Genomic DNA, 57,671 nt, shown 5'->3' on the forward strand with positions numbered 1-57,671 from the left:
ACGCTGTTCTTCTCCATCTTTCCAGTCGTTTATATGAGCGGTACCGCTTATAGTACAGGTCTCACCATTGCAGTTTACTTGTATGCCTTCTGGAACTAGAGAGTCTGCCTTAAGGCGTGGATGGTTTTGTACATCTCCTATAAGTTTAGTTGTAAATGGTTGCTCGGCTTCGGTTGTGCTTTCAAGAGTAAAGTGTGCAATAGGAAGCTTATGGAAGTGAGCAAGGTATACCACATCTCCCTTATCGTTAGCTGAAACCTTTTGCCAATCAAAGAAGGTATAACCTGTATCAGCTTGGGTTGAAGGTACACCTATTTCTTCGTTTCCTTGTGTATGAGCACTACGAAGCTCTTTATCAAAGTACAGAAGTGCATTAGGATCAATGGTATAGCCACGACGTACATAAAACGTTGTAAAGGGAGACGTAAGGCGTCCATGATCGTGCAGGGCAACGCGATACATAACCTTGGTGTAGTTAAGCTTAATAAATTCTGCTTCTGGGGTGCCTTGCGCTGGTAGGTGTTGCTCTGGTATGACACGAGGCAGAACACGAATGTTTACAGCAATGTGCTTTACTTCAATATCACCCTTATCGTTTTTGTACTTAAGACCAAAACGCTCAACATATACACCTGGTTTTCCAGCATGCGGATTCAGCGGTACCTCAGTTGAAGGAGCCTCAAAGCCAACAAAACGATCAGAGTTCATAAACGCAGCTAAACCAGGTACTACCGTAGTTCCTTGTTTAATATCATTGATGAGTCTGTCATAATTGGGCACTTCATCATACACACCAATAACAACGTCATCCTTTGCCGAAATGTCGGGAACTTCGGTTTGGTGAGCAATTAAGGTATACGCATGCTTTGGATTATTGGCAGCGTTAATTTGGTCTGCGTCTTGAATAAGCGCACCGTTTTTGTCGTACACCTGCCAATCAACAAAGCCCGAAAGTAACGCCTCAAGCTCATGCTTATGTTTAGTAATGTCGGTACCACTTTGAATGTAGAAGATGTACGGACGCGTAGAGCCATCTTTCCATGTATGTTTTGGACCAGGTAAGAACGCGAGCGGTACATAACCTTCTGGCACGGTATCTTGTTGACTTGAGTCCAAAATATAAGGTTGCTTTTTATACTGTGCAACAAACTCATACGTGGCATCACTAAAGGCTTTACCATAGATAGCCTCAAGTTTACGAAGTGTATTCGTTAAGTTTTCTGGCTTTAAGTCTTCGGCAGAAAGCACGATATTCGTCACGGTTGTGCCTGTTGGCGTGTCAGTTTGTACCAACGTGGTGAACGGCAATACACCGTCAAGGCTTCGACGCTGGCGTGACGAGCTGCCTGTTTGAGGTGTGTGCTGAGCATTTGGCTTTATCTGCAATTTCCAACCAGTAAATACCCACTTGAATTTGTCACCTGAAGTATCGGTTTGATCTACCTTTGCAATAACACTTGGAACAGAAAGCGTAATGTTGGTGTTTTTCTTTACATAGTGTGTAGCTGTGGTATCGCTCTCACCACCAACAAGCGTACCTTCAGTACCCGAAGAGAATACAACTTTGGCATAGTTGTCCTTAAATTGCTGCTCTTCTCCGTTAAGCGGCTCAGATGTTTGCTGCTTACGTGTAATCTCGCCAACTATTTTACCACCTTGCGTATTAGAGAGAACCTTATCCATAACACGCAAAACGCTGGTAAGTTTATACACGCTTGGTTTATCCATATCTTTATGTTGAATGGTCACCGTTAGCGGTACGGTATACACCGCAGCATCAGACGAACTTGGTTTTTTAGAATTGTTCTCATCGCCATACGTGACACTAATTTGATAGCTACCATCACTGTTTGTGGCAATGTTATCTTTTTCGATATCAGCCATGTTATCGATAAATGCTTTTGCATCGGGTACCTGACCATATTGCGTGATAACGATTTCGTTCTTAACAGAAGGCTCAACCACCGTTTTTTGATGTGCAACAAACTCTTGGAATGCATCTTTTGAGAGCCATGCTTGCGGATTGGTTGCATGCGCAGCATTCATACTGCTTTCTGCGGTAATTCCTTCCATATTACTCTTTGACCAGTCGCCCTCATAGCCAACAAGCTGATCGCCCAGCCATGCGAGTACGCTGTCTTTAGGATCGGTAATAGGTTTACCATCCTTATCAAGCTTGGAAATATCGGTGTCTTTCTTAATGTAGAGCACCTTTGGACCAGTTGAACCATCACGCCACATACGGCCAGGAGCAGGCTTAAACGATACAACAACCGAGTCGGCAGGAACCGTACCGTCTACAGGCTTAGTTACTACATACGGAACTTTTTCATAGACTGCCTTATAAATGAGGTCGCCTGTGTGCTCGTTTAAGGTGAGCTGCTCTGCAGCTGGTGTTCCTGCTACTAAGTCACCATCTGACGCTTTATGAGCGTCTGCTACTTGCTGGTTAGTTGCTGAAACCAGTCGCCAACCTAAGAAACGATAGTGATATCCATCGTCTTTATAATCTTGATTCAAAATCTTAGGAACGCGTACCTTAAGTTTTTGATCTTTGGCTACATAGTAGTCAACTGAATTCTTGGTTTCACCAATCATCATACCCTTATGCTGCGACTTCTCGTTATCGTCGGTAATAAAGGTAACTTTACGGTAGTGTCCATCAAATACCTTGTAATCAATGGGTAACTTGTTTTGATCGGGTTTATTCTTGCTGTACAGCACGCCATATATAACTTTAAGCTGAGAATTCATCTTAAATACTTTAGGCTCTGCCATGTCGTGATATTTAATAGTCACTTTAAGCGGAATCAGATATACGCCCGAAACCTTAGACTGTGGCGGATTTCCAACAAACTCTACCGTATACGAATCTATATTTTCTGACCCTGGAATCGTTTGCCCAGACGCACGTACCAATGCCTTTAATGCAGCATCGTTCTTAATAAAGTCATTTGCAGCAGGAACCTTGGTATTTTGAATGATTGCCAGATAATCTGGGATAGGTTCGGGCTCGGTATGTTTCTTTTGATGTGCAACAAACTCTTGGAAGGCGTTGTTAGACTTCCACGCATTTGGATCAGTAGAGTTTTTCATACTGTCAATAAGCGTAATGCCATCCATAGACGACTTGGTCCAGTCGTTATCGTATGCCGAGAGTTGTGAGCCTAATACCTGCAAAATTGAAGGAGTTGTAGTATCACCATCGGGAATAGGCTTTCCGTGCTCGTCCAAACGAGAAATATCCATACCCTTCTTGATGTAGAGTACCTTTGGACCAGTTGAGCCATCATGCCACTTACGACCAGGAGCTGGTTTGAACGATACAACAACACTATCGGGTGGAACATTACCATTTTCGGGTTTAGTTACAATATAGGGTATCTTCTTATATTGTGCCTCGTAGATTACATTTTCTTGCGCGTCAAACTTTATAATACGTGTATCCGAGCTAAGCTCATCTGCTGCTGCGCCACCTGTAGAGGTTTTCTTCCAACCCGTAAAGACGTAGTGATATCCGTTTGCCTCATAGTCATGACCCGATACCTTAGGAACAGCAATGTCATATAACGCACCTGTTTTCTTAAAGGTAAGGTATCCAAGTTCGCCATTGTCATTTGCACCCGACAGCTGTCCGGGTTCTTCTTGTGCGCCTGTGGGCTTGCCGTGCTCGTCTAACACATTAGTTTTCTTTGTTACAAAAGTAACCGTTGTATATTGTTGTTTGAGCGTTTGATCCGAAGGTGCGTTTTCAGATTTTAGAACAGCACCTAATACCTGCAAGCTACCCGTAATGTTGTACACACGCGTATGCGTTGTTTCTGCACTATCTTTATAGGTAACAGTAACCTTAATGGGAACTGTAAGGTTTGCAGCTGCATTGGTTTGAGGAGCCTCTACAAATTCTGCCTTAATACTTTCAAAGGGCGAATTTGCATCAGTCTTAAATTCGTTGATATTCTTGATGAATTCACGAGCCGAAGGCGCAGCGGTTCCTTGAATAATAGTTTTTGCCACGCCACCTTGTGGGTCTGTGTAGGGTGTTTGATGTGCTACAAACTCTTGGAATGCATTATTAGACTTCCATGCTTCATCGGCACCGCTTATCCCCTCGCCATGCTTTTTCATGCTTTCGATAAGCTGGATACCTTCCATAGATGACTTAGTCCAGTCGCCTGTGTAACCATAGAGCTGCTTACCCAAAAACGCAAGAATGCTCTTACTTGGATCGCTCACTGGTTTGCCGTGCTCATCGAGCTTGGAAATATCCATACCCTTTTTAATGTAGAGTACTTTAGGACCTGTTTGTCCGTCAGTCCATGCACGACCAGCTGCTGGCTTAAACGAAACAACAACACTGTCGGGTGGAACGTTTCCGTCCTCACTCTTTTCCATGATATAAGGAATCTTTTTATACTGTGCTTCGTACACAACATCGCTGTGTGCATCAAAGGTTAGCGTGCGAGAAGCAGCATCGAGCAACACCTCTTGAGCATGGGCGCCATTTTGTACTTTCTTCCAACCCGTAAAGACGTAGTGATATCCGTTAGCGGTAAAGTCTAAGCCCGTTGCCTGAGGTACGGTAATCGTATAACTGTTGCCATCTTTATGGAATGCCAAATATTGCAACTCAAGTTGGTTGTTGTTTTCAACAGCACCCGATACTTGACCAGGCTGCTCTTTATCGGCAACTGTTTGACCTTGCTTTAACGGTGCGTCTACTTTTTGGCTGATAAAGGTAATAGTCTTATATTGCTTTTTAAGTTCGGGGTCATTTGGTGCATGTTTAGCCTCAAGCACACTGCCTAATACCTGCAGGCTACCCGTAATGTTATACACACGCGTATGCGTAGAATCTGAGCTGTCTTTGTATTTGACGGTCACTTTGATAGGCACCGTGAGGTTTGCAGCGGCATCAGTGCTTGGCGCTTTCACGTATTCAGCGGTAATGCTCTCTACGGTAGAGGAATCACCTGGCACAAATGCATCTTTGTTTTTTACAAAGTCCAAAGCGTTAGGCGCAGCTGTTCCTTGAATAACTGTTTTTTCTACACCACCTTGTGGGTCTGTGTAAGGCGTTTGATGTGCAACAAACTCTTGGAAGGCGTTATTCGACTTCCAACCGTCCGCACCCGCTCCGTCTTTCATGCTTCCAATAAGGTCTATTCCCTCCATTGAGGACTTGGTCCAGTCGCCTGTGTAACCATAGAGTTTTTCACCCAAAACCTGAAGGATCGACTTAGTGGTATGGTCGTCTGCTTTAATGGGTTTACCGTGCTCATCGAGCTTGGAAATATCCATACCCTTTTTAATGTAGAGTACTTTAGGACCTGTTTGTCCGTCTTTCCACGCGCGACCAGCCGCTGGCTTAAACGAAACAACAACACTGTCGGGCGGAACAGTACCATCTTCGGATTTAGTCACAATGTAGGGGATTTTCTCGTACATTGCTACATATGACGCATTATCCGTAGGTTTAATGTCTTTATAGTGGTCTTTTGGACCAATATCAGGTGTAAAGTTTTTCCATGTAAAGTCGGCAGGTAACACGTCAGGTGCGGTACTACCAGACGCACCACCAGTTTGAGCAGACGCCGTATCAACTTTTTTCCAACCACGGAACACATAATGATAGCCGTCGGCTTCAAAGTCTCGACCAGCAGCAGAAGGAATATCGAGCGTATAGGTGTCTGCAGGTTTTTCGGTAGTGCCTACATATACATATGCGCCTAGTGTTTCGTATTCGCCTTCTTGGTGCGCAGTTTCGCGACCAGTCATAATACCTTGGTTAGTCTTAGACTTAAAGGTATATTTCTTATAGTGTGCAGCTACCTGAGCAGGGTCATATTTATTAAGATCGCCTTGGAGGAACGCGCGCGGCATGACCGTATAGAAAAACGGAACTTTTTTGCTTACGCGATGGCCTTCTCTACCTGCGGTAACCTCAATAAATACCTTGTGCTCACCTGCTGTGGTTGAGTCAAGCGAACTTACAGGCTGTCCATTTTCATCGAAAAGCTTATACGTTGCAGCCGCACCAGGGGTACTAGCATCTGCCTCATTTTTATACTCTTTAGCATTTTTAATAAGGCTCATGATCGTTTCATTGGTGCCCAATACAGGAGCACCTGGCAAAACATAGCGATGATCAATTGCTATAGGGTCAATCATCACAAAATGCTTGGTGTAGGTACGGTCTTTGGCGTCTTGCCCCTCAAACGTAAAGCCATCTATAGCCTTAAAACCTTTATCGGGTACAGGAGTTGGAGCTTTGATAACGTTTATCTTATATTTGTCCAAAACAACAATATTGGTAAGCGTATCAAGCGTTTCATCTTTAGTACCACCATGACCGTCAGAAATTTGGCGCGAGAGGCGGCCGTTTTGGTCGGCGGTGTAGTTAACTTTGTAGTAGCCCGTGGGCGTTTCTGCCTTGGGGTCGGAGCCTACAAAGGCATTTTCGGTCTTTTTGAAGTGGGCAATGTAAACAATCTTATGGTCAAACGTTTGCGAGTTGGCAGGCAAACGATTGGCACCATCGTATTTTTGTCCGTCATAGTAGTCTTCTGAAGTCCAGCCTACAAAGGTAAAGCCTTCTTTTGCAACAGGAGTTGGCAAAGGCAGCTGATATGCTTTTGTGCCCTGTACCGCGTCAAGCACAATCTCCGAAACATTTGTTGCAGGCGCGCTTGGATCAAACGCAAAGGGCTTAAGCTCACCGCCAGCCGTTTTAGAAATTTGTGAAATAACTTTTTTATTTTTTACAACCAGCTCGGTAGTTTCTGTCTTAAATACCAAGCGCGAATAATTGGTAGGTGTTACTTGCGTATCGTCTTTACGATTAAGTATACGCACGTCATCATAAACAAACGTGTAGTCGTAGCTGTCTTTATAGCTACCGTTTGACTCTGGCTTAATCACAAACTGGTACTGCGGAGCAACACCTTTTTTCAGTACATAGCCAGGAATTGTTTTTGCTTCAACAACGTTATAGTTAAGCTTATTTGTAGTGTAAACAGAAACATTTCCCTCTTGAGGCTCGGACGCGGCAATCTCATTACCTGCAGCATCTTTATAATGTACCGTATAGTGTCGTTTTGAATACGGCTGATATACAAACTCGGCGCTGTTTTTGCTTGCGTCATCATTTACCACAAATGTTGAATACGTATGATCGGGGAAATACTCATCATCGCGGTACCCCGCTTGTACCGAGGTAGAAGAACCGGGGCGCAAATCGTGGAGTTGCTCAACTTTTATATTGTGAATAAGTTTGTTAAGCTCTTCTTGATTGCCTGTTTTCTTAGCTGCTTCATATTGTTCAATGGTGCAACCAGGATTGAGGAACACTTGACGCACCGTACCAGTAACACGCTTGTCTTCAATCCACTCGGCACGAACTTCTAAGTCTTCTACTACAGGCGTGCTAAACGCAAACGGCAACCAGTGTTCGTGACCGTCTGCATCGTGCGTTTTTACTTCCCAACCATAAAATACATAGCCAGAACGCTCGGCAGGAAGAGGAAATTCATCTTTAGGAATTTTATTCTTGTCACGCGTAATACCATCATTTTTAGCTTTGTGAGCATGTGCTCCATGCTTTACAAACACTTCTGAGTGCGAACCATCCCCACGGTTCATATCGACCTTAATGGTATGTGTAACCTGAGCAGGCACCCAATGTGCATAGAGCGTAAGTCCACCATCTGGTAGTACGCGCTGTGTTGTTTGTTTTTGTACATAATCAAGAATGTCTTGTGCACTTAGCGGCGTACCGTCAGACTTCATGTGCGGAATAAGCACCTGCGAGCCATTGGCGTCAAGTGCCCAGCCGTCAAAGACGTAGTCTTTAGGCAGATTATCAGGTCGTTTTATGAAGTACTCTTTACCGTTAAGCTCAAAACTGTACATACCGGGGAACTGCTCAGGCGCTTGCCCAGCTGGCGTATAAGGCTTAATAGTAGGCGTAAACTTTCCATCTTGAATGCGGCCGCCCATAATATAATCTTTTTTGAAAAGATTACTCCCAAAAGGAGATTGGATAGTAGCGGCGTTACCGTTATTATCTGTTACCTTGGTAGCTGCGTCGCTATAGAAGTGAAGTGTGGGTGTAGTACGATCGTAGGTCCACACAAGAATGGCGCTAAAGGGGTGCTCAACTGGTAGTTCTTGGGTTTTACCGTCCTTATCAGTTACTTCTTTTACCCATTCGCCTTTGCTGTTTTTCTTATAGCTAAAGTCAAATGCGTCTTTCCATTTTTCGTTAACGTATTTCTTAAAGCGCTCTTTTTCTGAAGCGGCTACCATGCCATCTACAAGATCAGCAGGCTTCGCTTTGCCTTTCGCTTTAAGATATGCACAATAGTCTTGATACAGCAGCTCATACACACACTGCATGTGCGTTTTTGGTATCGAGGCATTTGGATCGAGTATGGGTTTTTGTGCGTTATTGCCAAAAAAATACTCGTCTTCATTATTCCAAATAGAAGGATCTCCACCTGATGCACTCGAGGGCGTTTTATACCCAATAAGATTTGGTCCGACAAATCCATTCCAACCAAGTAAACTCGATTTGCTAATGTCTCCATTTCTGTATATATAATTATACTGGGTGTACGACATCACGCTTAGTTTGTACTGCGGTTTTGCGTGAGGGTCTTTAAGTCGTGCCGCAGCAGATTCAGGTGTTTCTACACGTATCACCACATGAAAAGGTCCATTTGATGGCTTACCCGTGCTAAATTGCCTCGTGTCCATAGGAAAAGGCGTAAAAAGCCGCTGGTAGGGGTTGTAGTCGTAGTTACCTACCTCGGTTGTAGAGGTGCCTTGATGGTAATGCTTACTAAAGCAGAAGAAATCTTGTTTGTTGTAAAAGTCTGCGCCTGGTACTTCGCGCGTGTAATACACATCTTCAAAACCAAAGCGATAGGGCGGCGTATCAAACACATTGTCGCCATCATCTGATTTGCCCTTATGCATGTTGGTCGCGTCACCAAGTATGTATAAGCCCATATTTGCCTGAGGCTCTTCTTTTGAACCATCGATTTCTCTTCCGTCTATATCATGTGTTCTATCAACAGGGCTATAGGTAATTTGGGATGTCTTTGGAAATTCTATACCAGGGCGCAGCTCTTCGTTAAAGCGCACTTTAATAGCGTATGCAGAATTAGGGTTATCTTTATTGTATGTATATGATTTCCCGCCTATCGTAACCGTGGTGCTGCTGCCTCTTGCATTACCCTTATAGTCGGGATCGCCAGGTTTGGGAGGAGTAGCGTAGGGATCTGCATCTGTACTCTTCTTCGACCCATCAGGCTTAGCAAAGTAGTAGGTATACACCTGGCGGTCATACACGGCATTCAGCACGGTTGTGCCATCGGGGCGCAGCTTATACAGCGGACGCATTTCTTTTGCACCAAACCACTCAGGCGCTTCGCCGGCGTTCAGCTTATTTTCTAGCTGGTAGTTTGGCTTATAAAATCTATCGAACTCTTTATCGCTCGCAAGTACTTTTTCAACGTCTGCTTTTATACGGTCATTGGTGGTATCCAGCCCGTCAAAGTGCACCTGCTTGCGCTCGTCTGCGGTAAGTGTGCCTTTGATCACACGATATTTCCCGTTTAGCATATCGGTTGGTGCGTCAAACGATGGGTTGTATTTCGTGAATTCATTTTCGATGTTCGCGTCGCTTTTGCCTTTACGAAGGACGCGACCAACGTAGTCGTAGTTGTCAAGACTATTAGGATCGTTAGGCTTTACTAGGCGCGCTTTTTGCACCCACACGTTTACCCAGTAGGTTGTTTCTTCTTTTTCGGGTGCCCAGTGTGCAATAAACTCAACGTCGTTATCGGGCAATACTTGCTTAGTAAAATCGGGGTCAGACGAAGGTGTGTCGCTTTCTTTTCCTTTAATGCCTTTTACGGTCCAGCCCAAAAACTTGTAACCCTTGCGTGTAGGATTATTTTGTTTGAGCGTTGTTTCGCCAAATTTATACACATGACCCTGAATGGCAGTGCCACCTTGAACATCGTAGGAAACTTCGTGCTTTTTAAGCAAATAACGCAGCTCAAACACCAAATGTTTATTGGGAGTTTGAGTAGAGCCGGGAGTTTGTGCCTCGTCGTCATCGGCTTCGGTATAATACGCGTCATCAGGAATTGCAGATCCCACTAAATTTGGCTCGGGGCTATAGCCCTCGATATTAACAGGCTGGGCAAATACTTGTGAACCCACCAAACCTACTGCCTTACTTACACAAACAGTATGCCAATTACCTTGTTCGTCTTGCAATTTTACTTTGTGATTTAAGTCTTTATACTCTATAAAACGCTTTGAATTTGGATCGCTAGGGTTATAGTTTGGATTTTGAAGCATATGGCGAACATAAAACGTTACCTGCTTGGGATTGTATTCAAGCGTAAACTCACTAACAATGGTATCGCCTTTGCTCAAACGGTCATTTTTATATTGTTCAATAAGTGCTTTATCAATTTTAATATAGGTTTGAACCGATGCATTTTGCTCGGTGTCAAGAACGTATTTACCCTGCTCGTTTTTAATATATTTACCGCGTGGAGCACGATAACCCTTAGTCGTAGGGACAGGAATATATACACCATCTGCTCCTTGAGCACTAATTTCGTTGAGTTTTGCCTCGGTGAACGAAAACTCCGTTGGCTGAAGAAGTTGTTTGGTTTGGTTGCCCGAAACAGCATAGTGCACGGTAAAGTTATACACCGTCTTACGCTCGTTTTCGGGGCGTGCTACCTGTCCATTTGCCGTAGGTTGATCTGTTGCTTCTGGGTGCTCAGTATTGGGCTTTACAACTTGTTGGTTAGTGGTGTCTTTAGGTTTTGAAGGCGTATTAGCTGGTTGATGAAGGGGGTTAGCCGAATTTGGCTCATTATGCGTATCTACGGCTGAAGGTTGTATGTCTTGTGTACCTTGTGCACTTGTAGCAACTGGCGCTACAACAGGCGTTTGGGATGACTTTGCTACAGTGGTTGTATGTGCTGCTGCTTGAGCGTGCTCAGAAATTGACGCATGGGCAGCCTTAGATCCAGCGTTTGCTGAATCGTGAGGGGTTGTTGGTGCAGACACCGAAGCTTGTTCGATAGCAGCGTCCGTTGCATTGTCTGCCTTCTTTGTTGTTTGAGCAGCAAATGCTGGCGTGGTAATTGCAAGTGTAGAAACAAGGGCAACACTTGCCGCAACGCCTAAAGACGTTTTTTCACGCTTATGTTTTGCGGTTATTTTTTTATGCGATGTTATTTGTTCCATCCTGTTATTTTTAACCATACCAACACCTGTATACAATAATCGATATTTATACCTATAAGCTTAATCATTGTAGCAACGGTGTTAAGGTTTGTATAGAGCAATCACTGTTTTTCCTGTTTTAGCAGTTTAAAGCATATGGATATAAGCGTCTGTAGATATTTATATTCGCCTGGTATATTTTTTGCATAAGTCGACCAAAAAAATTCGGTCTGCTTATTTTATTGTATATGATTCTTAAAACGCATGAATGTTTTCCCGCACGCGCAACCGATTTGAAAGCTCACGGTATGACTTGTACACGTGCTGATATACAACTTTCCTACATGAGCTTAAAGATTTTTTATGTTGGAATTCTTTTATTGCTCAATCAGTTATAAAAAAAGGTACTTTTCCGCTTATGCGAAAAAGTACCTAAATACCCTCATCTTATGCAAGAGTTACTAAGCTACAAATAGCGTATAGATACGCAATTTACCCTTACAGCCTATCTAAAAGCGTAAAAAACTTAGTTCCAACCCTTGTTATCAGAACCAAAGTCGCGGATAAGCTCACATGCGCGTTCCACAATAGCTTCACGACCAGGTTTTAAGATCTTACGGGGATCAAAGCCCTTAGGCTCTAAGTCTTTACCCTCTTCTACATATTTACGAACTGCAGCGGTAAATACTTGTTGAAGCTCGGTATTAACGTTAACTTTGGAGATACCCATAGAAATTGCTTTTTGAACTTGCTCGGTAGGAATACCGCTTCCCCCGTGAAGAACCAAAGGAAGATCGCCAACTTTTTCTTTAATCATAGAAATACGCTCAAAGGAAAGGCTCTTCCAGCTCTTAGGATATACGCCGTGAATGTTACCAATACCACAAGCAAGTGCATCTACGCCAAGATTAGCAAAGATTTCGCATTGCTTGGGATCTGCCAATTCACCAGTGTTGGTTACGCCGTCTTCGGTACCACCAATACCGCCAACTTCTGCCTCAACAGAGATACCTTTTTTGTGGCAAAGTTTAACAATTTCTTCGGTGCGCTTACGATTGAGTTCAAAATCGTTCTCACGAGAACCGTCGTACATAACAGAGGTAAATCCTGCCTCGATGGCCTGAAATACTTCTTCGTAGTTACCGTGATCGAGGTGCATAGCAACAGGAACCGTAATGTTTTTAACTTTAACTAATTCTTCGACCATGTCTTTAACAAGCTTGAATGAAGTTTGCCATTTTGCAGCTCCGCCTGTGCACTGAACAATGACAGGAGCTTGCTCTTTTTCAGCGGCATCCAAAATTGAAGAAGCCCACTCAAGATTGTTGGTGTTAAACGCACCAATAGCATAATGTCCTTGCTCTGCGCTGCGAAGCATAGAAGATGCAGAAACGAGCATGAAAGTACCTCCTTGACGTACCAACCGTTAGCATTCATATATATAATACCTTTTTCTCCATAAGAGTAACGTAGGTATTGTAACTTATACGAAATATATACGAAACTTCACGAATACCGATGTGATATAACGTTTTATCACGGATTTTCTGCTTATTTTTGCTCGTGGTGGCACATTACATTTGAAGGCAATTTTGATGAAATGAGCTAAATGTATACAATTTCATGCTCATCATGTGACACTTCTATTGTCTTTGTTTGCATGCGAACATTTAACGACATATTTTATACCAACAAGCCTGCGATGTGAGCTTACCACGCAAATGCATCAGTGGGCGCTTGATAATAGGCAAGCCATGACGGATCGTGAAGCTTAAAGAGGGTAACCGAAAGCCCTGCCATATTTAAGCTTGTCATAAATGTTCCAATTTTTACATCGATAATATTGAGCCCTTCCAGATCAAGGAGCTGCAATATGTCATGCGTGAAAATAAGCTCCTCTTCGCGCGTGCAGCCACCCAGATTGTTTACAAGCACAATATAGGGATCGTGAGTATGCCAGTGGAACTTTAAATTGAGCTTATTTACCAGCTCAACGGCTAATTTTTCAGACGATTCAAAACCAATAGTACGATAACCCTGTTCGCCATGAATACCAATGCCATAAGAAATATCATGGTCATCAAGCTCAAACATTGGCTCTGTTTTTCCTGGTAGCGTTGCTGCTCGGCTTGCCACACCAAGCGTGGCAATACATTCAGAAATCTGATTTCCCATGTACACTAAGCCGTCAAGATCAACTTTTGCCTGCGCTGCTGCACCTAGAATTTTGTGCATAAGCACGGTGCCTGCCACACCACGCTGCCGACGCGTAAACGAACTAGACTCAATAGAAATATCGTCGTGAGAAATTACATACTCAACATTCATGCCCATCTCACGAGCCTGTCGTATGGCACTCCCAAAGTTTGTAACGTCTTCTTCAAAGTTTTTAATGATAACAAGTAAACCCGTTTTAGCGTTATACACCGTTTTAATGCCCTCAAGGATGTGCTCGGCTGAAGGAGGAACAAAGATCGGACCTTCAACAGCACAACTAAGCATTCCCTGGCCAACATATCCAAAGTGCGCGGGCTCATGACCCGATCCACCGCCTGACAGCAGTGGCACACAGTCTTTTGTTAGGTTTGTACGATATACAATACCCGTTTCTTTTTTATACTTAAGTTTGGGGTAAATATCAGGCAAAACGCTCAGCATATCTTCAACAACGTTCTCCGGCTGATTGATAATCTGTATCATAATGCTTCCTGTTCTGTATCTTACGTATGTGGCTGCGCTAGAGCGTATCGTCCGAAATAATTTGCAACGTAATGTTTATGGTATTCTTGCACATCTTAAACAATATCTCACGGTTAAAATTTTCATGCATAACATGGTAGCGAATAACATTAGAAAGCGCGATGCTGTGATAACTTATATACGGAGCAATGTCTATATCTGCACCGTGTAGCTCCTCATCAAAGATTTTGCGTATGAGTTGTTCGCAATAGTCCAAAAAATAGGTTGAAAAGTCGTTTTGATCAACAATCTTAAATAATTGTGCATAATAATGCACGTGTTTTTCAAAAAAGTAAAACACTTCTTGCAACAAGTCCAGACCACTCAAAAAGTCGAGCCGATCGGAAATTTGCTCGTGAAGATCGTTTTGGAATATCCAATCTACCAGATCGTATTTGTCGATAAAGCAATCGTAGAAGGTTTGCCTGCGGATATGTGCACGTTTCATTATCTGGCTTACCGAGATTGAATCGAACGTGCGACATTCAATTTCTGTTTTGAACGCATTTGCAATTTTCTTTTTGGTGATGATCGAACCAGACATGCACTCTATCACCTCCCACGTGTACCAACAGTATATAAATTATTACGGAAAATGTGACCAAGGACAATGGACAAGGAGTATAAGTTGTCCACTACAATCAAAAAAATTCCTTGCATACAATAGCACTAACAAGAATGCAAAGCGCACATACACAAGCGTTTACTGCAAGAGATGACCCATGGTACACAAGGCTTGCATAACTACATGGGTATCACGTTTGGCCTGACAAGACTCAACGCCTGCAACACCAACGTTTAATTGTGCGCTTGCATTAAACATTTATAGAAGGGTTGGTAGCCATGAAAAAGATTATCAACGATCCCACTACCGTTGTAGATGAGATGTTGCAAGGCCTCACCTTTATTCACAGCGATGTATTACGCCGTGCAGAAGGCTTTGACGTTATTATGCGCCGCGCTGAAAAGCAAGGTCACGTTGGTATTATTTCGGGTGGTGGCTCGGGTCATGAGCCTGCTCACGCAGGGTTTGTAGGTGAAGGCATGCTTTCTGGTGCCGTATGTGGTGCCGTGTTTACGTCTCCTACACCCGACCAAATTTTGGAGGCAATTCGCCAGGCAGACGAGGGTGCTGGCGTATTTATGGTTATCAAAAACTACTCAGGCGATATCATGAACTTTGAGATGGCGCAAGAGCTTGCCGAATCCGAAGATATCAAGGTAGCAAGTGTTGTTGTAGACGACGATATTGCTGTTGAAGACAGTTTGTACACACAAGGGCGCCGCGGCGTCGCAGGAACCATTTTTGTGCATAAAATTTTAGGCGACGCGGCACGTCGTGGTTGCACGCTTGAGGAGATTAAAGCGCTTGCCGATGACATTGTTCCACGTATTCACACAATTGGTTTGGCGCTTTCGGGTGCAACCGTGCCTGAGGCTGGAAAACCTGGCTTTGTTTTGGACGAAGACGAAATTGAGTTTGGTATTGGTATTCACGGTGAGCCTGGTTACAAGCGCGATGCGATGGCTCCGTCCAAAACCTTTGCACAAGAGCTCTTTGGAAAACTGTATGAAAGCTTTAATTGGGATACCAATAAAAAAGTTGCTCTTCTTGTTAATGGTATGGGTGCAACTCCACTTATGGAACAATACATTTTTGCTCACGATGTTGAAGAACTTTTAGCCGAAAAAGGCATTGAAGTTGCATTTAAGAAACTTGGCAACTATATGACATCTATTGATATGGCGGGCTTGTCGCTGACCCTTATGCAGGTAACCGATAACGACGTTAACGCGCTTAACGCACCTGTTAATACACCAGCTTGGTAGTGATAACATGGAAACTCAAGTAACTGTAAAGTGGCTCTTAGCCTTTGATAAAAAAATTCAAGAAAACAAAACCTACCTTACCGACCTTGACACCCCCATTGGTGACGGCGATCATGGCGCAAACATGGCGCGTGGCATGGAGTTTGTGCGCAAAGCACTTGAAGAAAAACCACCTAAAACAACAGCCGAAGCCCTTAAACTGTGTGCAATGCAACTTCTGAGCCACGTTGGTGGTGCATCAGGTCCTCTGTACGGTTCGGCATTTTTGGGCATGAGTATGCATGCAAACGATAGTCTTCCCGACATGTTGCAGTGCGGGCTTGATCAAATCCAAAAGCGTGGTCATGCCGAGCTGGGAGAAAAAACCATGGTTGATTTTTGGAGCCCAGCTATTGAGCAACTGCGCCGTGGTGAACTTAGCTGCGACAGTATTAAAGCTCTGGTAGACGCTACTGCACCTTTGCGCGCAACGAAGGGTCGTGCTTCATACACCGGCGAGCGCTCGTGCGGCCATATCGATCCTGGCGCGGCTTCATCTGGCATGCTCTTTTGCGCCCTTCTTGAGCAAGGAGTGTAGTATGAGCACAACAGATGCACAAGGCACTGGCAGCGTTGGTATCGTTATTGTTTCGCACGTACCCGAAATTGCACTCGGCGTAAAAAAGCTGGTGGATCAGGTTGCCCATGATGTAAGTATTACCTATTGTGGCGGTACGGCAGACGGTGACATTGGAAGTACGTTTGATGTGGTTTTAGGAGCAATCGAAGAAAACACCGCTGATACGCTGATTGCATTTTATGACTTGGGAAGCGCAAAGCTCAACTTGGAGCTTGCGTGCGAAACGTGTACAAAAAAAGTACTTATGCAGCCAGTTCCTATTGTTGAGGGTACGTTTGCCGCAGCTGTGTTGCTCCAGGCAGGCGCACCGCTTAGCGAAGTCTTAGACGAGTTAGAACCCCTCAAAATTACCAAATAATCTCGTTGAAATGAGATAAATAGTTAGGTGTAATTGCTAAAAGGAGGCACGTATGAATGCTCTTATTGGTGAATTTTTTGGCACTATGATTATGGTGTTACTTGGTAACGGCGTTGTAGCAGGTAACATCTTACACAAAACAAAAGAGGAAGGCACTGGTTGGACGGCAATAGTCCTTGGCTGGGGTGTTGCAGTAACCATTGCCGTATATATTGCAGGTGTTGTATGTCCTGGTCACTTAAATCCTGCAGTAACTATTGCACTTGCTGCCGCTGGTATGTTTCCTATTGAGCAAGTACCCAGCTTTGTTCTTGCGCAAACGCTTGGCGCAGCTGCTGGTGCTGTTTTAGTGTGGCTGCACTACTACCCACACTGGAAAGAAACCAAAGACGCTCCCACCATCTTGGGTTGCTTCTCAACCGCTCCTGCCATTAGACACACCTGGTCTAACGTACTTGACGAGGCACTTGGTACCGCTGTACTAGTAATTTGTGTTATGGCATTAGGCCCAAACAACCTTGCGAGCGGCCTTGGTCCTATTGTTGTTGGTTTGGTAGTTATCGTTGTTGGCTTTTCTCTTGGTGCAACAACTGGTTATGCTATTAACCCTGCTCGAGACCTCGGTCCTCGTATTATGCACGCCATTTTACCTATCACAAACAAAGGCGACTCCGACTGGGGTTATGCATGGATTCCTGTTGTTGGCCCAATCGTAGGCGGCGTTTGTGGCGCGTTGTTGTATCAGGCATTTTTAACGCTTATGTAGGCTGATATTATCCTTTGTCCACCTGTTTATTGCAGCTTCGACTTTTGCTGTAACTCGTGATGTAGTTGCACTTCTAACGTTAATTGTGTTTGAGTTTGTGGCTTAAGTTTTGGTTGTAGCAAAGTTTGCACTGCCTTGCACCATAGGTGTAAGGCAGTGCATTTTTATGGTGCTTTGGCGCGTGGACATTTGGGTGTTTTTTGGCGTTTGGGCGTTTGGGCGTTTTTTTGGCGGTCGCATTTCCATGGAGTGTAGACCTCGTTAAAAAGCAACACCCAAACTTCTCCTGTTCTCAATATGGCCTATGTATGTTTTGATACGTATGTATCCTGAAATCTGCAAAATGTATACAATTTCATGCTCATCATGTGACGCTTCTATTGTCTTTGTTTGCATGCGAATGTTTAGGGATATATTTCAAAGAGAACATAGCAAACAAAGGATATATACATGGACAAACAGCAGCTGCAACAAACACAACTTCCTATAGACATATATCAGAAAACACAAGCTGCGTCTGCACATCAACAGCAAAAGCAAGCATCATACTCAACGTATCAACCAACACAAACAATGTATTCCGCTCATCAACAAAAACAAAACGCGTATGATGTGCCACAAAATAACTTAAATCAGACTACTAACATTGCGGGGCACGTGCCGTCTCTTGCAAATCAGAAACAAAATCAGCAACAGCGTAACAAAAAAGGCGTGCTCAACGATATATCGTTTGTTGCCATTGTTGCAAGTACGCTTGCTTCTCTTACGTCTTTTGTACTTTCTTCTCAGATAGGCCTTACAGGTTCGATTATAGGTGTAGGTATTGCTGCAGCAGCATCGGCTCTTGCGTCACAAGTATGTAGTTCGGTATTAACCGCTACTGGTGAAAAACTTAAAGCACAACAGGATCAGCAAGAACAAGCACGCTTGCAGCAAGCACGCACGCAAGCGCCAGCTCAAACACCACATGCCGCCGCGCGGACACAAACACATAACGCCCAACACTATAATTTGCGACTTGCTCCACAATCCTTAAGACTGGCAGCGTCACAGCAAGCAAGAAAACGATTAATACTTATTGGTGCGTTGAGTACTCTTGCGGCGCTGGTATGTGTTGGAATTTATGCAGCTGTTGTTATGTTTGCAACGCATGGTGAAGGCATTGGCTCAAAACAAGTCTTTACACCAGCTCCTCAAGTACACAACATACAAGATAAACAAGGATCGTCGCCCAAAAAAGACGAAACAATTGAGCAAAAACGCGATAATGTATCTCCTAAACAAAATAAAGGCACTTCTACCACTCAAAATGCTCAAAACCAGCAAAATAGCGACAACGAAGGGCAAAAAGATACCACGGATACCAACACCGAATCAGCCACAGGGGACCAAAAAAATACCAATGAGCCCACCACTACTCATCAGAAACATGAAGGCACCGCGCAAGGTGGTACATCTGTTTCTGGACAAGAAAAGAAAGACGATAACACCAATAACCAACCAAATGGCACACAGCAAAAATCACCAACAGATACTAACGAAAACTAATGAGTAAAGCGCTTATTCGAGTAAAGCGTCTGTGCATCTAACAAGCACATAGTAGGCATTCGACCCAGCTACAGAAGCGATAGTATCTCTTTTTTGCATGATAGAAATTCGGGGGTAAGCGCAAAAGCATCGGCGTGCATTGATACGTCGTGCGTAGGAACATGAACCTCACCAACTATAGTATGCGCCGTAGTTGGTACCTGTTGATTTTGAAGAGTACGCTGCGTTTTTTTGGACATATGTCCTAATACGTACACGCGTGATGCCATAGTAGCAGCTTCGTCTACATCGTGCGTAATTGCAAGCGTTGCAATGCCTAAATCATGCGCAATATCACAATACCAATTCCGCATGGCAACGCGCGTAAGCGCATCAAGTGCCGAAAAAGGCTCGTCCAGCAAAATACAATCGCTTCCCATAAGATAGGTGCGCAAAAATGCGGCACGCTGGCGCATGCCGCCCGAAAGCTCGTGTGGCCACTTATATTCACAACCCGCCAAGCCAAAGCGCTCAAAAAGTGGCTGCGCTTGACCGTATGCTTCTGCTTGCGCAACACGGCGCAAAGTAAGCGGAAGGCAAACATTATCAATAATGCGTTTATGCTCCAAGAGCAAGTCTTTTTGGAACATGTAAGAAACGTGCCCAGGGCGTCCTGTAATATCTTTTCCATGAAAAAACACCTGCCCCATCACAGGCTTCATAAGTCCTGATAGCGCATGTAAAATGGTTGTTTTACCACAGCCCGATCTTCCCACCAAACACACAAGCTCGCCTTTTTTAACAGACATGGTTATATCCGCAACAACCACCGAACTCCATAGACGCTCATCACATGTTGCTCTCTTTTGATGATCGTTAAGATTAAAACCAGAAAATAACGTATGTTTGTGCTCTACAGACGGCACCTGCTGCCACGAAAGATACAGGTGTTGTGCCATAAGTGTAGGCGTATCTGTTTGTTCATTCATATGCAATCCAACTTAGCTATACAAGCACAATTTTATGTGCAAAGCAAAGGCTCTTTGTGCAAGCCCGTACGCGCCAATAGAGCATAGACGCACGTTTAATCATGCCCAAATCGCGCATTGGCACACCTCATAATTATAGATGTGCCAATAAGCGCGTTACCTCTTAATAATAGGTTATATATTCCATGCTAAAACCTTTATTAACATCAATGGGGTGATTTACAAGCTTGTTGTCATTAAGCCATTGGAAATATCTTGACCAACGAACAGGATCGATAATGCCCCAGGTTTGCGCATCGTCGATATACTTTTTAGACAAGAAATGCTGGCTTTCACGTACCAGTGCTGGATCAAGTTCTTTAACAGCATCGCACAAAATTTGTGCTGCACCATCTGGATCTTCAACCGCGTCAGTGTAACCTTTGCTACAAGCTTTAACAAAGTTTTGTACCAAGCTGCGATTATCTTCACTTTCTTGTACAAAATTACTGTTAACTGCAAGCACCGGTGTATAAAAATCAAACACTTCATCCATATCGTTAAATGCAAAATAATTGATGTCATAATTTTGAACATGAGCGTTTTGAACACCCCAACCTTCAAACACCCACACGCAATCATACAATTTTGCTTTAAGCCCTTGAACTTCATCGGTTGTAGCATCGGCAGGAACCATTTTAATTTTTGAAAAATCTCCACCGTCTTTTTCTACAACATGTTTTACCGTAGCTTGTTCAATAGGCATGTTCCAGGTTGCATAGGTATGATTTTGCATAAATTTAGGCGAGGTAATACCGTCTTCTTTTCTGCTCATAATACCTGATGTATTGTGTTGAATAATGGCTGCAATAGCTTCGATAGGAACAGGATTATCACTTGCAAGTGTATTGGCAATAAAGTCTTGGTAACTAATACCTAACTGCGCTTGGCCAGAGCCGATCATAGCCTCGGCTCCATCTTCTGCTGGCTGCACAATTTCGATATCAATACCTGCATCTTTAAAGTAACCCTTTTGTTGTGCAACATATATGCCTGTATGGTTAGTATTGGGCGTATAGTCTAAACAAAACGTAATCTTAGTAAGCTTTTTGGGCTCGTCGCTATCACCTTTGCTTGAAGGAGCGCTGTTTTGTGAGCAGCCAAACAATGAAAAACCTGCAAATGCCGAAGCCGCCGTTCCAATAAATGCACGACGAGTTAATTGAGAAGCCATACTACTTCCTTTCTACCTTTTTCCAAGGCATACATATACGTTCAAGTGCGCGAACCGCACCCATCAATACCAAAGAGAGTGCCGACGTTAAAAAGATGACGGCAAACATTTTGTCGTAAGAAAACGACTTACGAACACGAATCATGTACACGCCCAACCCTGATACACCTCCCAGCCACTCGGCAATAACAGCGCCGATAATGGCATAGGTTGCGCTAATGCTTAATCCACTAAAAAAGTGACTGAGCGCGCATGGGAGTTTAACGTGCAAAAATACCTGCCACGGGCGTGCGTTCATAATTTTCATGAGGTTGATAGTTTCGGGGTCAACCGATGCAAAACCGCTCACCAGCGAGATAGTAATGGGGAAAAACGTGGTGATAATAACTAACACAACCTTAGGCAATAAATCGTAGCCAAGCCACAACACCAAAAGCGGAGCAATGGCAATAGTTGGAATAGTTTGCGAAATGGTGATAAGTGGATTAAGTGCTGCGTGAATAAAAGGCGAGGAATCCATAAGAATTGCAACAATAAATCCCAAGACACAGCCCCAAAATAAGCCCAAAATTGCTTCGGTCATGGTGGTGATGCCGTGAGTATACAGCAAGTTTTGATCGCGGATAAGTGCGCGCAAAACCTGCAGTGGGCTTGGCAGCAAAAAGTTTGCAATAGCTCCTGTATCAACCGCAACTTCCCAGATAAAGATGAGCAGCAGCGTTACTACCACAGGAATTACTATTTGTTTTGTTGGTGCTAACTTACAAAATTCCATCTTACTATCAATCGACGTGTGAAATAGATACTAAATACACAATATTTGAGAGTATTTGTATACTCATACAGGTATATGCATGAATGTACGCATTTACGAACTAAGCTGCGTTGTAGCATTATGCTTGGTATAAGGAGATAATTTCTGCGCGGTTGAGAGCACTTCACCTTGAGGATGATAGTTGATTTTTACGTACGTCATCATTGAGTGACAACCAGCTTGTGCACCAACAAGCGGACAATTTTTAACGATTTCTAAGCATTGTTCGTAAGAGCCTTCAATGGTGGTTTCAAAAGGAGCAACAAAATAATTTACACCCGTCGAAGCAATGTAAGCAATTACGGCATCTACCTGCTTACATATTGCTTCATCATTTTTGGCGTCCATGGGTAAAAATTGAATAGCAACAGAACATTCCATACTAACCTCAACTCTCTTAACATAGCACTTACAATTACCGAGGAATCGCTTACCAATACAGGGCAAAAATAAGCCTATGCCAAAGCTTAGGCGTATGTGTTTGTATATGATTCCTACGCTGGTATTGTCCAGATCAGGTACGGTCAGATGCTGGCATCTTTCTCAGCCTACCTCGCTGTAAGCTCCCAAAATTAGAGTAGCGTAAATTGTAGTGAAACACATATGCTAAGTTTGTATACCACGCAAATTACAAAAACGACGGGAAATAACAATCTCGCTGTAAACACCTTGACAACGCACTAATCAACACTTTTAAGCGATTCGACCATGTCAATACGATTAAGTTTTGGCGTCATAACCAATAAAATAAGTCCGGTAAATACCAGCGTCAAGACAAAAGCGATCACAAAACTCTCAAGGTGAATAGTTCTACTGAACATGACATAATCAACCTCGGCAGTTGCCACTACAAAGCGTTCAAGATATACACCTACACCCAAACCAAATACGTCACCCAATAACGACAACAAAAATACTTCTCTAAAGATATACGCATATATTTCGCGCTTGGTAAAGCCCAAAACTTTAAGGCTTGCAATTTCGCGCAGGCGTTCCTCGATATTGATGTTGGTAAGGTTATACAAAACGATAAACGCCAATAAAACAGCAGAAATAATCAGAACTGCTACCACGTAATCAACCACCGAAATCATATTGCGGTATAAAGAAATGGTTTCGTCTGAAAACGCAACAAGCGAAACATCGTCACAACTGTGCAACTCACTGGCAATATTTTGTTGCTGTTCGCCAGGTTTAAGATCGGGCGCTTGAATAAAGAGCGTTTCATACATAACAGGTGACGACGAAATCTTGGCAAAAATTGTTGGTGCAATGTAAACGGTAGTGCCTACGTAATTTTCGCATATTCCCGTAATAGTAAGTTTATGGCCGGTGCCAACTGAATTCCCCACTTTATCGCGGTCGAAAAGTACGAGCGTATCGCCAACACGCAAGTGATGAAGTGTTGCCAGCTTTTCACTGATAACAACACTTGAGTCATCAAAGGGAACCTGCTTGCCACTGATTCGGTTTTTAAGCGTAATTGACTTATTAAAAATATCCAGCGACTGCGGAACAACAACATCTACATGCGTTGAAGAAAGCGTATCGTCTTCGCCTTTTGCTGCCATATGTGCTGTATGCACGCGATCGATATGCTCAATTTCTGGATGTTGGTTAAGTACGTCTTTAACATGCTGCACATCCAGATCGTTGGCATGATCATTTAAACCAACCGTCATCTGATAATGCGTAATATCTACGTACTGTTTGTTGATAATATCCCAAATGGCGTCATGTAAACCAAAGCCTACCAGCAATAAAGCGGTACAACCTGCAATGCCAATAACGGTCATAAACAAGCGTTTTTTATACAAAAAGAGATTTCTAAGCGTTACTTTCCATGAAAACGAAATGCGGCGCCATAAAGGACGAATACGTTCGAGAAGAATACGTTTTCCTGCCTTGGGAGCGCGCGGAAGCATAAGCGGAGCAGGCTGTTCGCGCAAACTTGAAAGCACCGAACAAATGGTTGCAATCAGCGTAATGCCTATACCCAATCCCGCAGAAAAGACTGCTACGTCGGCTTTTATGGGAAGCGGTGGCAGCAACAGTGGAATAGCATAAATCACTGAGTACGCCTTCATAATAATAAGTGGCAAAACTTGGCATAAAACGCCAACACCTAAAACAGAACCAATACCTGCGGCAAGTAAGGCGTATGTCAAATATTTTGTTGCAATTTGTATAGTAGAGTAACCCAATGCTTTATAGGTCCCAATAAGTATGCGCTCATCCTCTACCATGCGCGTCATAGTGGTAAGCGAAACAAGAGCTGCTACCAAAAAGAACATAAAGGGAAATACACGAGCTAACGCGTCCATGCGCTCGGTATCAGCATGGTAAATAGCGGCACCTTCGTGTTGAGACCTGTCTAAAATGTATATGTCGGGAATATCGGTTGTGTCAATAGTTTCTTGCGCATCATCGAGCTGCTTTTGAACGGTAGCAAATTTGTCATCGAGTTCTTGTTTGCGCTGTGCAAGCTCACGCGCGCCTTCATCATATTTCTTTTGACCTTCTTGCAGACGAGTGTATGATGCGTCAAGTTTTGCTTGCGCCTGCGCAAGCTCTTGCTCGGCGTGTGCCAATTTTTTATCTGCCACAGCGCGTTCATCTTGCAGTTTTGCTTTTGCTGCAATCAAAGCTTGTACCCCTGCAAGCTGCTGTTGCACACGTTGTATTTCCTCATAAGGAGCGCTCACGTGCTCACGAGCTGTTGCCATAATCGCTCGAGTTTTGTTGTGCTGGATAGATTGGCGATTGTCGCCTAATGTTGCTAATTGTTGGTTGCTGTTTGATCTTATGTGTTCAGGCGATTGTTCAGACGAATTTTCGTCTACAACACGATTGTCAACATTTTGCTGGTTCTGCTTTTCTTTAAGCGCCTGAAGATGGCTCTCTAAAATAGTTTGAGCTTGCTCAAGCGAAGAAACATCCATTCCCTGCGCACGAAGTGCTGATAACAAAGTTTCTTCTTGCGTGGCAACACGCGTTTGAGCTTGGGATAATTTGTTTTGCGACGCAGCTTTTTGTGATTCAAAAGCTTCTCGCGACGCTTTTAACTTGCTTGTACCTTGTGTGTATGTGCGCCATGAGTCCTGCAGCGTGCGATGTTTGCGCGCAAGCTCAGATTCGCCAGCCTCTAACTTTTCAAATGCTTCGTCTTTTTGCTGTTCAAACTCGGTCTTTTTTTCGTCAAGCTTGCTTTGTGCCAGCTCTTGCACCTCGTGCTGACGAAACACGCTCATACGATCCTTTTGTGCCTCGATGCGTTCTTTAGTAGCGCCTACGATGTTTTTGTATGCATCGCTATTACTTTGGACACTATCAGCACCCTCAACGCTTATATACAGCTCGGTATAGGGGAAATCCTGCTGAAATGTAGATGTTGGTACAAAAATATATTGATCAATAGAGCCCGAACCAATGGTTGTAGATCCAAAACTTCGCGTGTAGGGATATAAAGGCGAACTTATGGTACCAACCACACGTAAATGTTTGGTGGTAAAAATTTTATCAAGATCTTCGTTTGCCGAGGTAATGTCAACAATATCGCCTTCACTCAATTGTGCATGAGGAGCATATGCCGCAGCCAAACATTCGTCAGGTGATTGCGGAAGTCTTCCTGTTACCAATTGAAAGCGATTAAGAAAACCAAAAGAAGAATCCTTTGCAGCGTATGCATGTTCATCAATAAATTGCTGCGCCATATGGGTGTCAAACGAAGAAACGCGCACTGCTACCTGCGTATCATTCATACGCGCAATAGCGTCAACCGTATGATTGGGCATGCAAGCGCGCACGCCTTCTACATCGTCAAATTGATGAATATCGTCGTTAGAAAAACCAAGCGTTGAAATGAGGCGTATATCCCAAACGTGGTTATCGTCGTAATAGGTATCCATGGCCTGTCGCATGTCGGGGCCGGTCATCATAAGTCCAGCAAAGAAACCCGTGCCTAAGGCAACTATCGCAACAATAGCCAAAAAACGACTGAACGTGGTATGTATGGACCGCAAAGTTTGGTGAAGAAGCGGCGCAATTCTTTTGAGCACTTCATCACCTTACCATTCAACATCGAGAGCATCACGAGGGTGATCGTGTATTTCTATAGACTGCGCACTCCCCTCGTGAACATGAATAACGCGATGCGCGATTTCGGTAAACGCGCTGTTATGCGTAACAATGGCAACCGTTTTTCCTGTATTAATACAGGTGTCTTGTAACAATTTAAGAATCTGTTTGCCCGTTACATAATCAAGGGCACCCGTAGGTTCATCACATAAGAGCAGCTGAGGATTCTTGGCAAGCGCGCGGGCAATAGCCACACGCTGCTGCTCACCACCAGAAAGTTGCGCCGGAAAATTGTGCATACGTTTTTCGAGGCCAACTTGTTTGAGCACATCTGCAGCTGGTAAAGGATGTTTACAAATTTGACTGGCAAGCTCTACGTTTTCGAGTGCTGTGAGGTTTTGAACTAAATTGTAGAACTGAAACACAAAACCAATAGCATGCCTTCTATACAGAGTAAGCTCGCGCGCATTGAGTCCACTAATTTGTTTACCCGCAAGTAAAATGCTTCCCTCGGTTGGAGAATCCATGCCACCGAGCATATTCAAAACGGTTGTTTTACCTGCACCAGAAGCACCAACGATGACCACAAGCTCGCCTTGTTCCATAGTAAAGTTCATATGATGAACTGCATGAACTTCGCAATCGCCCATATGATAGGTTTTAGAAACATCTTTGAACTCAACAAATGCCACCGCGCACACTCCTTATGTGCTCAGCGTACACGCTTTGCTGCTTTATACAGCAAGCATACACACGCTCCCACCGAAGATAAACCTGTTAGTGCATATACACAATACCTTGCTTAACTTTTTCCACGGTATCGTGATCAGCTAATTCTTCAATAAGCGCCAATCCTAAATCAATGCACGTACCAAGCCCTTTACTGGTAAAAATGGTACCCGTTTTAACATAGCTATCTTGTACAACGTCAGCGCCAAACTCGCGCAAAACATCCTGAAAACCAGGATTAGACGTTGCACGCTTATTCTCAAGCAATCCCAAGCGGGCAAATACCGAAGGAGCAGCGCAAACTGCTGCCAAAAGCTTGCCCTGCTTGTGATGATTTACCACTGCGTCGCAGAGCTTTTTGTTTTCTTGCAGATTTGTAGTTCCTGGAAGGCCTCCGGGCAGGAAAAGTAAATCGTAATTATCAAACGAAAAATCTGGATCATCTAAGGCGTAATCACAGGTAAGCTCTACGTTATGAGAAGATACAACGCTACGCGTAGGTGCAACGGCAATTTTGTCGCACGCAATAGAGGCTCTAAATAACAAATCATAGATAACAAGTGCTTCGCATTCCTCGACACCTGGCGCCAAAAAGAGAGCTACACGCGGTTGAGTTTTTGACATATTGTCCTCCCATACTCTTAGTATAAAGGTGCGCATAAACAGACACGCGCATCTATTACACGCTCACTTGTCACAAACAAATAAACTCGTAACAAGTTTTATTTACCTCTATGGTATTACTCCAAATGAAGTTCGCGTCTAAACACAATTAGAATCCATATTGAAATCAAGGCTGCAATACCTGCCGAAACAGGAGCGTTAAGCCATAGCCCCAATAGGCCAAGCGGCTTAAGCGCAAACAGAACCGCAAGCGGCAACAACGTGACCATACAAAATGACAACAGTGACGCAAGTTTGGTTTTTTCGACCGCGGTAAGCAAGCTTCCACAGGCAAGCGGAAACCAGCGAAACACATATGAAAGCGCATAGAATCTAAATGCATCACGTGACATAACCAGTATGTCTTCTGAAACATCAACCATAAACAAACGTGTACATTCATCGGGAAACACTGCCATAATAGCGGCGAGCAGCAGCGCAATAGCACAGACCGTTGAAAATACGTACTTTTCTATCTGTTTAATACGATCGTAGCGGCGCGCTCCCCAGTTGTAGCCTACGGCAGGTTGCAAAGCGTCGCAGATTCCATAAATCAAAGGATAAATAAAACTTCCTGCAAAGATCAAAAAACCGTAGACCGATACAGCGGCAGTTCCTCCTGCTATCATCAACTCTACATTCAAGAAAATAACGGTCACACGCCCTGCTACGTCGTTTAAGAACGCAGGTGTTCCACTTTGAACAATTTCTTTAAGCAGCGCACACGAGAATTGAGGCTTAACAAATTGAAGCAACATTTTTTTGGCCATAAACGGAATGAGCGCACACAAAGAGCCCACGCTTATTGCAATTGAAAATGCAAGTGCTGCACCAAGGGTGCCTAAATGCCAAAAATAAAGCATAGAAAATTCTAAAACGCAGCCAAAAAGAGATGTAAACGCGTTAAGTGCAAAACTGCTTTTAACCTTGCCACATATACGTAGATAATTATCAACCGCAAACAAAATGGTGCCTAAGGGCGCAAACAGAGCAAACATCCGCAAATAATCGGCTGCCATATCACGCAGCGTTCCATATGCACCCATCAGTTCCATAAGCGCTGGCGCTAAAAACCAAAAGAGCGTACCAATGAGCGCACCGCCAGCTAAAATCATCAAAATACCGCAGGTAAAAATATTATTTGCGCAGCGCGTGTTTCCTTCACCTAAGCTAATTGAAATAGGAACAGACGAACCAACTCCCACCATATCGCCAAATGCAAACAGCATAATAACAAATGGCATGGCTAAATTGATTGCCGCAAACGCCTCTTCACCTAGAATCTGTCCTACAAAAATACCGTCAGCAATTTCGTAAATTGCCGAAGAAAGCATGCTCAAAGCTCCAGGAATTGCCGCAATGCAAAAGAGTTTCCACGGATGATAAGTAATAAAAAGCTCGTGCGACTTTTGAAAATTTTTGGAATTATACTCGTCTATCTCATTTTGCGCAAGTACGCTTTCCGTGAATGGCTGATCATCTATATTTTTTTCATGTGGATGTTTTGTATATAAGTCTTCACTCTGACCCTGCATTGTTTTAAAATCCTTTCGCACCTAGCATACGCGTTGTGCGGAACATGTGTTGTATATCTTATCTTAGTAATACGTTTACCTGTAATAAGTCTATCATGACTTGATAATTATTTGACAGACAAAAAATATTTGAACTTTTCTCATAAAAATTTTGTGTTTTTGTATACAATATATATTTAATCTGTCGGATTATGTTACTCACGATTTTACCATCAGAAAACTCATTTTCTAAAACCACTCGGCTATTGTGTGTAATATTGCAGTCGATTTTTGGTAAATTAAGTAGAGTTAAGTAACATACGAGCAAGGAGCGTGTCCAATGAAAGAGGCATGGCGTGGATTTACTGGTGGAGAGTGGACACATCTTATTGATGTTCGCGACTTCATCCAAAAAAACTACACTCCCTATGAAGGAGATGAATCGTTTTTAGCTGGTCCTACCGAAGCTACCACTAAGCTTTGGGCAGAAGTAATGGATTTATTCAAGCAAGAACGTGAACATGGTGGCGTTCTTGATATGGATACCAAGATTGTTTCTACTATTACCAGCCACCCAGCAGGATACATTGACAAACCATACGAGAAAATCGTTGGATTGCAAACAGACAAACCATTAAAACGTGCCTTAATGCCCAACGGTGGTATTCGTATGCCGGCGTCTGCCTGCAAAAGCTATGGTTACGAAGTAGATCCTGACTTAGTTAAGTTCTACACTGACCGTCGTAAGACTCACAATGCGGGCGTTTTTGATGTATACACGCCCGAGATGCGCGCTTGCCGTCACTCCCACATTATTACTGGTTTACCCGACGCATACGGCCGCGGTCGTATCATTGGCGATTATCGTCGTCTTGCGCTCTATGGTCTTGATCGTCTTATCGAAGAAAAAGAAGAAGAGAAGGCAAACACTCACACCACGATGGACGAGGAAACCATTCGTCACCGTGAGGAGCTTTCCGAGCAAATTCGCGCCCTTAAAGAAGTTAACGTTATGGCGGGAGAGTATGGATTTGATGTTTCAAAACCTGCTCAGAACTTCAAAGAAGCTGTTCAGTGGCTGTACTTTGCATACCTTGCATCGGTTAAGGAGCAAAATGGTGCTGCTATGTCGTTTGGTCGTACGTCAACGTTCCTCGATATTTATGCCCAACGCGACCTGCAAGAAGGTACCATTACCGAAAGCGAAGTTCAGGAAATTATCGACCACCTTGTTATGAAGCTTCGTATGGTTAAGTTTGCACGTACTCCCGAGTATAATGCACTCTTCTCAGGTGACCCACAATGGGTGACCGAGTCCATCGGTGGTATTGGTATAGACGGTCGTCCTATGGTTACCAAGAACTCCTTCCGTTTCTTGCACACACTTGAAAACATGGGAACAAGCCCCGAGCCAAACTTAACTGTTCTTTGGTCAACACGTCTTCCTGAGCCGTTCAAACGTTATTGCGCAAAGATTTCTATCACCACTTCGTCAATTCAATACGAAAACGATGACCTTATGCGTGTTTACCACGGCGATGATTATGCAATTGCTTGCTGCGTAAGCTCCATGGTCGTAGGTAAGGAAATGCAGTTCTTTGGTGCTCGTGCAAACCTTGCAAAGTGCTTGCTTTACGCCATCAATGGTGGTCGTGACGAAATTACTGGTGAGCAGATAGGACCTCGTTTCCGTCCTGTAGAAGGCGATTATCTGGACTACGATGACGTCATTCAAAAATACCGTGACATGGTTTACTGGTTGGTAAGCGTATACGTTAATGCTCTTAACGTTATTCACTACATGCACGATAAATATGCCTATGAGCGCATTCAAATGGCATTCCATGATGAACATATTCACCGTTGGTTTGCAACTGGTATTGCTGGGCTTTCGGTTGTTGCCGACTCACTTTCTGCAATCAAATATGCAAAAGTTAAAGTTATCCGCGATGAAACTGGCTTGGTTACCGACTTCAAGATCGAGGGCGACTATCCTAAGTATGGTAACGACGATGACCGTGTAGACAGCATTGCTCGCGATGTAGTTGAATACTTTATGAAACAAATACGTAAATTCAACTGCTACAGAAATGCAGTTTCTACAACTTCTGTATTAACTATTACATCTAATGTTGTATACGGCGAAAAAACGGGTAATACTCCTGATGGTCGTCGCGCAGGAACTCCATTTGCACCAGGAGCCAACCCCATGCACCAGCGTGATACGCACGGTGCGGTTGCATCTCTTGCATCTGTTTCTAAACTTCCCTTCCGTGATGCAGAGGATGGTATTTCAAATACCTTCTCTATTGTTCCAGCTGCTTTGGGTAAGAGCGGTAACGTCATGTTTGGTGAGTGCGACATGTGCGAGATGAAAGAGTTAGACGATGTTTCAAAGATCGACTTTAAGACGGTTGACTTTACCATCGAAAACAAACCTGATTGCGCATGTGCTGCAGACGCAAGTGCAAAAGAAGGATGCGAAGACAACAAATAAAGGGCGCACCGTGTAATCGGTGTACAAGAAAGGAGCGTTGCTATGGCAGCATCTACAGAGCAAGTCGACAACCTCGTCAGCATGATTGACGGATATGCCGAAAAAGGTGGACACCACCTGAACATCAACGTATTCAACAGAGACACTTTGCTTGACGCACAAGCTCACCCTGAGAAATACCCTCAGCTTACCATTCGTGTTTCTGGTTATGCCGTTAAGTTCACCACACTTACTAAACAGCAACAGGACGACGTTATTTCTCGTACGTTCCACGAAGCTCTTTAATAAGTCTAAACAAGAGATGTTTTTGTGGTAGCTCAAACCAACATAAACAAGACAGTGAACCCGCTCGAGGTAGTTGGGCGGGTTCACTCTCTAGAGACCATGGGTACCGTAGATGGCCCTGGTACTCGTATGGTTGTTTTTTGTCAAGGATGCCCATTTAGGTGCAAATATTGCCACAACCCCGAAACGTGGGCGTTTGACACAGGACAACGCATGAGTGTTGCTGAGTTAATGAAGGTTTATGACCGCAACCGTCCTTTTTATCGTCGTGGCGGTATTACGGCAAGTGGCGGCGAGCCTTTGGCTCAACCAAATTTTATTGCAGCACTTTTCAAAGCAGCGCACGAAGATCCTAAAGGTCGTATACATACCTGCTTGGATAGCTCGGGCGCTACTTTTAATCCACGTCATCCCGAATATGTGTCAGACTTGCTTGACCACACCGATATGGTTTTACTAGACATCAAGCACTCAGATCCTAAAGGCCATATGGAGCTGGTAAAGGGAACGTATTTGCGTCCGCGCGCGTTTGGTGATGAACTGTGCCGCAGACATATTCCTGTATTGATTCGTCACGTTGTAGTACCAGGTATTACCGATCAAGTGGACGAGCTTAAAGGCGTGGGCTACATTATCGCCGATTGGGATAATGTAGTTGGACTTGATTTATTGCCGTATCACAAGATGGGCGTACCAAAATACAAAGACCTCAATATTCCCTATCCACTTGAAGGCGTGCCCTCAATGGACGCTGCAAAAATACCGGAACTTAGAGATATTGTTATGAAAGCGCGTGCTGAGCGACTTATGGCGCGTAAAATGGCGCTTAGAGCAGCCCAGGCAGCGCAAGCGCAGGCACAAGCGCAAGCGCATATGCAGACGCAGCAAACGGCTTGTGTTGCAACAGGTGTTGCACAATAGAAATACCTAAACACGTTACGTAAAGATTTAGTAATACAACCATTAAAAAGCGTTTACCCTTGTTGTGAGGTAAACGCTTTAATTTGTACTTGTAACTCGTGTTTTAACTCGCGCCTTAATTTGTGCTTTTATCTCGGTCTTAAAATACAAGTATATCTACACTTAAGATAGCTTACAAGCGGTCTGCAATGTTATAAATTAAGCGAGCTGTTTTATCCCAACCCAAACAAGCGTCGGTGATAGATTTACCAAATACACCACCGTCAACAGGCTGATTGCCGTCTTCAAGGTAAGACTCCACCATAAAGCCCTTAAACAGACGTGCAATATCTTCGTTTCTATGTACGCTATCAAGCACTTCGTGAATAATACGAATTTGCTCAAGCGGACGTTTGCCCGAATTATCGTGGTTACAATCAATCACTACGGCAGGATTAGCATAGGTGTCTGCGGTGTAAAGCTCGCAAAGGCGCTCAAGATATTCATAGTGATAGTTGGGATAATTACGACCATCCAACCCCTGAAAACCGCGCAAAATAGCGTGTGCTAAAGGATTACCCGTTGCCTCAACTTCCCAATTTCTAAAAATAAATGTCTGAGGCTGTTGAGCTGCATAAACAGAATTAAGCATAACCGAACACGAACCACCAGTTGGATTCTTCATACCAACAGGAGTTGAAATTCCGGCTGACACTAAACGATGCTCTTGGTTTTCAACTGAGCGCGCACCAACTGCATTATATGCAATAACGTCTATAAGATATTGGTAGTTCTCGGGATACAGCATTTCGTCGGCAGTAAACATACCAGTTGTTTCTGCAACCTTGATATGCATATGGCGAATAGCTTTTACGCCACCTAATAGATCGGGCGCACCTAAGGGATCGGGATTATGCAACAAACCTTTATAGCCTGTTCCCTTGGTACGAGGCTTATTGGTATACACACGAGGAATGATAATGAGCTTGTCGCGCACTTCTTCGGCAACACGCGCTAGACGCTCAACATATTCCAAAACAGAGTCTTCTCTATCAGCAGAACACGGCCCTATAATGAGCAATTTTTTTTCACTTTTACCGCACAATACATCTGCTACGGCTGCATCAAATGCAGGCTTTTGAGCCGCAATTTGAGGGGCGAGCGGCATTTCTTCGCGAATTTCTTTGGGAATAGGTAAGCGTCGTTTAAAATTCATGGACATAGAAAAACTCCTTTGTGAGCGCGCGAACAGCTTTTGTAACACGCGCGTGCTGACGTGCTAACCTTATCTTGAGCGCGTAAAACGAAATAAAACAATATATACAGATTAAGATGAATAGTATGCTATGTCAAAATCAGATACAATAATTTAATGAAATGTTTTCTTAGAAACGGAGGCTATGATGGCATGTACCACCTTACTTGTTGGTAAAGATGCAAGTTTTGACGGGTCAACTATTATTGCACGTAACGAAGATTCTCCCAATGGCGAATTTTGTCCTAAAAACTTTACCGTTGTACAACCGCAGGATCAACCGCGTCACTACAAATCGGTGTTAACGCATTTTGAAATGGATCTGCCTGATAATCCTATGCGTTATACCGCGGTTCCCAATGCGCTTTCAAATGAGGGTATCTGGGCTGCAGCAGGTGTAAACGAAGCTAACGTAGCCATGACTGCCACCGAAACGCTTACATCCAACGAGCGCGTTTTAGGTGCTGATCCCTTGGTTTACTTTAAGAAGGCATGTGGTAAAGAAGGAGACGCTGATTATACGCCCGAAGTCCGCGGTGGTATTAGCGAAGAAGACATGGTTACGCTTGTTCTTCCCTATATTCACTCTGCGCGCGAAGGCGTAGAGCGCCTAGGTCATTTGCTTGAAACGTATGGTACCTACGAGATGAACGGTATTGCGTTTAGCGATACCGAAGAAATATGGTGGCTCGAAACCGTAGGTGGTCATCACTGGATCGCGCGTCGCGTGCCTGATGATGCCTATGTTACCATGCCAAACCAATTGGGAATTGACGAATTTGACCTTACCGATGCTTATGGTGAACAAAAGTCGTATATGTGTTCTGCGGATCTTAAAGACTGGATGGATACCTATCACCTTGATCTTACACTCAAAGACGACAACTTAGATGAATGTGCATGCTGCTGTGATGAAGATACCTGCGGCGATGAGTGCAACTGCAACGATGATTGCGACTGCGATGATAATGCATGCTGTGCCGATTGCTCTTGTGACAACAGCTGCGCCTGCAAGCACGAGATCTTTAATCCGCGCGATGCTTTCGGCAGCCATAGTGATGCCGACCACGTCTACAACACGCCACGCGCGTGGAGTATGCACAAATACTTTGTTCCGTCACTGTTTGCCGATCCTGCATGTGCTCCTTGGCAGCCCGAAAGTGACGATATTCCCTGGTGCCTTATCCCCGATCGCAAGATCACCATGGAAGATGTTAAATACTCGCTGTCGCTTCATTACCAAGGAACCGTTTTTGATCCATATTCAGCACAGGGAACAGCTGCAACTCGTTCTTTGTATCGCCCTATTGGTATTAACCGTAATAGCGAGCTTGCAGCACTGCAGCTGCGTGGATGGGCACCTCGGGGTTGCCAAGCACTTCAATGGATGGCGTATGGATCTAATGCCTTTAATGCGCTGGTACCTTTTTATGCAAATGTTAATAGCACACCTGAGTATCTTAATAACACCTGTGCACACGTTGATACCCAAAGTTTTTACTGGGCAAATCGCTTAATTGGAGCTTTGGCAGATGCTCACTTTAATGCATGCGCCAATCATATTGAGCATTATCAAGAAGCAGTTGGATCCCAAGGTTGGCGTTTAGTATTTCAATGTGATAAGCAGGTACAAGATCAAAAGCTCTCCTACGAAGCTTGCACAGACGTATTAGAAAAAACCAATCAGGCTATAGCCGATATGACCAAACAAGAAACCGATATAACCCTTGACAAGGTGTTATATAGCGCCTCTATGGGCATGAAAAACGGCTTTAACAGAAGCGACCATTAGTAAACGTGTAAAAAATAGCATGCATACCTGGTATGCATGCTATTGAATTTGTTATGCGTTAGATAAACCGTGTTATGAAAGAAGCGCGCGCAAAACATGCGCGTTTGTGCTTCTTGCGTCTGTGCGTCTTGCGAGTTTACGTGTTTATGCCTTTACGCGATTGCGGCTTTACGACTTTCCACTCTTGCGCCTACGCGCGCTTTACGCCCTTACGCCTGTACGACCTTTACGAAAGCGGTATCCCCATACACCAGCCCCAACGAGGCGTTGTAATAGAGCTATAATAGCTAATCCAACGATCCAAAGACCACGTTGCAACAGAGCCTATGTTGTGGCGAACTTCTCCGTTTCCAACATAAATACCTATGTGGCCATAAATTCTACCAGCGGGCGTTCCTGCATGAGCAGGAACAGCAATAATCATCCCCGGTTTGAGCTCACTCTTGTTGGAGCTATGGCACCAAGCATAATACATATCGCAAGCATCACCTGAAGGATAGCCCAATCCCGCTGCCGAGAAAACCTGAGAAACCCACATAGCACACAAGCCATAACCCGGAGAAGCTACTCGACCTGCACACGAAATAACTGCCTTTTGGCTCCCCGATAAATTAGGACTTAAATTGACCTCACCAGATACTTCACTTAACGTATAGGTTCGTTTTCCTGAACGAGCAGCTGCAGCTTGAGCCTCTTGAAGCGCGCGCTGCTGTGCAGCCGCTTGAAGTTCAGCATCGCGTTTTGCCATAAGATCTTTTACATCCTGAGAAAGACCATCCAACACACGTTTAGACTCATCTTGCTTGGCGGTCATTTGTGTAAGCTCTTTATCTTGTTCTTCCTTAAGCTGTTCAAGAGCCGCTTTGTGGCTTTCAAGACTGCTCTTTTTATCATCAAGCTCATGTTTTACACGATTGACTTCTTCTATCATCGTTCGATCTTTTTCAGAAATTTTATCAAGATAATAAATGTTAGAAGAAAGCTCTTCGAGCGACGACGAAGAAAAGAGCACCGATAAAAATCCATCTATGCCAGACTTATATGCACTTGAAACACGTTTTGAAAGCGCACTCTTTTTTGCATCAAGCTCTTGCTGTTTTTTATCGATCTGATCTTGCGTAGAGGCTATTTGTGTCTGCGCATCTTCTATTTGCTCACATGTTTTTTCCTGCTCGCCCACGAGCTTTTCGTATTGGGAAGCAATGGTATCGAGTTGTTTTTGAACTTCGTCGAGCTTTTTTTGAGCAGCATCTAAGTCATCTTGTGTGTCAGCAAACGCAATCTGAGCAGGCATAGCCGCAAGAGCTGCGGTTATAGAAAACAGCTGCAAAATTTCTCGCCGTGTAAACGTTTTGATAGCCAAGTTCCAACTCCTTAGTTGTATTTATGCTACGATGTCTCGTAGGAGCTTGTTATCGAATATGTACAGATATTCTAACACAACTACATACCCAAATTTATAGATTCACAATACCTTACAACTGTATATGGAGAATATAGTACATATCAAAGCTTGCGCATTCTTATACTATTTTGCACGGCGCTCTACGATTTTAAGAAAACACACGCCAATGGCTATAAATATCAAGGTAAATACGCACACAAAATAAAAAACTCCTATACCTAATGTGTAGGTATTTGCTGTGGTTACATCAATGCCAAACCATCCACATGGCGCACCAAAATTTAAAAAATTATATGGTGCAAGCATAACGGTTTTCCAGCGCACACCAAATACAAGCGACAACACGCATACATATCCGATATAAACAAAGGGTGGAAGCAATGCCCAAAACACATCGTGAGTCTGCGGCTTAAAGCCATGATCGAATAACAAAAAATCTGCTATAGCACACAGAGGGGCAATAAAATGGGTGCAGAGTGACGAAGCATGATTATTAAGATATGCGCCCACAAAACCAGCATCCGATGTTGGAGCCAAAAAGCACAGATAGAGCAAAAATGTAATAGTGATTGCCAGAGTTGCCATATATTTCACGCGGTACCACGCTTGTGTAGAAAGCGTTTGTGGTATGAAAAAGCGCAAACCACCTGAAGTATGTTCTGCCAATGCACCTCTTACATGCGCATGGTCACCGTAGTCGAGCGCGCAAATTAACTTACCCACCAGTGCATACAACAAAATACCTGCTATAACAAGATTGGATAAGTTTGTAAAATACGTAAACGAAAACAAGCCTTCCCAGTGAACCGCCATTCCATAAAACGCAGCTATCACGCCAATGATTTTAATCAGTATCTCGGGGCTTAAGATATGTATAGGTTTGTGAAGCGTCGCATTATGCGGTGTTGTATTGTGCAGTGTTGAATCCATTACAACTCCTTTGTTCAAATGTAAAAGTGAACATAAGGATAGTCATATTAGTTAATATTATCAACTATTTTTTCGTATCTAATGCGAAGCTTCTAGTATCTGGGGGGCAATTTTTGATATCTAAAGCGCAATCAAATTGCTCCTCCACTTAAAATATTTGCACAAGCGCAATATACACATAGTTTAAGAAGGGCGTATACATAACCATATACCACGCAAACACAATAGAAGGAGCCCATGGAAATGTTTTCTGCCTAATGAGCGCAGCATGACACAGACCGCCTATACACGCAATAACCAACATAACCAAAAAGGACAACGGTGTCATATACAAAGACAATACAAGTAAAAGTTTTATATCGCCAGCGCCTATCAGCGGTGCCGCATTTGCGTCGTGATTTGCATAAGCAAATACAAACCAAATAATACACAAGATAAAACATATAAAGGGGGCGCTATCATATGTCAAAAGCGAGCAGCTCAGATGCGCAAAAAATACCCCGATACAAGCAGGTATAACAAGCAACGTATGCGGAATAACGCGATACTTGTTATCAACCAAAGCACATGCAACCAAACACAAAGTTGTAAGTGCGTTGAGCGCAAAATACCAGGTAAATGCCCATAAAAAATAAAGCCACCCAAGTAAGCACGCAAGGGTTATGCCTACGCCTACGCGCATGCGGGCAGATGAAGAACGGTAGATATCTAAAAGCTCACTCACAGCAATTTCCTAACTCTATACATGTTTACCTGCTGTTATACCTGCTGTTATTACACTCTCATCTCGTAAAATTAAACATCCGTATGACTATGGCGCGATTTCTAGATGAACAAAACGCAGTTACAAACGACGTCCATATAAGTAAATAACGCTATTTCCTCTATCGCCCGAGGTTCCCTGTTTTTCCTGAATACAGTTAAGCCCGCGGTGCTCAAAGAAATCAATGTCAGATTCCGAACTTACAATAAGGAAAAAGCCACGAGCACCAGCATCTTTAAAGCGTGTTGTCATATCGTCAAACAATCGCGAGCCGACACCTTTGCCCATGTGATTAGGATCTACAATCAATAAGTTAATTTCTGCTTCGGAATTAGCATAACCAAGCGAGATAAAAACATCCGCCGTTGTGTAACTTCTTAAACGACTAAAAAGACGATCCTCAACTTTTACGCCACCACGGCGTGCGCGGTCGCGCGCAATTACCATAATGTCTTCAAAGCGACGATGCCAAAAGGAGTTTTGTGAAATGCTTCTATTGCTACTTAATCCACCAAAGCATACGCCGATAACACTGCCGTTTTCTTCGGCAACCATCGTGTACACCGAACGCTGTAACGCACCAGCAGTAAGCACGCGTCCAAAAATAATACGGTCATATGCACCTGTAATATCACTGCACCATTTTCTGACGCACAGATTAACAACTTCATCAAAGTCAATATCCTTAAAAGGGCGAATGATAATCGAGGTATCAAGTTGTGACATAACCTGTCCTTTGAGTATGAGCCAATATGCAATAAGAAGCAAATATTAAGTATATTACAAGTAAATATGAATATTCACAAAGCTTTTATATTGATTGCGGTGTCCACCGTGCAAGAAAATGCACTGCCTATTTGATAATGCTTACCAACTCATTCAGGCTTTTACGCTCTTCATGACGCGCGGATGGCACACCTTGAGGTGATGGATAACCAATCTCAAGCATTGCAAGCATGCGATAGTCTTTCATCTCTTCAAAAGAATCAGCCAGCACTTTGGGATCAAAATATCCTACCCACGTGCTATATAACCCTAAGTCTTGAGCTTCAAGCATCATATGAGTTGTCACAATAGCGCCGTCTACATCAACAAAATCATGCTCATCGCAGCGACGTGTCCAACCGCTTCCGGGCTTTACCCCCACAGCTATAATCAACGGTGCGTCAAAATTAAAACGCGTAGCTTCGTATGCACGGCTAAGAGCCTTAGCACCTTGTATCACCCAAGCGCGCCAAGGTTGTCTGTTAACACAGGTGGGCGCTACCTGCCCAGCTTGCAATATTTTTGTTATCTTTTCACTCTCAACAGGTTTTGAGTCAAAACTTCTGCACGAATACCGAGCTCGCGCTAATTCAAGAAACGACTGCATAGCTGCTCCTTAACACAAAGGAGTGCTCAAGGCACTCCTTTGCACCGCACTGTTATAAAGCGTGAACATCCTCGGACGAAAACTTAATAAACGCTTTTTCTCCCACTTCATAAATGCGTTTGTTCTTGGGATTGAATTCTGTAATCTTTACCAGCGTATCACCACACATCACATGGTAATTTTGATAATGACCCATAAAACGGGAAAGAATTACTTCGCATGGAAGCACGCCTTCATCGGCTACATGCACCGATTCGGGGCGTAATACCAGCGTAATCTCGTCGTCTACGTGCTTACCATTAAGATCGGCAATTTTTACTGGTGAGCCCTCTATAACCGCAACACCTGTCTGATCCTGGGCTTCGGTTACCTTACCGTGTAAGAAGTTAGACTCACCGATAAAGTCGGCAACAAATTCATCGCACGGGCGGTGATAAATGGTACGTGGATCTCCAATTTGATCAACAATGCCTTTTTTCATAACAATAATTTTGTCTGAAAGCGCCATAGCTTCGGACTGGTCATGAGTAACGTAAATTGCGGTAATTCCTGCTTCTTGTTGAATACGACGGATTTCGGTACGCATATCAACACGAAGTTTTGCGTCCAAGTTAGACAGCGGCTCGTCAAACAAAAGAACACCAGGCTCAATTACAAGCGCACGAGCAAGGGCAACGCGCTGCTGCTGACCACCAGAAAGCTGATTAGTTTTGCGGTCTTCCATGCCTTCAAGACCCACGAGGGATAAAATGTGCTCAACTTTGGCTTTAATGGTTTCTTTGTCCATATTTCTAAGCTTTAAGCCATAGGCAACATTGTCAAAAATGTTGTAATGTGGCAAAAGCGCATAGCTTTGGAATACCATAGCAGTATCGCGTTTATTAGGCGTAAGCTCGTTAATAGGCTCATCTGCTAAGAATATCTCGCCTTCATCGGGCGATTCAAAACCGGCAATCATACGCAAGATGGTTGTTTTACCACAACCCGAAGGACCAAGAAGCGTTACAAATTCTCCTGGTTCAATGGTAATATTTGCATCATGAACTGCATAAAAGTCTTTATGCGTTTTTGGATCTTGATAAATCTTTGAAACATGTTCAAGACGAACACCTTTTTTCTCTTTAGCCATCATATACTCCTTGTTAATCTCTTGTAGATGCACTTGTACCAAAGAACTTGATGGCAATATTCATCAAGAGCACTGCACCATAGGTAATAAGTATCAAAATTGTGGCAAACGCACATGCAATACCATATGCGCCTTTTTCGGCAAATTCGTTAATCTGCACGGTAATAAGCAAAAATTGAGGTGTAACTAACAAAATGATGGCCGAAATTGCGGTAATTGAACGCACGAACGCTGTAACCAAACCACTAAGGAACGAGTCTTTAATAAGAGGCAACGTAACCGTCATAAATACATGGAAACTGTTTGCACCCATGTCATAAGCAGATTCCTCAATAGATTTGTCTATTTGTCGAAGTGCAGAGATACCAGAGCGAGTTCCGGTAGGAAGTGAACGCACAACAAATACGATGATGAGGATTGCAGCGCTACCATAAAGCCCTTGCATAACGCCTGTATGGAAAAGTCCGCCAGAAAAACCACGAATATATCCAACACCTAATACCGTACCAGGTACCGCCATAGCCAGCATAGATGCTGCTTCGATAAAGCCTTTAAGTGCAAATTTACGCTTTACAACCAAATACGAGATGATCATAGACAAAAGCGCCGTAATTGGAGAAGCAATGAGCGACAAAACAAACGAGTCTCTAAACGCCTGAAAACCGTGGTGAAGCTTAAATACCTGTTCAAACCACTTAGTAGTAAGCGAAAAATCATAACCCCAGGTTTTGAACAATGCACCAAACGGTACGCATATATACATCATGATAACAAAGCATGCAAGCAAACCGCATAACAAGGTCAGCGGTAGGCGAACCGAAAGGTCGGAAATAAGCATACGGCCGCGGCTTGCCTTACCAGTAAGCGTTGCCGTGCTTTTTGCCTCAAGAATATATTTTTGTACCACAAACATGGCAAGCGTAATACCAAGCAATACAACTGCCATTGCTGCAGCACCCTGTTTATCGTATGCACCCGTAATTTGAAGGTAGATAGATGTTGCAAGTGTGTCGTAAGAACCACCAATAAGCATGGGGTTTGCAAAGTCGGCAATTGACTCAATAAAGGTAACCAAAAATGCATTACCTAAACCAGGCAAAATAAGCGGAAGCGTAACCGAGGTAAAAACTTTCCAACGAGAAGCTCCCATATCACGAGCTGCTTCTTCAAGAGAAGGATCAATGTTTTTGAGCAGTCCTCTAAACATCATGTAGCACACGGGGAAAAAGGTAAGCGTTTGTACAAGCGCAATGCCCCAAAAACCATAGACGTTATTGTCGTAAATGCCCAATAAGTGCCTAGTAATAATGCCCGCTTTACCAAACAGCATGATAACTGACAAAGACAATACAAACGGAGGTGAAACAACAGGCAACATAGAAACAATCTTAAACAGTCCGCTAATAAAGCGACTTTTAAGCTTAACGTACACCTCTACATACGCAAAAAGCAGACCAATAAACGTTGCAATAATACCTACAAAAAATCCTACATTCAGTGTGTTAATGATAGCGGTTTCAAACGTAGGCATAGCTAAAACACGCGCAAATACATCAAGCGTTGGACCGTGTTCGCCTACAATGCTATCAACCATTAAGATAGCAAGTGGGTACAAAATAAACAGCACAAGTGCTGCTACCAGTACGATAATAGTTGATACCAAGATAGGATCGGCTAAAAGCTTTTTACGATCAAGCTGCGCACTTTGACTTGTTGCCATAACACCCTCCTTTATCTGCTCTCGATAATGTTACCAGTAAAAAGAACGGTGTGCATACATGGTTATGCACACCGTCTTTCCAAGACTTACTTGGTCTTAAAGCGATCGTCTCCGCCTTTAAGAGCCTCCATAGTGTCTTTGACATACTGCTCGGTGTTCTTCTTTGCATCCTCAAAGTCGTAATCCATAACATTATTAGGATCAAGACCAAATTGAGTTGCAACTTCTGGTTGTTTAGCATCGTCGATTACCAAGAATTGATACGATCCTACTTCCTGACCACGATCAACACATGCAGGTGAAAGCGCGTATTCAATCCAAAGCTTTGCGGCGTTCTCGTGCTTTGCGCCCTTAAACATAGCAGTTGCACCAACTTCAAACGATGCACCCGAGGACGGAATAACCATACCAATATTTTGATAACCATTATCTACAATCTGATAGATTGCGTCATGTAAGAATCCAATGCCAAGCGTGCACTCGCCCGTTCCAACATTTTTAGAAGGACCAGAACCGCTCTTTGTATAAACAGAAATATTTTTATCAAGCTTAGTTAGATACTCCAAACCTTTATCGTGACCATATTTTTGAATAATAGTGTTAATAACAAGCTTTGCCGTACCTGCGGTATTGTAGTTTGAAAGCCAAATAAGGCCTTTATATTTTTCGTCGATTAAATCGGGCCAGTCTTTTGGAGCATCCAAATTGCGACGATCCATCTCGTCTTTATTGTAGAAGAATCCCAAAATTCCTTTATAAACACCGTACCAATGTCCGTCTTTGTCCATGTATACTTTAGAGATAAGGTGTGATGCATTTTTTGCCTGATAAGGAGCCAAAATGCCCTTAGTAATAGCAACATTATACGGATCGGTTGTACCACCAAACCAAACGTCTGCAGATGGATTGCCAGCTTCTTCTTCAACCTTAGACTCAACCTCACCTGTTGAGAGGCGTTGATATTGAGTATCAATGCCAAATAATGTTTGGAAATTCTCGCACACTGCCGCAACGTGAGATTCTTCACTTGAACCATATACAACAAGCTTGCCATCTTTTTTTGCGGCATCAATTAAATCTGAGCTTGCAATTCTGCTTAAATCTCCACCATCGTTTGCCGAAGTAGAACCCTTATCACATCCTGCAAGGGCACCCAAGCCAACTGCAGCTCCCAAAATTCCTGTGTTTTTCAAAAACGATCTGCGCGAAATAGAAACCATATGTCTCGCCTCCATAACGAAATCTCTCCTTACGTGTACGCTTCACAGACATACACCTCACACGGTACGTGCTTTTTGCTCCTGTTGAACGTACAACTTACTTTGACATAAAAGGAATGCAATGCGTGCACATCTTCTACATGCTCTTACAAAGAAGTAGAAAACCCATGCAACCAAAAACAATGCAACCGGAACAAATCAAGCTGTTTCTTTTATCACATAATATACAAGCGCACTCAAGCACGTATCGGCAAAACAGCTTAGATTTTAGGTAAAGGGTTTAACCACTTTGGCAAACGGTTATTTGTTTAAGTGGTTATAAAGCCCGTTGATAGTGGTATACATGCTATAAAAACAACAATACATAAAAACGGTATATATTATGTTGAATGTTATAGATTAAGTCGTTAAAATAGAGAACGTTCTTTTGAAACGCAGCACTTTTGTACCCATAAATCTAACTATCGAGGTTACTTTGTCTAAACATGCAGCACACTTTGCTTCCTCCAACGATACGCAAAATAATCCTTCAAAAACTATTACAAACCTCAAAACAACTCAAGCGTCCAGCGATTCTACTGTTTATACCAATCTTAAAACCATCACGTCTTCTGAAGTGAATGGCTCCGCTCAGCAAGACATGCATAAAAAGGGTACACAGACACACAAACATCTTGGGGCCCGTATTGCTTTGGCGGTTTTTGTTCTTCTGATCCTAGGTTATGTTGGTGCGGGGATATACTTTACCAACCATCTTATGTATCGCACTACCCTTAATGGACAAGACGTTTCGTATATGGATACCAACACGCTTGCCACTTATTTGGACAAGCAACTTTCCACTTATACCATACACGTAAGTGGACTCAACTTTGATATGACGCTTGATCAGAGCCAACTCAACCTAAATGTTGATACACAAAGTTGTGCCGAGGATGTTCTTAAGCACAATGCAGCTGGTTTTACATGGGTGCAATATGTATTTCAACCACAGCACATAATTATGCAGCAACAGCCAAGTTTTGATGAGGATTCTGTTCAATCGCTTATAACCGAGCAGGTAAATGCGTTTAACGCTAACGCTACCAATCCGGTAAATGCCTACTCACAATACGACAGCTCTGCTCAATCATTTACCATAAAAGATGCACAAGTTGGAAGCGCGCTTGAGGCCAAAGCCGTAAGCGATTGTGTAATTCATGATATTTATGAGCTGCGCTCAGAATCGCTATTAGATGATAGCGTGCTTAAACAACCAACACTTACCGCACAAGACCCGGATCTTATTGCGATAAACAACAAAGCTAATAAGGCTCTTGAACTTTCTATTGCGCTTATGTATAACCAGCAACAAGTTGCCACCGTAGACAAAACTTTGTTGGCACAATGGATGCACGTAGCTGATCCTAAAACACTATCTATCGACCAAAGTGCAGTTGAAACATGGGGAAAAGATAATTTACACATTAAATCGAACGACTCAGGCGTTATCACAAAAATAAATTATGACAAACTCAATGAGTTGCTTACCCAAGCTGTATGCAATCTTGATGTACACGAAATTATCCTACCTGTAAAAGTTTTACATACAACACCAAAAGGTGCACCTGCCGAAACCCCTGGTGCGCGTGAACTTGGGCGTCACATAGATGTTAATCTTGCCACGCAATATGCACGTCTATACGATGAATCTGGCGATATTCTATGGGAATCGTGGTTTGTTTCGGGAGGCAACAGCGACGATCACGCCACCCCTACAGGTACCTTTGAAATCAGAGCTAAGGCACGCAATCAGACGCTTATAGGTGCCGATACCGACAAAGACGGTGAACCTGACTACAAATCACACGTAGATTATTGGATGCCCTTTGTTGGTAACATGGTAGGTTTGCACGACGCCCCCTGGCGCAGTTCATTTGGTGGCAGCATTTATAAAACAAATGGAAGTCATGGCTGTGTTAATCTACCGCCTAGTAAAGCTGCCGAACTCTTTTCGTTAGTACATGTGGGCGACTCTGTGGTAGTTCACTGGTAACACCTGACAGCCCCAAATCATAAAAGCTAACATATAAACATGCAGAGCGCGCGTGCTTGCAAGCTTGCTGCATGATGCTAGACGCGTAAACACATATAGTGTCATGAAAAAAACTTTTGTTGAGCAGGTGCACTCGCGGGCTCTAAAATCCGTTTATAGCATTTAATGCCTCGTATAACTGGAACGATATAAATCACAATCAAAATTGTGTAAAAGATAGATAACGAAACGCCGTCAGTACCCTTAACAACGTAGTCCGTTGATACAGGCTGTCCCAAAATTCCAAATGGGATAATCATGACAATAAAATCGTCTAACGCATGAAGCAGGGAAGCACCCACAATTGACTTGGTTTTATACACGACCAAACACAACAAAATAGAACACAAGCCCGTTTGTACAATTTTTCCTACGATCTGGGCAAGTTGTATGGTATCAGATAGGTCAATTTGATTCCAAGGTATATGAAACGCTCCAAATACCAAAGATACTACAATACAACTCAAGAATAATTTATGCTTATGTGCAGAAAATATCTTGAGGCAACCGTGAAAAAGCACTCCCCTAAACAAAACTTCTTCGGAAAAGCCTATACCTATGCACAAGATCATCTGATACATAACAGATTGGCATACATGAGATGTTATAGAATCGTGCAGCAGCATGGGAATCGAAAGCGCGGCACTTACCATTGAAATAAAAATCATTGGCTTATATATATCCCATGAAATGTGTAATTGTTCTTTGGTGGTTTTAAATATCGATAAACCGTTAAGAAGCGCACAAATCACTATGGCCCAAACAAGACTTGCAGCTTCATAAGTGAGCATAAGGTCAAAATGACATCGGTAGACGCAAAAAAGTGTAGTAAGCGTGGTTGCACCCATATGAAACAACAAGGCAAGCACATAGACCCCTATGTGTAAAACATGCCGCAAACATGCATGTTTGGTGAGTAGATTATGGAATGTGCTCACAAGAACAACCTTTTTTATTCGTCACATAATTACATTACAATATGTCTTGATAGGTAAGGTATGCTATCTTATACACAAGATCACACATAAAGTATTAGTGAAAAAACATACCACCTGCCTTTATCCATTATAAAGCAACTGTATGTTGAACGCACGTCAACTCGTGAGGCACGGGGATCACAAAGTTTTGGGCACGTTTACCCATAATCAAAAGTAAACGTTCGTTACTACGAAGAAGGTACATATGCTGCGCGATATTATAGGCTCAATTGCAAGTTGGAGCCCACTTGCTATCTTTTTACGACTGCTCTTAGCAACCTTTGTAGGTACTTTTATTGGTTTTGAGCGCGAGTTCAAAAATAAGGGCGCTGGGATTAAAACACATGTTCTGGTGTGCTTAGGATCTGCTATGGCGATGATCGTAAGTGAATATCTTATCCATCAATTTCCTGGAGTACGTGCAGATATGGCTCGTATTGGCGCGCAGGTTATAAGTGGTGTTGGTTTTCTGGGCGTAGGAACTATTATCATTACGGGTAAAAATGAAGTTCAAGGTCTTACAACCGCAGCTGGTTTATGGGCGTGTGCATGTATTGGACTTGCAGCAGGTGCAGGATTTGCAGAGGGCACTATCATTGCCATGTTGTTTGTGATCTTTACCTTTGTGATTCTTAACAAAATTGACCATTGGCTCCACGAAAACGCACGAATATTCACCCTGTATGTTGAGTTAGAAGACAAGCATGCAATTAAAGAACTCCTTAAAAAACTCCATAGTTGGAATTGCAATTTTTCTTCCTTTCAACTTGTAAAAGGAGAAACTGGTAAGTTTGGAGGAGCAGCAACGTTTACCATTACGCTTGAACGTGGGGCGCGTAAGCAACCATTCATCGATGCAGTTCAAGCACTTGATTTTGTGTGTTTTGTTGAAGAAGTTAATTAGTCTTACAAAAGCAAACAGCTTCAACTTAGTTTTGGCCAATTAATGTCTGCCTATACGTGTACACTTATATTATGTTATCAGTCATCCTAAGGAACGATTATCATGAATATTCAGCAAGCACTCGAACATGCACATAGCTCTGTTTTGCCAGGCTTTATCACCGGAGATACCGCTATCACGGAAGAGCGTAGACGCAACGAAGATTGCGTTGCCACGCTTATGAGTGCATGGAAAACGTCTAAAGCAGGTGAAGAGCCCTGTGATTTTGCCACTATTATGCAAGTAGCAGATAGAAATCGTGAACTTTGCGATTCATACGGAATTGAACGCCTTGAGCGTGTTAATGGTAGCAGCTTGCAAAGAACGCTTTCGGATAGTGATTTCATCAGAGCTGTTGCAGTTATGCAACAACGCAGCTTTCAAAAAGTGCAAAAAACCGCAGGTCCTGCCTTACAAGATCTTTCAATCGCATATCGAGAAGCTACTATTAAGCCAATTTCTATCTTAGGTGTAGACCTCGAAACCACCTCGCGTTTTCCCGACCGCGGTTACATCATTAACCTTGGTATGGAGTTCATTGATCTGCGCGAAGATTCCGACCCGCGTGACGGACACAGTGCGTATTTTGGTATGCCAGACCTCTATGCACAAAAAGGCGTTCCTCTTGCACAAATCCATCACATTACCTGGGATAATATTGCAGGAAAAACTCCCTTTAGGCAAGCAACAAAAATTCAAGAAGCCTTATTACATGCGTTTTGTACATTCCCTATTATGGCTCACAATGCCGCATTTGAGGATTCGTGGTTTATGCTCCACCTTAACGGCTATGCTCAAGCACGCAAAGAAGGAAAAATTGTAGTGATTGATTCTCGTGATATTTGTAGACGATGCGACCCCGAAATTAAATCGCTTCCACGTGAATCAAGACCTGCAGCGCTTGAAAGCTGGGCACGCAGAAGAAAAACGCTTGTAAGCGGAGAAAAAGAAAAGCACCTAGGCCTTGAAGACGTAGACCTTATGTTTAGAACCGTTCAAGCAGAGTTCAAAGAGCGCGAAATGTTTGCATAATCTTAAGTTCGCATAAGCTTAATGTTGTGCCCCTTAAAGTTACTTAGTTCACTTTAAGGGGCGCTTATTACGTTTTGAACGCATGTGTAGCTTTGCGTATACTACTTTTTGTCGTGAACGGCAGGCGACTGATGAAGCGTACAATCACTGCAATACCCATACATAACCGACCTCATCAGATCAACTACAAACTTATGCTCGTTATGAACATGTGAGGCAAAATTAATAAGGGCATCACAATCAAAGGGAATAACCTTACCGCAGCATATACAAACAAGTTGACCGTATTCTTGGCCTTTACCTGCCAGACGATACCTCGACTCTTCTCCCCCTGGAGCTGCAACCTTGGCAACAATACCATCTTTTACAAATGCTTCCAGTGTTCTATACACGGTTGTTCTACCAGGCGACTCATTTTGTTGTGCAAGACGCGCGTAAATTTCGTCCACGCTTAAATAATGGTCTTGGTTGTTAGCCAAAAACTCGCCTATGATCTTCTTTTGTCGCGTGTTATATGAACGTCGCTCTACCACAACACCCAAGCTCCCCTCGTACATGCACGATACTTGTCGATACGTACTAAGGCTTTAACCGTGCTTACCCTTTGATTATATCATGGTAAGCGTAACACTTAAGTTAGACTACATTAACTCACAAATATGCTTTGCGAACATAATTGGATCCTCAATGGTAAGGCCTTCAACCAACAATGCCTGATCCAAAAGTACGTTTGCATATAATGTAAGTTTATCTTTATCTTCTGAAGCACAGGCATCAACAAGTTTTTTGAACACAGGATGCTCTGGGTTAATTTCCAAAATACGCTGTGCACGCGGCGCGTGTGCTGCGTCGGGGCTTTGCTCAAGCACGCGCTCCATCTCAAGAGACACATTGCCTTCTGCAGAAATACGTGCAGGAAAATCTCCTAATTCAGCAGAAACTCTTACATCATTAACTTTAGATTCAAGTGCGTCTTTAAGCGCCTCAAAGACACCCTTGTGCTCTTCTTGAGTCTTTTGAGCCTTTTCTTTTTCTTCCTTAGTAGCAAAGTCAAGACCTGCCGCCGAAACATTTGTAAATGCAAGTTCACGCGTGGCCTTTTCAGACGTTTCACCATCTTGTACATCAGCAGCTGCCTCATAGTTGCGCCATACTTGGAACATGAACTCGTCTACGTCCTGCGTGCATAACAAAACATCAAAACCATGAGAAAGCGCCGCGGTTACCATAGGCAGCTGTGCTATACGCTCGCGCGAAGAGCCAGCAGCATAATAAATCTTGTCTTGATCCTTTGGCATGTGTTCTGCATATTCGGCAAGCGTAATAAGTTTTTTATCGCGTGCAGACCAAAAGAGTAACAGCTGCGATAAATCTTGCGCTTTTGCGCCATAGCTGCTATAAATACCAAATTTAAGCCCGCGACCAAAGTGTTCAAAGAATTTTTCGTAATCTGAACGCTTATCATTGAGCATACGCAACAATTCGCCATGAACTTTTTTCTCAATTCTGCGCGCAATAGCATGCAATTGAGCATTCTTTTGAAGCGTTTCGCGCGAGATGTTAAGGCTAATGTCGCACGAATCAACTACGCCGCGCACAAAGTTGTAATAATCGGGCAAGAGCTCAGCACATTTATCTTGAATAAGAACATTAGACGAATAAAGTGCAAGGCCTTTTTCGTAATCTTTGCTATATAAATCAAAGGGAGCTTGTGATGGGATGAACAACAGTGCATCGTAGGAAAGAGAGCCCTCGGCGTGGAAGCTCAGCACAGAAAGTGGGTCATTCCAATCGTGAAACGTTGACTTATAGAACTCGTTGTAGTCCTTTTCTTCTACATCGCTTGCGCGCTTTTTCCAAATAGGTGTCATAGAATTGATGGTTTCAAGCTCTTGGTACTGTTCGTACTGTGGCTTGTAATCATCGCCTGCGTCTTTAGGACGCGGCAATTCGCGACTTTTTGTGACCATCATTTTAATAGGATGGTGAATGTAGTTAGAATATTCGCGAATAAGCTCTTGCAAAGTCCACTCGCTTAAGAAATGGTCAGTATTGTCTTCTTCGGTATTATCTTTAAGATACAAAATAACATCTGAACCATGATCCGAAGGCGCAGGGCGGCTAGAACTTTCTTTAATTTCGTAGCCGTCAATGCCATTAGATTCCCACTCGTAGGCGCACGTCTCGCTCATGGAACGACTGATAACGCGCACACGTTTTGCAACCATAAATGCCGAATAAAACCCAACACCAAATTGCCCGATAATATCAACTGGTTTCTGCGCAGAACTTTTTGTTGTATCATCTGCTGCATTATCTGCGGTATCATCAGATTTTTGCGTTTCGCTTGTAGATGAGTTTTGTTGCTGCTTAAATTGTTCAGAACCAGAATGAGCAATGGTTCCAAGATTGGTGTCTAGTTCTTCGCGCGTCATACCAATACCGTTATCGTGAATGGTAATAGTGCGTGCGTCCTTATCAAAATCAATGGTAATAGCTGCATTTGTAGAATCAACTTTAATGGAAGAATTAGTAAGTGAGGCAAATGCTAATTTATCAAGGGCGTCAGATGCATTAGAAATAAGCTCGCGCAAAAAGATGTCTTTATTGGTGTAAATGGAATTGATCATCAAATCAAGAAGTTTTTTGCTTTCGGTTTTAAACTTTATCATACGGTATTATCTCCTATCTACATATATGTTATAAGCTTGAAACATGTTTGGTGCGCTGGTTACTTAGTTACATACGGTATTTGACGATACGTAATGCCACAGCGATCTAAAATACTACGCGAAATTTTTGCGCCTTCAGTATCTTTATAGGTGTCCTCGGCATAAATCACCTCTCCAATACCTGCTTGTACCAGCATTTTTGCACATTCCTGACAAGGGAAAAGCGTAACATATGCCGTTGCACCCTGCATGTCTTTAAGAGAGCCTCGATAATTAAGCAGCGCATTTGCCTCGGCATGGATAACAAAATTATGCTTATCGCGAAGCGGGTCTACTGATGATTCCCACGGAAACTCATCGTCGTTAATTCCTGTTGGCGTTCCGTTATACCCAACCGATAAAATGCGGTCATTGCTGTCGGCAATACATGCTCCAACCTGCGTATGAGGGTCTTTACTACGCATGGCAGCTGCAGCAGCAACGCGCATAAAAAACTCATCCCATGTGATAACATTTTTACGTTTACCGGGCATATCAGCCTCCTCAAGTATTATCAAATCACGTAAGGCTTATCTTAATTTATAGACAAATTAAGATAGCGTATGCGTACAAAATATATACTATACAGACTTAGATATTCTATCATGCAAATTATATATATCTCAATAAATAATCACAATAGCGCACGCAAGCGCTGTGTGAAAGCAGCTATTACGCAGGCATCATATATATACGTATGGTTCAGGCGATTAAGAACAACAAAGAGATACCGCACATTTCCCTATTTATGAGAATCAAGCACATCAAAGCGATTGATACGCATTAAAATTTGTTCAATATCCAAAATTGACCAAATATGAAATACATAATGCGTGTCCTCGTGATACGTATTGGCATCAATGCTGCCCAGTACTTCATGAGATACTGCTAGCTTAGTATTGGTAATCTCGTCTTGTGTGTGATGAACGAGCTTGTTTTGCGCTTGATTGCTTATCTCTTCTTGTCCGTATGTACGTTTCTTTGAATCTTGTAGGGATTTACTTGCAGATACACAACCCGAATGGTTTTGAGACGAGCAAAACGCAACGCGGATACTTTGCTGAGTGGCAAAGAAATACGCAGGCGTCCATTTCATTGCGGTAATTTTTTCGTACGCAACAATAAAGGATTTCCCAAAAAATGGAGTAATACACATTTGTGTATCATAGGTTGCAATACAATAACGGCTTAACAGTATCCAAATAGCTGCACATGTGAGCGAAAATGCAGAAAAAAATACCGTCACTATGATCGAATCAAACGGGATGCTCCCAGTTGCACACAAACATCCAAGAACAATTCCCATACACGAACTGCAAATAGATGCATATGCAACAACTTGCAACAAAGCTGGAGAAACCGAATAGGTATCATGATGCGCGTGATGGCGCTCGGCAAGATCGTTTGAGCGCTCCCACGTCCGCCATACAACAAAAAGAGGTGCGCACATAAGTATTACAAGCATTACTTCAAATACCATTTTGTCGCCGCCTCTGCTGACGTCCTTAACACTCAATCTAGTTACAACGAGCCTCACCTTTTGAGTACACAATACGCGCCCTTACCATTAAGGCACTGCAAAGCGCAAAACTTATGTACAGACATTTGTATCAACTCAAGATTAGCTTACCTGAAGATACGTACTGCGGTATACAACAGTTACGTATATGGACGTGTATTGTCTGCAGATGGTTTCCTCGTGCTACAACGAATCAAACAATATTTTTATCAGAAAAGAAATGAGTGCACACTTAAAAGCATAGATTCCTACGCAAGCAATTTAAAGTAAAGAGCTAAACCATGCAATAAGTGGAACAAAAATTATGGGCAAAAACGCGGCAGGCAGCATGTTTGCAACCTTAAACTTTCCAACTTTCATAAGGTTAAAGCCCACAACAATTAAAAGAAGCGAACCAGATGCAACAACATTATTAATGACCTCGGGACTTAAATATGGACTCACAATATGAGCCAGAACGCTTAAGCATCCTTCATAAATGAACACGCTCAGCGCACAAAACGGCACGCCTTTGCCCATAGAGGCACCAAACGCAAAACAGGAAATCATATCAATAAAGCCTTTTGCCAGAAGCGTTGAATGGTCGAGTTGCATGCCGCTTTGTAGCGAGCCAATAATAGCCATAGCGCCCGTACAGGTAAACACGCTTGCACAAATAAAGCCCGAAGAAAAGGAAGCGTGAGCACATGAGTCGTCTTCGCTCCTAGTTGCGTTTGTTTGTGCTTTACCAGAAAATTTTTGAGCAATATGCGCAAGTGATTCCTGCATAATATTGGCAAAATGCGTAATTTTTGAATCTATATTGAGCGCAAATCCAATTAAAAAACCAAAGCCCATAGAAAGCGTTATAACACAAATATCGCTGTGATACCCAATCATTCCTTGTATGCCTAGCAAAATACAAACAAGACCTTGGCCAATCAGCAAAAACTCCCCTAGATCACGTGATACATGACGGCGAAAAATAAGCCCTAAAATGCCTCCTGCACATGCAAGAATTGCATCAACAAGCGCTCCTGTAAGTATCATGTATCAACGCTCCTTTCTTATGAGACCTTTATGCCGCAGCACCTCAAGGTCAATAAAAAACACGCATGAACTAATCAGTACGTGTTTGTTTGCATATGATAGCGTTTAACCTCGTGTTATGAGGCGTCATCCACAATATCTTGATATTCGGGGTGCTTTGCAAACCATGATTTTGCATAACTACACGAAAGCTTTGCACGATTGCCCGAATCCTTAATATATGCCGCTGCGCGGCCCATAAGCCTGCCTGCAAAACCAAGGCCACGGTCATTAGGGCTTACATATGTTTCTACAATATCAATTACACCATCTTGTGGATCGCTCATGCGTACGCGACCTTTAACGTCGCCAGTATCACCCAAAAAAAGAACTTCATTTGGAGTAGTTTGAAAAACCATGGTCAACTCCTTCTTACGCGTTTATAGTTCATCGTTATCTCTTGTCAAGTATGAACGCAAATTACCTAGAAATAAAAATTACACGATAAATAAACGAAAAAAATGAGGGATACTCATGTTTTCGCGTCTTTTCTCGATCTCTTATACAAATAGATGTATATTAATACCGGCTATGCTGTGTATTTGAGAATTATGAGCTGAGCGCATAGGACATTCAAGTTGTTTGTTTTATACGTTTTGATATATTGTTACACTTCAAAGACACATGCCAAATCGTCAAAACTTTTTTTACAAAAATAGTTATTCTAATATACAAACAGAAGGGAGAACGCATGAGTGATTTTATATTGAGCTGCTGCTCAACAGTTGACTTAACAAAAGAGTATCTTGCTAAGCGTTCAATTAACTGCATTTATTTTAATTACGAACTTGATGGCGTTGCATTCAAAGATGATTTTGGTGCTTCTAACTCTAGTCATGAAATTTTTGAACGCATGCTCAAAGGTGCCGATGCAAAAACTTCGTGCGTTTCTACCGGAGCATACATCCAATCATGGACTCCTTTTTTAGAAGAAGGCAAAGACATTGTCCATGTATGCCTTTCTTCTGCAATTTCGGGAACCTACAACGCTGCATGTACCGCACAAGAAGAGCTCCAGCAACGTTTTTCTGCACGACGCATTGAAGTTATTGATTCGCTCAACGCGTCCGCTGGATTTGGACTCTTAGTAGATAAGCTTGCCGACTTACGCGATGAAGGCAAGAGTGCAGAGGAAGTTTCCGTGTGGGCACGAAAGAATCGCCTTAACATACAAGCTTGGTTTTTTACCTCAGATTTGCGCTTTTTCATAAAAGGTGGACGCGTATCAAAAACAGCTGGCGCTATCGGCGGCTTGCTTAAGATCTGCCCTATTCTTGCTATTTCTCAAACAGGAGCCCTTGAAGTTGTAGAAAAGGTACGCACAAAAAATCGCGCTATAAAACGACTGGTAGACATAATGAAAGCCACTATTCCTAACCCTCAAGAAATTAGCGGCAAGGTGTTTTTAAGCAATTCTGATTGCGAGACAGATGCGCTTGAACTTACGTCACAGATACAAAACGCTTTTCCATCACTTGAGCCTAGCTCTATTCAAAATTATGAAATTGGAGCCACTATTGGCTGCCATACCGGACCTGGAACTGTTGCCGTATTTTACTGGGGAAAAGAAAGAGAAGTCTCCTCAAAACAATAAGCAGGTGCATAGTTCTCTATGCACTACCTTAATTCTCTGTGTACCACCTTAGGCTTTCTTTTGCTTTACTGTGGCAAATGATAAAACTGCTCGTACAAATCAAGTTGGTGTGCGTCATGAGAACTTGTTGCAAACGTCACGCACCCACGCGCAATTTGATCGTTCAGCAGATCCCTATCCTGCAAAACATCACGTACATGATGGGCAACTCCTGCGGCGCCATCAAAACACACGGGATTTCCCAAGATTGATACAATGTGATCTTTTACAAAAGGATAATGCGTACACCCCAAAACTACCGCATCAACATTGCCGATATAGGGTGCCAATATAGTTCGCAACTCGTTATCTAAATCGGGCGCATCAAGGTTTCCCTGTTCAATTCTATGCGCCAAACCATCGCACGCCAAAGCGGAAATCTTTACGTAAACACTGTTACATGCACACATACGATCACGAAGTTGATGGAATTTTTCCATGCGCAGCGTCACAGGCGTTGCCAACACCAAAATATGTTTATAGGCATGCGCATCACAGGCCTGTTTAAGAGCAGGCTCTATACCAATCAGCGGAAGTTGAGGATAGATTGTACGTAGTTTATGCACAGCAACGGCAGTTGCCGTATTACATGCAATTACTACGGCCTTTGCTCCTTTGGAAACCATGTTGTCTACAATGGTTTTTGACAAATCAAAAATATCGTCAGCACTGCGCGCGCCATAAGGATTATGAGCAGTATCTCCAAAATAAAAGAAATCCTCGTGGGGAAGCTGGCTCACTAGCTTCTTAAGAACACTGATTCCGCCTAATCCAGAATCAAAAACGCCTATAAAACCCTGACGATTGTTCATACTTTCACCTTATATCCCTTACGCACGTCGAACGTATATAAATTATTGCACAAGTATAAGATGTAATAAGCTGCAATTAAAGAGTTTACATGCTTATTACGATTACCATCTTGAGTATTACGGTTGTCATCTCGTATACATAAAGGTTGCCCGCCTTAAAGAGCACGGCTCCCGCAACAGCTCATTATCGCTAGTTTTCGCGACAAAATTGTAGCGCCCAACCAACGCAGGTGCACTATACTGTACGCAATAGGCTATTCGTTTTGAAAGCAGGATTTATGTCAAGTGGTTCTTATAAAGCAAAGCAACTTATTATCATGCGCAAAGATCTCCATATGCGAAAAGGAAAAATCGCAGCTCAAGCTAGTCATGCAAGCGTAGAAGCCGTGCTTATGGCTTTGGCTCATAATGGACGGCAAGCAGATATAACATTGAATGACGAACACACGTATGCTTATCTTGCACCGCGCGCGCAAGCAGCCTATTCAGATGATATAACGCCTCTTGACGCATGGTTTGAGGCAGGCGTCGCAAAAA

43 protein-coding genes (1 of these 43 running past the window's edge) are annotated in these 57,671 nt (G+C 43.1%); 14 read left to right on the forward strand and 29 right to left on the reverse strand.

What is annotated here, in order from left to right; translation table 11 throughout:
• From AC5GD6_RS01390 to dhaS, 4 genes are all read right to left on the reverse strand, one after another.
• On the reverse strand, positions 1 to 11,298 hold an 11,298-nt coding region (locus tag AC5GD6_RS01390), incomplete at its 3' end, for an InlB B-repeat-containing protein (protein ID WP_491846079.1).
• A gap of 487 nt (positions 11,299 to 11,785) precedes the next feature.
• Positions 11,786 to 12,658 carry a class II fructose-bisphosphate aldolase gene (locus AC5GD6_RS01395; protein ID WP_006302109.1) on the reverse strand — a complete coding sequence of 291 codons (873 nt, stop codon included), beginning with the start codon at positions 12,656 to 12,658 and terminating at the stop codon, positions 11,786 to 11,788.
• A 311-nt stretch (positions 12,659 to 12,969) separates the two neighbouring features.
• Complete coding sequence (gene dhaQ, locus AC5GD6_RS01400; RefSeq protein ID WP_491846080.1) at positions 12,970 to 13,959, reverse strand: DhaKLM operon coactivator DhaQ; 990 nt, start codon at positions 13,957 to 13,959, stop codon at positions 12,970 to 12,972.
• A 37-nt stretch (positions 13,960 to 13,996) separates the two neighbouring features.
• A complete protein-coding gene (gene dhaS, locus AC5GD6_RS01405) occupies positions 13,997 to 14,542 on the reverse strand; it encodes a dihydroxyacetone kinase transcriptional activator DhaS (protein WP_048597032.1) in 546 nt (181 codons plus the stop codon).
• Between the two features lie 299 nt (positions 14,543 to 14,841).
• On the opposite strand from dhaS, the gene dhaK reads away from it, so the two are divergent.
• The 5 genes from dhaK (at position 14,842) to AC5GD6_RS01430 (ending at position 19,119) form a co-directional block, all read left to right on the forward strand.
• Positions 14,842 to 15,828: a dihydroxyacetone kinase subunit DhaK gene (gene dhaK, locus AC5GD6_RS01410; RefSeq protein ID WP_276769913.1), complete on the forward strand. Its 987-nt coding sequence runs from the start codon at positions 14,842 to 14,844 to the stop codon at positions 15,826 to 15,828.
• 7 nt (positions 15,829 to 15,835) lie between these two features.
• Positions 15,836 to 16,405, forward strand: coding sequence for a dihydroxyacetone kinase subunit DhaL (gene dhaL, locus AC5GD6_RS01415; protein WP_006302115.1), 570 nt, complete (start codon positions 15,836 to 15,838; stop codon positions 16,403 to 16,405).
• 1 nt (position 16,406) lies between these two features.
• Positions 16,407 to 16,805 carry a dihydroxyacetone kinase phosphoryl donor subunit DhaM gene (gene dhaM / locus AC5GD6_RS01420; RefSeq protein ID WP_311436381.1) on the forward strand — a complete coding sequence of 133 codons (399 nt, stop codon included), beginning with the start codon at positions 16,407 to 16,409 and terminating at the stop codon, positions 16,803 to 16,805.
• A 52-nt stretch (positions 16,806 to 16,857) separates the two neighbouring features.
• The gene (locus AC5GD6_RS01425) at positions 16,858 to 17,571 is read left to right on the forward strand and encodes an MIP/aquaporin family protein (RefSeq protein ID WP_303871480.1); all 714 of its coding nucleotides are present in this window, start codon (positions 16,858 to 16,860) and stop codon (positions 17,569 to 17,571) included.
• A 450-nt stretch (positions 17,572 to 18,021) separates the two neighbouring features.
• On the forward strand, positions 18,022 to 19,119 hold the full coding sequence (locus AC5GD6_RS01430) for a hypothetical protein (protein WP_276791194.1): 1,098 nt from the start codon (positions 18,022 to 18,024) through the stop codon (positions 19,117 to 19,119).
• 68 nt (positions 19,120 to 19,187) lie between these two features.
• Here the strand turns inward: AC5GD6_RS01430 and AC5GD6_RS01435 are convergent, their stop codons facing one another.
• The 8 genes from AC5GD6_RS01435 to AC5GD6_RS01470 all read right to left on the reverse strand — a co-directional run bounded on the left by AC5GD6_RS01435 (position 19,188) and on the right by AC5GD6_RS01470 (position 29,118).
• Entirely contained in the window at positions 19,188 to 20,087 is a 900-nt protein-coding gene (locus AC5GD6_RS01435; protein ID WP_276791192.1) for an ABC transporter ATP-binding protein, read from the reverse strand.
• 163 nt (positions 20,088 to 20,250) lie between these two features.
• A complete protein-coding gene (locus AC5GD6_RS01440; RefSeq protein WP_276791189.1) occupies positions 20,251 to 21,300 on the reverse strand; it encodes an ABC transporter substrate-binding protein in 1,050 nt (349 codons plus the stop codon).
• A gap of 1 nt (position 21,301) precedes the next feature.
• Positions 21,302 to 22,075: an ABC transporter permease gene (locus AC5GD6_RS01445; protein WP_276791186.1), complete on the reverse strand. Its 774-nt coding sequence runs from the start codon at positions 22,073 to 22,075 to the stop codon at positions 21,302 to 21,304.
• A 93-nt stretch (positions 22,076 to 22,168) separates the two neighbouring features.
• Positions 22,169 to 22,495, reverse strand: a complete 327-nt coding sequence (locus AC5GD6_RS01450) for a thiamine-binding protein (protein ID WP_276776214.1) — start codon at positions 22,493 to 22,495, stop codon at positions 22,169 to 22,171.
• 299 nt (positions 22,496 to 22,794) lie between these two features.
• A complete protein-coding gene (locus AC5GD6_RS01455; RefSeq protein ID WP_491846081.1) occupies positions 22,795 to 26,172 on the reverse strand; it encodes an ABC transporter permease in 3,378 nt (1,125 codons plus the stop codon).
• 9 nt (positions 26,173 to 26,181) lie between these two features.
• The gene (locus AC5GD6_RS01460; protein WP_006302124.1) at positions 26,182 to 26,883 is read right to left on the reverse strand and encodes an ABC transporter ATP-binding protein; all 702 of its coding nucleotides are present in this window, start codon (positions 26,881 to 26,883) and stop codon (positions 26,182 to 26,184) included.
• Between the two features lie 85 nt (positions 26,884 to 26,968).
• A complete protein-coding gene (locus AC5GD6_RS01465; RefSeq protein WP_464360955.1) occupies positions 26,969 to 27,544 on the reverse strand; it encodes a DJ-1 family glyoxalase III in 576 nt (191 codons plus the stop codon).
• A 116-nt stretch (positions 27,545 to 27,660) separates the two neighbouring features.
• Complete coding sequence (locus tag AC5GD6_RS01470) at positions 27,661 to 29,118, reverse strand: MATE family efflux transporter (protein ID WP_491846082.1); 1,458 nt, start codon at positions 29,116 to 29,118, stop codon at positions 27,661 to 27,663.
• Between the two features lie 319 nt (positions 29,119 to 29,437).
• On the opposite strand from AC5GD6_RS01470, the gene pflB reads away from it, so the two are divergent.
• From pflB to pflA, 3 genes are read left to right on the forward strand one after another with little or no spacing between them, the layout of a single operon-like run.
• A complete protein-coding gene (pflB, locus tag AC5GD6_RS01475; RefSeq protein WP_491846083.1) occupies positions 29,438 to 31,594 on the forward strand; it encodes a formate C-acetyltransferase in 2,157 nt (718 codons plus the stop codon).
• 15 nt (positions 31,595 to 31,609) lie between these two features.
• Positions 31,610 to 31,879 (forward strand): autonomous glycyl radical cofactor GrcA3, encoded by a 270-nt coding sequence (gene grcA3, locus AC5GD6_RS01480; RefSeq protein WP_371440744.1) that lies wholly within the window; start codon positions 31,610 to 31,612, stop codon positions 31,877 to 31,879.
• Positions 31,880 to 31,903: 24 nt separating this feature from the next.
• Positions 31,904 to 32,800 (forward strand): pyruvate formate-lyase-activating protein, encoded by an 897-nt coding sequence (gene pflA / locus AC5GD6_RS01485; protein WP_491846084.1) that lies wholly within the window; start codon positions 31,904 to 31,906, stop codon positions 32,798 to 32,800.
• 172 nt (positions 32,801 to 32,972) lie between these two features.
• On the opposite strand, the gene AC5GD6_RS01490 is transcribed toward pflA, so the two are convergent.
• Positions 32,973 to 34,001 carry a 3-deoxy-7-phosphoheptulonate synthase gene (locus tag AC5GD6_RS01490; RefSeq protein WP_276770118.1) on the reverse strand — a complete coding sequence of 343 codons (1,029 nt, stop codon included), beginning with the start codon at positions 33,999 to 34,001 and terminating at the stop codon, positions 32,973 to 32,975.
• A 181-nt stretch (positions 34,002 to 34,182) separates the two neighbouring features.
• Between AC5GD6_RS01490 and AC5GD6_RS01495 the strand changes: the two genes are divergently transcribed.
• The gene (locus AC5GD6_RS01495) at positions 34,183 to 35,826 is read left to right on the forward strand and encodes a C69 family dipeptidase (RefSeq protein ID WP_491846098.1); all 1,644 of its coding nucleotides are present in this window, start codon (positions 34,183 to 34,185) and stop codon (positions 35,824 to 35,826) included.
• Between the two features lie 226 nt (positions 35,827 to 36,052).
• On the opposite strand, the gene AC5GD6_RS01500 is transcribed toward AC5GD6_RS01495, so the two are convergent.
• The 8 genes from AC5GD6_RS01500 to AC5GD6_RS01535 form a co-directional block, all read right to left on the reverse strand.
• A complete protein-coding gene (locus AC5GD6_RS01500; RefSeq protein WP_491846085.1) occupies positions 36,053 to 37,189 on the reverse strand; it encodes a coiled-coil domain-containing protein in 1,137 nt (378 codons plus the stop codon).
• A gap of 165 nt (positions 37,190 to 37,354) precedes the next feature.
• Complete coding sequence (locus AC5GD6_RS01505; protein WP_491846086.1) at positions 37,355 to 38,161, reverse strand: hypothetical protein; 807 nt, start codon at positions 38,159 to 38,161, stop codon at positions 37,355 to 37,357.
• Positions 38,162 to 38,309: 148 nt separating this feature from the next.
• The gene (locus tag AC5GD6_RS01510) at positions 38,310 to 38,885 is read right to left on the reverse strand and encodes a prepilin peptidase (protein WP_491846087.1); all 576 of its coding nucleotides are present in this window, start codon (positions 38,883 to 38,885) and stop codon (positions 38,310 to 38,312) included.
• Between the two features lie 120 nt (positions 38,886 to 39,005).
• Complete coding sequence (locus AC5GD6_RS01515) at positions 39,006 to 39,650, reverse strand: GNAT family N-acetyltransferase (protein ID WP_010240849.1); 645 nt, start codon at positions 39,648 to 39,650, stop codon at positions 39,006 to 39,008.
• Positions 39,651 to 39,777: 127 nt separating this feature from the next.
• A complete protein-coding gene (locus tag AC5GD6_RS01520) occupies positions 39,778 to 40,296 on the reverse strand; it encodes a nitroreductase family protein (protein ID WP_491846088.1) in 519 nt (172 codons plus the stop codon).
• A 52-nt stretch (positions 40,297 to 40,348) separates the two neighbouring features.
• Positions 40,349 to 41,425: an ABC transporter ATP-binding protein gene (locus tag AC5GD6_RS01525; protein ID WP_303871515.1), complete on the reverse strand. Its 1,077-nt coding sequence runs from the start codon at positions 41,423 to 41,425 to the stop codon at positions 40,349 to 40,351.
• Positions 41,426 to 41,438: 13 nt separating this feature from the next.
• Entirely contained in the window at positions 41,439 to 43,145 is a 1,707-nt protein-coding gene (locus AC5GD6_RS01530; protein ID WP_048597052.1) for an ABC transporter permease, read from the reverse strand.
• A gap of 86 nt (positions 43,146 to 43,231) precedes the next feature.
• Complete coding sequence (locus AC5GD6_RS01535) at positions 43,232 to 44,380, reverse strand: extracellular solute-binding protein (protein WP_006302139.1); 1,149 nt, start codon at positions 44,378 to 44,380, stop codon at positions 43,232 to 43,234.
• A 460-nt stretch (positions 44,381 to 44,840) separates the two neighbouring features.
• On the opposite strand from AC5GD6_RS01535, the gene AC5GD6_RS01540 reads away from it, so the two are divergent.
• Positions 44,841 to 46,400 carry a L,D-transpeptidase gene (locus AC5GD6_RS01540; RefSeq protein WP_491846089.1) on the forward strand — a complete coding sequence of 520 codons (1,560 nt, stop codon included), beginning with the start codon at positions 44,841 to 44,843 and terminating at the stop codon, positions 46,398 to 46,400.
• 101 nt (positions 46,401 to 46,501) lie between these two features.
• On the opposite strand, the gene AC5GD6_RS01545 is transcribed toward AC5GD6_RS01540, so the two are convergent.
• Positions 46,502 to 47,377: a CPBP family intramembrane glutamic endopeptidase gene (locus tag AC5GD6_RS01545; RefSeq protein WP_311436368.1), complete on the reverse strand. Its 876-nt coding sequence runs from the start codon at positions 47,375 to 47,377 to the stop codon at positions 46,502 to 46,504.
• 244 nt (positions 47,378 to 47,621) lie between these two features.
• Here AC5GD6_RS01545 and AC5GD6_RS01550 point away from each other — a divergent pair, with 244 nt between their 5' ends.
• Both AC5GD6_RS01550 and AC5GD6_RS01555 read left to right on the forward strand, forming a co-directional pair.
• Positions 47,622 to 48,320, forward strand: coding sequence for an MgtC/SapB family protein (locus AC5GD6_RS01550; RefSeq protein ID WP_303871521.1), 699 nt, complete (start codon positions 47,622 to 47,624; stop codon positions 48,318 to 48,320).
• A gap of 102 nt (positions 48,321 to 48,422) precedes the next feature.
• Positions 48,423 to 49,391 (forward strand): 3'-5' exonuclease, encoded by a 969-nt coding sequence (locus AC5GD6_RS01555; protein ID WP_061103033.1) that lies wholly within the window; start codon positions 48,423 to 48,425, stop codon positions 49,389 to 49,391.
• Positions 49,392 to 49,492: 101 nt separating this feature from the next.
• Here the strand turns inward: AC5GD6_RS01555 and AC5GD6_RS01560 are convergent, their stop codons facing one another.
• From AC5GD6_RS01560 to AC5GD6_RS01585, 6 genes are all read right to left on the reverse strand, one after another.
• Entirely contained in the window at positions 49,493 to 49,948 is a 456-nt protein-coding gene (locus AC5GD6_RS01560; protein ID WP_048597055.1) for a Fur family transcriptional regulator, read from the reverse strand.
• 84 nt (positions 49,949 to 50,032) lie between these two features.
• Positions 50,033 to 52,063 carry a molecular chaperone HtpG gene (gene htpG, locus AC5GD6_RS01565; RefSeq protein ID WP_276791156.1) on the reverse strand — a complete coding sequence of 677 codons (2,031 nt, stop codon included), beginning with the start codon at positions 52,061 to 52,063 and terminating at the stop codon, positions 50,033 to 50,035.
• Between the two features lie 59 nt (positions 52,064 to 52,122).
• Positions 52,123 to 52,596 carry a deoxycytidylate deaminase gene (locus tag AC5GD6_RS01570; protein ID WP_048597057.1) on the reverse strand — a complete coding sequence of 158 codons (474 nt, stop codon included), beginning with the start codon at positions 52,594 to 52,596 and terminating at the stop codon, positions 52,123 to 52,125.
• A 248-nt stretch (positions 52,597 to 52,844) separates the two neighbouring features.
• Positions 52,845 to 53,582: a hypothetical protein gene (locus tag AC5GD6_RS01575; RefSeq protein WP_276791154.1), complete on the reverse strand. Its 738-nt coding sequence runs from the start codon at positions 53,580 to 53,582 to the stop codon at positions 52,845 to 52,847.
• Positions 53,583 to 53,882: 300 nt separating this feature from the next.
• Positions 53,883 to 54,650, reverse strand: a complete 768-nt coding sequence (locus AC5GD6_RS01580; RefSeq protein WP_276791153.1) for a DUF554 domain-containing protein — start codon at positions 54,648 to 54,650, stop codon at positions 53,883 to 53,885.
• Between the two features lie 116 nt (positions 54,651 to 54,766).
• Positions 54,767 to 55,048, reverse strand: coding sequence for a GNAT family N-acetyltransferase (locus AC5GD6_RS01585; RefSeq protein ID WP_006302151.1), 282 nt, complete (start codon positions 55,046 to 55,048; stop codon positions 54,767 to 54,769).
• A 332-nt stretch (positions 55,049 to 55,380) separates the two neighbouring features.
• Between AC5GD6_RS01585 and AC5GD6_RS01590 the strand changes: the two genes are divergently transcribed.
• Positions 55,381 to 56,283 carry a DegV family protein gene (locus tag AC5GD6_RS01590; RefSeq protein WP_491846090.1) on the forward strand — a complete coding sequence of 301 codons (903 nt, stop codon included), beginning with the start codon at positions 55,381 to 55,383 and terminating at the stop codon, positions 56,281 to 56,283.
• A gap of 65 nt (positions 56,284 to 56,348) precedes the next feature.
• Here the strand turns inward: AC5GD6_RS01590 and murI are convergent, their stop codons facing one another.
• A complete protein-coding gene (gene murI / locus AC5GD6_RS01595) occupies positions 56,349 to 57,134 on the reverse strand; it encodes a glutamate racemase (RefSeq protein WP_491846091.1) in 786 nt (261 codons plus the stop codon).
• A 278-nt stretch (positions 57,135 to 57,412) separates the two neighbouring features.
• Here murI and AC5GD6_RS01600 point away from each other — a divergent pair, with 278 nt between their 5' ends.
• Positions 57,413 to 57,671: the 5' portion of a peptidyl-tRNA hydrolase gene (locus tag AC5GD6_RS01600; protein ID WP_464360943.1), read on the forward strand. It continues 197 nt past the right edge of the window; the window shows 259 of its 456 coding nt (coding positions 1-259); it begins with the start codon at positions 57,413 to 57,415; its stop codon lies beyond the right edge, outside the window.

This window comes from Fannyhessea sp. (assembly GCF_986145555.1).

Bases quoted from the DNA above. Each gene is read 5' to 3' on its own strand.
- AC5GD6_RS01465 (WP_464360955.1), bottom strand. From the start codon at position 27,544: ATGTCAAAAACTCAACCGCGTGTAGCTCTCTTTTTGGCGCCAGGTGTC.
- dhaL (WP_006302115.1), top strand. From the start codon at position 15,836: ATGGAAACTCAAGTAACTGTAAAGTGGCTCTTAGCCTTTGATAAAAAA.
- AC5GD6_RS01445 (WP_276791186.1), bottom strand. From the start codon at position 22,075: ATGGAATTTTGTAAGTTAGCACCAACAAAACAAATAGTAATTCCTGTG.
- AC5GD6_RS01530 (WP_048597052.1), bottom strand. From the start codon at position 43,145: ATGGCAACAAGTCAAAGTGCGCAGCTTGATCGTAAAAAGCTTTTAGCC.
- AC5GD6_RS01515 (WP_010240849.1), bottom strand. From the start codon at position 39,650: ATGTCACAACTTGATACCTCGATTATCATTCGCCCTTTTAAGGATATT.
- dhaK (WP_276769913.1), top strand. From the start codon at position 14,842: ATGAAAAAGATTATCAACGATCCCACTACCGTTGTAGATGAGATGTTG.
- dhaQ (WP_491846080.1), bottom strand. From the start codon at position 13,959: ATGATACAGATTATCAATCAGCCGGAGAACGTTGTTGAAGATATGCTG.
- AC5GD6_RS01570 (WP_048597057.1), bottom strand. From the start codon at position 52,596: ATGCCCGGTAAACGTAAAAATGTTATCACATGGGATGAGTTTTTTATG.
- AC5GD6_RS01580 (WP_276791153.1), bottom strand. From the start codon at position 54,650: ATGATACTTACAGGAGCGCTTGTTGATGCAATTCTTGCATGTGCAGGA.
- AC5GD6_RS01395 (WP_006302109.1), bottom strand. From the start codon at position 12,658: ATGCTCGTTTCTGCATCTTCTATGCTTCGCAGCGCAGAGCAAGGACAT.
- AC5GD6_RS01425 (WP_303871480.1), top strand. From the start codon at position 16,858: ATGAATGCTCTTATTGGTGAATTTTTTGGCACTATGATTATGGTGTTA.
- dhaS (WP_048597032.1), bottom strand. From the start codon at position 14,542: ATGTCTGGTTCGATCATCACCAAAAAGAAAATTGCAAATGCGTTCAAA.
- pflB (WP_491846083.1), top strand. From the start codon at position 29,438: ATGAAAGAGGCATGGCGTGGATTTACTGGTGGAGAGTGGACACATCTT.
- AC5GD6_RS01555 (WP_061103033.1), top strand. From the start codon at position 48,423: ATGAATATTCAGCAAGCACTCGAACATGCACATAGCTCTGTTTTGCCA.
- AC5GD6_RS01535 (WP_006302139.1), bottom strand. From the start codon at position 44,380: ATGGAGGCGAGACATATGGTTTCTATTTCGCGCAGATCGTTTTTGAAA.
- AC5GD6_RS01505 (WP_491846086.1), bottom strand. From the start codon at position 38,161: ATGGATTCAACACTGCACAATACAACACCGCATAATGCGACGCTTCAC.
- AC5GD6_RS01495 (WP_491846098.1), top strand. From the start codon at position 34,183: ATGGCATGTACCACCTTACTTGTTGGTAAAGATGCAAGTTTTGACGGG.
- AC5GD6_RS01450 (WP_276776214.1), bottom strand. From the start codon at position 22,495: ATGGAATGTTCTGTTGCTATTCAATTTTTACCCATGGACGCCAAAAAT.
- AC5GD6_RS01490 (WP_276770118.1), bottom strand. From the start codon at position 34,001: ATGTCCATGAATTTTAAACGACGCTTACCTATTCCCAAAGAAATTCGC.
- AC5GD6_RS01440 (WP_276791189.1), bottom strand. From the start codon at position 21,300: ATGGCTTCTCAATTAACTCGTCGTGCATTTATTGGAACGGCGGCTTCG.
- AC5GD6_RS01590 (WP_491846090.1), top strand. From the start codon at position 55,381: ATGAGTGATTTTATATTGAGCTGCTGCTCAACAGTTGACTTAACAAAA.
- AC5GD6_RS01575 (WP_276791154.1), bottom strand. From the start codon at position 53,582: ATGGTATTTGAAGTAATGCTTGTAATACTTATGTGCGCACCTCTTTTT.
- AC5GD6_RS01550 (WP_303871521.1), top strand. From the start codon at position 47,622: ATGCTGCGCGATATTATAGGCTCAATTGCAAGTTGGAGCCCACTTGCT.
- AC5GD6_RS01430 (WP_276791194.1), top strand. From the start codon at position 18,022: ATGGACAAACAGCAGCTGCAACAAACACAACTTCCTATAGACATATAT.
- AC5GD6_RS01525 (WP_303871515.1), bottom strand. From the start codon at position 41,425: ATGGCTAAAGAGAAAAAAGGTGTTCGTCTTGAACATGTTTCAAAGATT.
- dhaM (WP_311436381.1), top strand. From the start codon at position 16,407: ATGAGCACAACAGATGCACAAGGCACTGGCAGCGTTGGTATCGTTATT.
- htpG (WP_276791156.1), bottom strand. From the start codon at position 52,063: ATGATAAAGTTTAAAACCGAAAGCAAAAAACTTCTTGATTTGATGATC.
- AC5GD6_RS01520 (WP_491846088.1), bottom strand. From the start codon at position 40,296: ATGCAGTCGTTTCTTGAATTAGCGCGAGCTCGGTATTCGTGCAGAAGT.
- AC5GD6_RS01585 (WP_006302151.1), bottom strand. From the start codon at position 55,048: ATGGTTTTTCAAACTACTCCAAATGAAGTTCTTTTTTTGGGTGATACT.
- AC5GD6_RS01560 (WP_048597055.1), bottom strand. From the start codon at position 49,948: ATGTACGAGGGGAGCTTGGGTGTTGTGGTAGAGCGACGTTCATATAAC.
- AC5GD6_RS01435 (WP_276791192.1), bottom strand. From the start codon at position 20,087: ATGAATGAACAAACAGATACGCCTACACTTATGGCACAACACCTGTAT.
- murI (WP_491846091.1), bottom strand. From the start codon at position 57,134: ATGAACAATCGTCAGGGTTTTATAGGCGTTTTTGATTCTGGATTAGGC.
- AC5GD6_RS01470 (WP_491846082.1), bottom strand. From the start codon at position 29,118: ATGCAGGGTCAGAGTGAAGACTTATATACAAAACATCCACATGAAAAA.